Genomic DNA, 41,203 nt, shown 5'->3' with positions numbered 1-41,203 from the left:
CGACCTCGTCATTACCAATGACGCGCTCTACCACTGAGCTACCGCGGCGTTGCCGTTTGCAAGTCGCGGCTTTAGCTTATGACTTACCGGATGAAAAGACCGTTTAGCCGCGAAAAGCTGTTGGAAATGTCCCACACGCCAAAAGACCCTGAAAAAGCCGTCCGCCGGGCCGAGGCGCTGCGGGCGAACCTGAAGCGCCGCAAGGCCGCAGCCCGCAAGGCGAAGGACGAGCCGCCGGTGCCGGAAGGCGGCAAGCGCGAGTGACGCGGCCGGACCTGTCGTCGCAAGCGTTCAGGCGTTCGCCCCATGCGACTCTGGCGCGGCTGGTTGAAGAGGGGCCGTTTTGCGAGATCAGGCTGCCCTTTTTCGGGCCGGTGCTGTGCGCAACGCGTCATTCAGCCATCCAGGCCCTGCTGAAGGACGCAGACCATTTCGCGGTCGATGCGCGCAATGCGGGGCACAGGTCGGCCTTTGGCCTGCCGTTCCTGCCTAAGGTTTTCCGCACGCTGGCGAACAATGTCCTCTCGCTCGATGATCCGGACCACAGGCGGCTGCGGCAGCTGGCGGATGGCCCGTTCCGGCGGGTCAGCATCGAGGCGATGCGGCCGCAGATATTGGAGGAGGTCAACCGGTTGCTTGAGGAATACATGGCCAGCGGCGACCCGGATCTTGTGGCCGGGTTCTGCCGCAAGCTGCCGCTTCAGGTGATCTATACGGTACTGGGCATGAGCGAGGCGACACGGGCCCGGTTTGACGTCGCCATGGGCGCGTTCAGCGGGAACGAATCGCCCCTGATGATGCTGCGCGCGGCCTTTGCGCTCAGCCCCCTGCTTAAGGCCCTGCGCGGCGAGCTTGCCGACTTGCGCCGCGATCCGCGCCCCGGCCTGATGAGCGAGCTTGTCCATGCCGGGGAGGCTGGCGAGCAGATGAGCGAGGACGAACTGGTGACGATGGTGTTCATCCTGTTCGTCGCGGGCCATGAAACGACCACGCACCTGCTCTCGGCCAGCATTTATGCCCTGTTGACCGTGCCCGGCGCCGCCGAGACCTTTCGCGGCCTTGAGGGCGAGGACCTGTCGGCCGCCGTCGACGAACTGATGCGGTTCACCGGGCCGGTGCAGATGACGAAGCCGCGTTTCGTGCGCGAGGACATGGCATTCGAGGGCCGGGCGCTGAAAAGGGGCGAGAAGGTGATAGGCCTGCTGGCGGCCGGCAATGTCGACCCGGACGTGTTCGGCAATCCGCTGGCGCTGGACCTTGCGCGGCGTCCCAACCGTCATCTCGGCTGGGGCAGCGGTCCGCACATGTGCCTTGGCCTGCACCTCGCCAAGGCTGAGGCCGAGATCGCGCTCTCCGAACTGTTCCGGCGGGCGCCGGGCATGAAGCTGCAGGCGCCGCCGGATACGCTCAAATGGGTCAAACGGTCGGGCCTGCGGGGGCTTGAGTCGCTGCCCGTCAGCCTGTCCTGAGGCCGGGGCGCCCTGAACCTGCTGCGTTTGCGCCTCAAGGTTCCACAATCACGCCTTTCCCGCGCCGTGAACAAGACTATAAGTGCGCGCCATGGATAGATTGAACATCATTGGCGGCGCTCAGCTGAATGGCCGCATTCCCGTCTCTGGCGCCAAGAACTCGGCGCTGAAGCTCATGGTCGCATGCCTGCTGACCGACGAGCCCATCACGCTCACCAATATGCCGAGCCTCGCGGACACGCGGTTCCTGGCGCAACTGCTGGAAACGCTGGGTGTCGAGGTTTACTGGCCGAAGGGCGAGTCGACCTGCCACCTGAATGCGGCGGAGCTGAAAAGCACGATCGCGCCCTATGAACAGGTGCGCAAGATGCGGGCGAGCTTCAATGTGCTCGGCCCGCTGATCGCCCGTTCCGGCCATGCCACCGTGTCGCTGCCCGGCGGCTGTGCCATCGGCGCGCGTCCGGTCGACCTGCACCTGCAGGCACTGCAAGCCATGGGCGCGGACCTGAAAGTCGAGAGCGGCTACGTCAAGGCCGCTGCGATCCAGGGCCTGAAGGGCGCCCATATCGTGTTCTCCATGCCGAGCGTCGGCGCGACCGAGCATGCAATGCTGACGGCGACGCTGGCCAAGGGCGAGACCATTCTCGAAAACGCCGCGCGCGAGCCCGAAATCGAAGACCTGGCCGATTGCCTCAACAGCATGGGCGCAAAGGTGAGCGGCGCGGGCACATCGACGATCCGCATCCAAGGTGTGGAAAAGCTGCATGGCACGACCCATGCGGTGATGCCGGACCGGATCGAGGCAGGCACCTATGCCATGGCGGCGGCGGCGGCTGGCGGCGACGTCACGCTGGATGGCGCCCCGGTCGAGGCGCTTGGCGCGATGATCGCCAAGCTGCGCGAGGCCGGTGTCACGGTCGATGCCGACGAGGCGGCCCACACGCTGCGCATCCGCCGCAATGGCACGCGCCTGAAGGCCGTCAGCGTCTCGACCCAGCCGCATCCCGGCTTTCCGACAGACCTGCAGGCCCAGTTCATGGCCCTGATGAGCCTTGCCGACGGCACCAGCATCATCCGCGAGACGATCTTCGAGAACCGCTTCATGCATGCGCCCGAATTGTCGCGCCTTGGAGCCGACATAAATGTGCGGGGGCAGGAGGCCGTGGTCAAAGGCGTGCCGCACCTGACAGGGGCGCCGGTGATGGCGACCGACCTGCGCGCGTCGGTTTCTCTTGTCATCGCAGGGCTTGCCGCAGAAGGTGAGACTGTGGTGAACCGTATCTACCATCTGGACCGCGGCTTTGAGCGGCTGGAAACGAAATTGAATGCCTGCGGCGCAAATATCCAGCGCCTGTCAGGCGAGGACGAGTAAGGGACTGGGATGTCTGAACCACACGCGCTGCGTCTCCTGGCCGAAACGGCCGAGGATCTTCAGGTCATTGCGGCGGCTGTCCAGGATTCCGTCGTGAAGGCTGGCAGCCTAAAATATGAAGCCCGCAAGAACCGCTTCTCGCTGGAACTCAACCGCTTTCGCTGGGAAGCCGGCCAGCCCCGCGCAAAGGAAGGCGCGCGCGTGCGCTCGCTGCTGGCCTTTGACGGCGTGCTGGGCGCGAAGACGCGGGCCGTCACCAAGGCCGATCCGGAACTGATCCTCTCCCTGCTCGACGTGAGCTTCACGCTGGCAGACGAGCCGCCGGGTGGCACGGTCACGCTGCTGTTTGCGGGCGATGGCGAAATCACGCTGAACGTTGAAGTGCTCGACGCCACCCTGCTCGACAGCGATTATGTCTGGCCGACGCGCAACCTGCCGAGCCACGAGCGGAGGCGTCGCTAGGTGGCGCGCCGCTTCGATTCCACCGCGCCTGGATTCAAGGATGCGTTTGCTGCCTTTCTCGGTGAAGACCGGGGAACGGGGCATGACGTGGCCAGCATCGTGGCCAGGATCCTGAATGATGTCGAAAGCCACGGCGGCAGGGCGGTGGCCGATTACACGGCCAAGTATGACGAGCTGCAGATCGACCCGACCACGCTGGAATCCGACAATGTGAACCTGCATGCGCTGGCGGCAGACTGCCCGGCTGACCTGCGCGAAGCCATCGATTTCGCGCATGACCGGATTGCGGCCTATCATGCGGCCCAGCGCCCGGCAGACCATTCCTTCACCGACAGCGCAGGCGTCGAGCTGGGCTGGCGCTGGACGGCGCTGGAAAGCGTCGGCGTCTATGTTCCCGGTGGGCGGGCGAGCTATCCCTCGTCGGTCCTGATGAATACGGTCCCGGCGAAGATTGCCGGCGTGGAGCGCATCGTCATGGTTGCGCCTGCACCCGGCGGCGAACTGGCACCGGCCGTGGCCTATGCCGCGCTGAAGGCCGGCGTACACGAGTTCTACCCGATTGGCGGAGCGCAGGCCGTCGGCGCGCTGGCCTTCGGGGCCGGGCGGCTGAGGCCCGTCGACAAGATTGTCGGTCCGGGTAATGCCTTCGTAGCAGAGGCCAAGCGCCAGGTGTTCGGCCGCGTCGGCATCGACACGATTGCAGGCCCGTCGGAAATCCTGATCATCGCAGACCACACGGCCAACCCGGACTGGGTTGCGGCCGATCTCCTCTCCCAGGCCGAGCATGACCCCTCCAGCCAGTCGATCCTGATTACTGTGGATCAGTCTGTGGGCAAAGCTGTGGAAATCTCTGTGGAAAACCAGTTGAAGGAACTGGCGACCGGCGAACGCGCCCGGGTTTCCTGGGAACGCCACGGCGCGATCGTCACCGTGCCGGACCTCGGTACCGCCGCCGCAATTGCCAACCAGATCGCGGCGGAGCACCTCGAACTCGCCATTGACGATCCTGACGCGCTGTTGCCGCAGATCCGGCATGCCGGGGCGGTTTTCCTCGGCCACCTGACACCGGAAGCCCTCGGCGACTATGTCACCGGTTCGAACCATGTCCTGCCGACCAGCCGGGCGGCCCGTTTCGGCTCCGGCCTTGGCCTTTATGACTTCCTCAAACGGATGAGTGTCCAGCGCGTCAGTTCCCGGGGCTTTGCCGCGCTTGCGCCCGCTGCCATCAGGCTGGCGGAGGCGGAACGCCTGCCGGCGCATGCGCGCTCGGTCTCGATCCGCACCAACCGGGGGGAGGGCGATGGGTGATAACCGGCTGATATCGGTCAGTATTGACGAAGACACGCTGGGCGCGACCAGCCCCGACGCCGAACATGAGCGCCGCGTGGCGATTTTCGACCTGATCGAGGAAAACAGTTTCGCCCTGCCGGGCCATGATCGCGGCCCCTATGCGCTCACCCTGTCACAGGTCGAGCGCAAGCTGGTCTTTGCGGTCCGCGACGAGGCCGGGGAAGACGTGCACACGTTCATCCTGTCGATGGGGCCGTTCCGGGGCGTGATCCGCGACTATTTCATGATCTGCGACAGCTATTACGATGCCATACGCAACCAGACCCCGCACCAGATCGAGGCGATCGACATGGCGCGGCGCGGCGTCCACAATGAGGGCTCGGAGCTCGTCGCCGAACGGCTGGAAGGCAAGGTCGAGGTCGATTTCACCACCGCCCGCCGACTCTTCACCCTGATCTGCGCCCTGCATGCCGGGCAGACGCGATAGGCCGTCTCCTGTTCAGGTGGCAAACAGGGCTTTCGCTCTTTCCACGTCATAAGCCCGTTCGGTCAGGTTCTCCGGGTCCCATTCGCTGCGATGGATGCCGAAGAAGTCGCCGCCATAGACGTGGATCGCCCCGGTCAGTTTCTGAATGGGGTTCGTCACCGAATGAATGATGTCCTTGCCGAGTGGCGTGACATCGCCCGTCGACATCGCTTTCGCGCCAGCGGCTTCGATACGGCCATCCGGATCGTCCTTGATTCGCCGCCAGAAGATATTGTCCTCGCGGCCGCCATAGACACCGATGACCGCCCACATTTCGTGATTGTGCGGCATCAGGGTCATGCCCGGTTTCCAGACCACATTCAGGATGGTGAGGTCATCTGCCCGATAGATCGGGAAGATACCCCCTGCCGTCGGTTCGCCGACGGCGGCCAGCACGTCCGCCGGGTCGCTGAAGGCGCGCGCCGTGAGATCGTGCACGGCCTTGTGGGTCGGGTCAGCGGCCACCGCCGCGCGGCAGTCTTCGACGAAGCGGTCAAGATCAAGCATGGTATCCTCCAGGGCCGATAATCGTAAGTCAGGATGACCCGGCGAACAACCACGGACCCATCTGACCTTCCAAGCTTGCCGGAATCTGTGCAAAGGGCTATGGCGCGCCCTACATATGTTTCGGCGGCGCAACGGACCGCTCTGAATTTGGAGACTTCATGTCGAAAGAAGAACTGATCGAATTTGAAGGCACGGTCGTCGAACTGCTGCCGAACGCGACGTTCCGCGTTAAACTCGAGAACGAGCACGAAATCATCGCCCACACTGCAGGCAAGATGCGCAAGAACCGTATCCGCGTGCTGACCGGCGATAAGGTCATGGTTGAAATGACCCCCTACGACCTGACCAAGGGTCGCATCACCTACCGCTTCAAGTAGTATCCATGGCGAGCTTCGGACACGCGCCGCTCATCCTTGCGAGCGCCAGTCCCCGCCGTCGGGACCTGCTCGCGCAGATCGGCATCGTCCCGGCCCGCATCGCCCCCACCGACATCGACGAAACGCGCCGCAAGGACGAGCCGCCGCGCGCACTGGCCGAACGCCTCGCCCGGGAGAAGGCGGCGGCGTGCGAGGCTGACGGTTTCGTTCTGGCGGCAGACACGGTGGTCGCGCTGGGCACCCGCAACCTGGAGAAGGCCGAGGACGCAGCCGAAGCCGAGGCCTTCCTGCGCCTTCTGTCGGGTCGGTCGCACCAGTGCATCACCGGGATTGCCGTGAAGGCGCCGGATGGCCGCGTGCAGTCGCGCACCGTCCTCGCCAGGGTGCGGATGAAACGCCTCACCGATGAAGAGATCGCCGCCTATGTCGCCAGCGGCGAATGGCAGGGCAAGGCAGGCGGCTATGGCATCCAGGGCATGGCCGGCGGTTTCATCACGCATATCAATGGCAGCTATACGGCGATTGTCGGCCTGCCATTATACGAAACGAAGTCTTTGCTTGAGGGCATGGGGTGGCGGGCGAGCCCATCCAGCTGATCTCCCAAAGCGGCTCATCCTGAGCGCTCAGATCGGCCGCAGGCGAGCCCCCGTTTCAGGCCCGCTCGGTTGCCGCGACGGCGGCGAGGCTGAGCATGACGATGGCACCGATGCCCAGCCAGAGCGGATTGGCGCTGGCCAGCGCACTGATGTTTTCCTGCGCCTGAAGGATCGATGTCGTCAGCGAGGCATCAAGCCCGACAGAATCGGCCAGCAGTTTCGGCAACTGGGATGCCGCCAGAAGCGCGCCGCCCAGACCGGTTGCACCCAGCAGCAGCTTGCGCAGGCGGGCCTGCGCCCGGATGCGGCCCATCACCCTGTCCACGAAGGGCCGGGCCTCATGCTCGCGGTCTTCAGCAGCGAACAGGGCGGTCAGGTCGGCGTAAGTGTCTTGGTCTCGCATGGTGTCTACTCCATCACGCCACTTGGGTGGCGGCAAGGTCTTTGCGAAGGGCGGCCACGCCGCGCGTCACATGGGATTTTATCGTACCGAGCGGCCATCCGGTCGCTTCGGCGGCCTCCCGGTGGCTCAGGCTGGCGGCGACACACAGGGTGACACAGATGCGCTGGGCCTCGGGCAGCCTGGCGAGGGCGCGCGACAGGTCCATCTTGTCGCCCGTGTCCGCAGCGGACCGGTCGAAGGGAATGATCTCGGCTGTCTCGTCAAATTCGATCTCCACTCTCTGGCGGCGGCGCACCTGCAGGAATTCGCGGTAGCAGATCGTGCAGATCCAGGCCGCGAACGTGCCCCCCGCATAAGTGCCGATTTTCTGCCAGGCGGTGAGGAAGGTCGCCTGGGCAATATCGTCCCCGTCGCTGGCCGTGCCCGTCAGGCGCCGGGCCATGCCCCGCACCCTGGCCTGGTGGCGCCGCACGAGTTCGGCAAAGGCGCTCTCGCTGCCGCGAGCGGCATCGGCTGCCAGGTCAGGGTCGGTGCGCATGTCGGTGCCTCCCGCAGCGACGATCCAGAGATCAGGCCGGTTTGCGGCCATGACCGAATGCCCAGAGGCCAAGATACGCCAGTCCGAGGAAAACCGGAAATGCGGCCACGCCGAGCATGGGCAGCAGGGCATCGCCGTCCTCAAAGTTGACCATCATGCCGAGCACGCCAAAAGCGGCGCCGAATGCGATGAACAGCACGCCGCGGCGCAGGTCGGCACGGACCGGATCGACCAGCAGGGACATTTTCTCGATCAGTTCCGGCGAGACGGTCTGGCCGGCATCGATGGCGTGGCGCACGGTTTCATGGGCCGTCAGGCGCTTGCGATAGTTGAAATAGCTGACCAGCCAGATGCAGACCGGTACGACAGAAAACAGGACGATTGGGACGAGGACGTCTTCCATGATGATGTCTTTCTTACAGTTTCACCGGATCATTTTGCCCGGCTTCAAGGGGTAGATGCCGCGAGGCAGGCATTTGGATGCAGCCGGGTGAAAAAACTTCCTGCCGCGATTGCTTGCAGGGGCCGGAGCACGCCTGTAATCGCGGTGGCGACATGGTGAAACTGACCCCCAAAGCCAAAAAGCGCCCGCATGTGGCGGCTGATCTCGCCACGCGGTCCGGGCGCAAACGGGCGCGGCGGGAGCTTGTATGGGGCGACCACGGCTTCCTGCGGGCCCGGTTCAGCAATCTGCACCAGATCGCGCCCGGCATGTGGCGCGCGAACCAGCCCTCGCCGCGCCAGATCGCGGCCCACGCGAAGGAACGGGGCATCCGCACCATCATCAACCTGCGCGGGACCAGTACCAAGGGCTATTACCTGCTGGAAAAGGAGGCCTGCGAGGCGGCGGGCATCGCACTGGTCGATTTCCAGGTCTTTTCCCGGGACACGCCCACGCGGGAAGCCATCTTCGCTGCGCGCGACCTGTTCGAGCGAATTGCATATCCGGCGCTGATGCACTGCAAGTCGGGGGCTGACCGGGCGGGCCTGATGGCTGTCCTGTACAAGCTGCTGCACGAAAAGGTGCCGTTCGAGGAGGCGCGAGAGCAGCTTTCGTTCAAGTACCTGCACATCAAGCATGGCAAGACCGGCATGCTGGACTGGTTTTTCGACGCCTATGCGCGGTTCAATGCGGGCCGGGCGCGTACGGACTGGAAACCCTTCCTCGACTGGGTCGCCGAAGACTATGACCGCGCCGCCGTGAAGGCCGAATTTCTCGAATCGTTCGGCAGCAAAGTGCAGTTCGACAAGATTATCGGGCGGGAATAGGCGCTTTCCCTGTCACCAGATTCATGATTGCCTTGGCACCTGAGCTGATCATGGAGATGCCGGAATGCGCCACATAATCCTTTCAATCGCGGCGCTGACCACGCTTGGATCCTGTAGCGGCAACAGCGATCACAAGGCCCTTGTGGCCGCCTGCACGGCCGATGGCGAAAGCGCCGAAACCTGTTCGTGCATCGCCGATGCAATGGAGGCCAAGCTCGATCCTGACCTGTTCAAGCGCACGGCCCAGTCGATCGGGCGCGAAAAGCGCGATGTCGAAGCCTTCGTTACCTCGCTGACCGGTGAAGAGCAGATGCAGTTTGCCAGCGTCGTGAGCGACATGTTCACCTGCAAACTGTCGCCGCCAAAGGAGTAAGGGGACGCGGCCGGACTGGTGCAAATTCGCACCGGCCCGCAAGCGAGTTTCGTTTCATACGTGTAATCGCGTGACGGCGCGCTTTTATCCGCCTAAATTCGGCTTCGAAACAGGAAGGGGACACCCATGAAGTTCTTAATCATCAACAGTTTCCGTATCATGGTCTACGTGGCATATATTGCGATCATTGTCGGGGGCATCGCGCTCGGCCTCTACAACAAGGGCGAATTCAGCAACGAGATGCTCGGCCTGGCCGGCGGACTGGCCCAGGTGGCGGACTTCGCCATCTTCACCGCGGCCGGCTGGATTGCTGCCAGCCTTGTCTGCGGCCTGATCGTTACGCTGATGGACATTCGCGACGATATCAATGACCGCCTGCCGGACGCGCGCCGCGACGACTGACCGGCCGATGAAACCGAGGAAATCATGTAATGCCGCCGGGAATCACCGGCGGCATTTTTTCTGGAAGGACTGAAACATGCCACCCCTGGAAGCTGCTGCCGTCTATATCGGCATCAACATATTGCTGCTGATCTACCTGTCGTCGCGTGTCGTCTTCGTGCGCCGATCGGCCCAGATTTCGATCGGACATGGCGGCAATGCCGAACTGGAACTGCGCACCCGCACGCATGGCAATGCGTCCGAATATATCCCGGCCATGATGGTCGGCCTTGTGACGGCGGCCTATATGGGCATCCCGGCGCTGTGGATCCACATTCTGGGCGCCACGTTCACGTTTGGCCGCATTCTGCACGCCATCGGGCTGTCGCGGACGATCCTGCCGGCCCGCGCGGCCGGCATGCTGCTGACATGGATCCCCCTTGTCGGGATCGCAGGCATGCTGATTTATCACGGGCTTGCCTGATTTGAGCAGTTGCACGGCCCGGCGGGGCGGTCCATTTAGCCGGTATGGCTGAATTCAAGACTCCACCGGCTGAATTGCTCGCCGGTCTCATCGACCAGTGCCTGAAGGCAGGCGCCGACGCTGCGGATGCCCGTATCGGCGCGGCAGAGGGCGTCAGCGTCTCTGTCCGCGACGGCAGGATGGAAAGCATCGAGCGCGAAGAGAGCACGAACGTGGCCCTGCGCTGCCTGTTCGGCAAGCGCCAGGCGCATGTCTCCGGCTCCGATCTCTCGACCGAAGGCCTCCACGCCCTCGCCACGCGCTGCGCCGCCATGGCCCGCGCCGTGCCGGAAGACGAATATTGCGGCCTCCCGGACGCCAGCGAACTGGCCACAGGTCAGCTCGACATGGACCTGACCGGCGAGCCGGAGATTTCGGCCGAGACGCTGGAGCAGGAATCGCTGGCCGCCGAGGCTGCGGCCCTGGCCGTGAAGGGTATCAAGACAGTGGCCGGCTGCGGCGCCTCGTGGAACCGTTCCTCGCGCTGGGTCGCCGCGTCTAACGGCTTTTCCGCTTACAAGACCGGCACGAGCACCAGCCTCGGCCTCGCCTCGGTTGCCGAAAAAGACGGCGCCATGGAGCGCGATTATGAAAGCTGGTCCGTCCGCCGCACGATTGACCGCCCCAGCGCCGAAACCATCGGCCGCACGGCGGGCGAGCGCACGATTGCGCGTCTCGGTGCCCGCAAGCTGGAAACCCGGAAAGCGGCGGTCCTGTATGACCGGCGCGTGTCCGGCGGCCTGATCGGCGCGCTGATGAGCGCGATTTCCGGCCCGTCCATCGCGCGCGGTGTCAGCTTCCTGAAGGACCGGATGGACACACAGGTCTTTGCGAAGGGCGTCAACGTGATCGACAATCCGTTCCGGCCCATGGGCATGGGCTCGCGCTGCCATGATGGCGAAGGCCTGCCCGTCAAGGAAACCTACCTGATCGAGGATGGCCGTCTCACCGAATGGCTTCTGAATGGTGCGTCTGCGCGCCAGCTGGGCCTTAAGCCCAATGGCTTTGCCGCCCTCGGATTTGGCGATCCGCCCGGCGTCACCACGTCGAACCTCTATCTGCAGGCGGGTGAGAAAACGCCTGCCGAACTGATGGCACAGGCCGGAGAGGGCCTGCTCGTCACCGACATGTTCGGCCCGTCGATCAATCCGAATACGGGCGACTATTCCGTCGGCGTCGCCGGGTTCTGGTTCGAAAATGGCGAGATTGCCTATCCCGTATCGGAAGTGACGATTGCAGGTGACCTGCCAGCCATCTTCGCGCGCCTGATCCCCGCCTCCGACCTCGAATTCCGCGGCACGCGCGATGCGCCCAGCATCCTTGTCGAGGACATGAGCCTTGCCGGCAGCTGAACGCACGCTGGTCGAAGACCTGGTGACCCTGCGCAGCCTTGCCATAGAGGCTGGGCAGCTGGCGCTGTCCTACATTCTGGAAGGCCAGTCGGCCCGCGCCTGGGAAAAGACGGGCGGCAGCCCGGTCACCGAGGCCGACATGGCCGTCAACCAGCTCTGCGATCTGCGCCTGTCGGCTTCGCGGCCTGAATATGGCTGGCTGTCGGAAGAGACGCTGGATGATCCCGCCGCACGCCAGAAGGACCGCTGCTGGGTTGTCGACCCGATTGACGGCACGCGCGCCTTCATGCGCGGCGACCCGAACTGGTGTGTCGGCCTGGCAATCGTCGAGGCCGGCCAGGCGGTTGCGGGTGTGCTATACGCTCCGGCGCTCGGCCAGCTCTACGAGGCGCGTATCGGCGGCGGCGCTTATCTCAACGGCAACCTGATCCGTGTGTCGGAATGCGGAACGGAAGCCGGATGCCGCCTGATCGCGGCCGAGGAAATGCTCAATCACAAGGGCTGGCCCGAGCCGTGGCCCGCCCTCACCGTGCCGCGCCCCCGGCCCAATTCCACCCTCCTGCGCATGGCCTTTGTCGCCTCGGGCGCGTGGGACGCGACCCTCGTGCTCAGCCATAAGTCGGACTGGGACCTCGCGGCAGGGACCATTCTGGTCCATGAAGCGGGCGGCGTGGCGACGACACACCGGGGCGAGCCGCTGCACTTCAATCGCACCATTCCTGCACAGCGCAGCATCATCGCGTCTGGAAAACGCCTGCATCCTCTGTTAGTGCGCCGGTCAGGATTTGTGGATATACCTGACCCACAGGACAAGGCGGCCCCGGCCGCAGCAACAGTCAAAACGGAGCCAGTCAAAATGGGTGATGCCCCAAAGGCCGGAAAACAGCTGCTTCACATCGTGTTCGGCGGTGAACTGAAAGACGTGCGGGAAGTCGAATTCGAAGACCTCTCGAAAATGGATTTCGTTGGCGCGTTTGCCAGCTACAAGGAAGCCTATGACGCGTGGAAGGCTGCTGCCCACCGTACGGTCGATCATGCCGAAACGCGCTATTTCATCCTCCATGCCCACCGGCTGCTCGACCCGGAGACGGGGGAACACCATAACGTCTGACCGCGCCAAACCGGTGCGCCGTTCCGGCGCCCTGACGCGTCTTGGCAGGGAGCGGTTCGCCGCGCACTGGCGGTGGTTCGCGGCAGGCACGCTGTGCGCCGCGCTGACCTCGATTGCGGCGGCCTCCTACGGTTATCTCCTGAAACTCGTGGTCGAGGGGCTCGAAGCGCTTGCCGGGCCTGACAAGGCCACCGTTCCCACCAGCCTCTGGTGGCTGATCGCGATCATCGGCGTCGCGGCCATTGTCCGCTCGCTCGCCCTCTATGGCATGACCATCTTCAACAATACCGGCGTGCAGCGGGCGATCGTCGATATCCAGCAGGACCAGTTCGGTTCCCTGACGGATGGCGACTATGCACGCATCGCGGCGGAAGCCTCCGGCGGCTTCGTTTCGCGCTTCATCAATGACGTGAATGCCCTGCGCGATGCCGGCCTGCGCATCGCCAACAACCTCACCAAGGGCGTGCTGACGGTCATCGGCGTGTTCATCACCATGCTCGTGATGGACTGGAAGCTGACCCTTGTCCTGCTGGTGATCTACCCTATCGCCTTCGCGCCCGTGCTCGCCCTCGGCAACCGCGTGCGTAGACGCTCGCGCCAGTCGCAGCAGCAGATCGGCGAAGTCACCTCCCTCTTGGGAGAGGCCTTCCAGTCGGCCCGCGTGGTCAAGGCCTATGGCCTCGAAGACTACCAGAAGGCCCGCGCGGCGAAGGGTTTCCGCGAACGCTCGCGCCTCTTCCTCAAGGTGCTGACAGACCGCGCCGCCGTCGATCCGATCCTCGAGATCACCGGCGGGCTCGCGCTTGTCGGCATCCTTGCGCTGACCGCCTGGCGCATCGCGCAGGGCGATACGTCGCTCGGTAATTTCGTCGGCATCATCGGCGCCATTGCCGTCGCTGCGCCGGAACTGCGCGCGCTCGGCACCTTGAACTCGGTAGCGCAGGAAGGCGGCGCGGCGGCCGACCGCGTGTTCGAGATCACCGACGCGGCACCCGAGATCGCTGACTCTCCCGGCGCCGGGCCCATGGCCAAAGTCACCGGCGCCATCGCCTTCGACAATGTGCGCTTTGCCTATCCCGATGGCACGGAAGCCCTGAAGGGCCTCTCCTTCACCGCTGCCCCGGGTGAGACGATTGCGCTGGTCGGCCCGTCCGGCGCTGGCAAGTCCACCGTGTTCAACCTTCTCCTGCGGCTCTACGACCCTACCGGCGGCACAGTCTCCGTAGACGGAACGAATGTGCGTGATGTCAGCGGGGCCAGCCTGCGCGCAAGCATGGGCCTCGTCGCACAGGACGCGGCCCTATTCGACGACACGATCCGCGCCAATATCGCGCTGGGCCGGCTTGGTGCCAGCGATGAAGAAATCGAGGCAGCTGCAAAAGCGGCCAATGCTCACGAATTCATCCGTGCACTGCCGGGCACCTATGATGCCCCGGCGGGCGAAATGGGACGCAACCTGTCAGGCGGCCAGCGCCAGCGCGTTGCACTTGCCCGCGCCATCCTGCGCGGCGCGCCGATCCTGCTGCTGGACGAGGCCACATCCGCCCTCGACGCCGAAAGCGAGGCCAAGGTGCAGGACGCGCTCGCGAAATTCGCCACTGGCCGCACCACGCTGATCATCGCCCACCGCCTGTCCACCGTGCGCGCCGCCGACCGCATCATCGTCATGGAAGATGGCCGCGCGGTCGAGGACGGCACCCATGCGGTCCTGATGGACAAGAACGGCGCCTATCGCAGGTTGGTGGACCTGCAGCTCAGCTAAGGGATCGAAGGCGCATCCTTTGACTTCGCTCAGGATGAGTGCTCCGGCTCCTCAATCGCCGGTGAAATCCGGCTTGCGGCCCTTCAGGAATGCGCTGACGCCTTCCTTGAAATCATCAGATTGCTGCAGCAGGGCAAAGGCCTCGAGGTCGCGATGCCCCGTCGCACGGGCCAGCGCCAGCGCGGCGACATTCACGTCCTGCTTCACGCTTTTCAGCGCCGTCGGGGGCAGGGCGGCTGCCGCCTCGGCAATCTCGCGCGCCTTTGCCATGGCCGTGCCTGCGGGAACGACATGGTCGGCAAGACCCCAGTCCAGCGCCATCGGGGCAGGAATCTTCTCGCACAGCGCCGCAATGCGCTTGGTCCGCGCCGGGCCGACCAGCGCGACGAAGCGCGGGATGGATCCCCAGCTCATGTTCATGCCGCGCTCGACTTCGGGCACGTAGAAGGTGGAATTGTCCGCCGCCACGCGCAGGTCGCAGGCCGTTGCCAGGGCCACGCCCCCGCCCACGCACCACCCTTCGACCGCACAGATCGTCAGGGCATCGACATCCTCCCATGCCTGGCACATGCGTGGCCCCCGGCGCAGCATCACCCGCCGCTGGCTCAGCGAGGCTTTCGCCGCCGCCGTGCCGTCCGGGTCTTTCAGGTCGGCGCCCATGCAGAACTGGTCGTCGCGGCCGGTCAGGATGACAGCGGAAATCTCCGGGCAGTCATGGAAGCCCTGCGCCGTCTCGGTCAGCTGGCGCATCAATTCCTGGCTCAGCGCATTGGCGCGGTTGCCCGTATCGAACCGCACGGTCGCAATCCGGCCTTCGCGCGTGACGCTGACAAGGCCGCTCATTCAGGCGTCGCCTGCCTTGCGTTCCTGCGGCAGCTGCGCGGCTGCATGCTGAAGGAATTTTGCCAGTTTCTCCGCGCTCTCCGCGCCCTGCACGGCCACCGCGCGATTGGCGATATAGGTCGGCACGCCGCTGACGCCCATCTGGCGGAAGGCCTCGGCCTCCTCGCGCACATTCGCCACATCGGCATCGGTCTTCAGCAGGTCGGCCACGATCTCCGCATCAAGCCCGATCTCGCGGGCGATATCGACCAGGACCTCATGGTCGCCAATGTCGCGTCCATCCTCGAAGAAGGCCTTGAACAGGGCTTCCTTGGCCGCCGCGCCCTTGTCCTGGCCCTGCGCCCAGCGCACGATTCGGTGCGCATCGAAACTGCTCGGCCGGCGGGTGATCCTGTCGAACTGATAGGGAATGCCCTCGGCCGCGCCATAGTCGATCAGGGCCTGGCGCATCTGGCCGGATCGTTCACGGCTCTCATCCGAACCGCCGAACTTCTCCTTCATGTATTCCTTGTAGTCGACACCCGCCGCCGGGATCGTCGGGTCCAGCTCGAACGGCCGGAACACGAGCTGCACGTCGACCTCGGGAGCGAGCTTTCGCGCCGCCTCGATCCTGCGAAGACCCAGCCAGCACCACGGGCAGACCAGGTCCGAAACCATTTCCACAACAACTGTCATGCACCCAGCCTAAGCGTGCTGCCGCTGCCACGCAACCGGGGCAACAAGATGTAATCGGGCTGCAAGCCGGAACTTATTTCTTTCGCCCGCCCAGAACGGCCACCAGTTCCTCCACTTTTTCGCGCCGTGCATCCATGTCATCGTCCTTGAGCGCGTGGTCCACGCAGGTCGCAATATGGTCGTCGAGGATCAGACCTTCGAGGCCTATGAGTGCCGCCTTGATCGCCTGCACCTGCCGGACGATATCGATGCAATATCGGTCGTCGGCCACCATCTTGGCGACGCCTCGCACCTGCCCTTCGATCCGGGCGAGCCGCTTGGCGGCGGCATCTCTGGTTTGCGTTTTCATGGAGCGGTGTCCTTCGTCAGGGAGCCTGCAGTATCGTCGCCGCCACGGGTCTTTGAAAGGTAGAAATGCTCGAAGGCGAAAATGACGCCCATGCCTGCCAGCGCGATTACAACGATCAGCGGATCACTCTGCGCCTTCATCAGCAGAAACGCGCCCAGCGCCACGGCGTCCAGAATGATTGCAGTGATCAGCACGGGTGCCCGTGCCCCGACATCCTGGCGCAGGTGCCGATAGACGCCCCAGTGAATGATTATGTCCATGACGATATAGAAAATCGCTCCCAGTGATGCGATGCGCGACAGGTCGAACAGTGCTGCCAGTAAGCCGGCAGCAACGACTGTGTACACAAGTGTATGCGTCTGCGTGTTACCCGGCAGGCCGAGCTTCGGCTCCGGTATCAGGTCCATCTCCACCAGCATGGCCAGCATGCGCGAGACAGCAAACACGCTGGCCAGCAGGCCGGACGCTGTGGCAACGATGGCAATCGCCACCGTGAACCAGACACCATATTCGCCGATGCTCGGCCGCGCGGCCTCAGCCAGTGCATAATCCTTCGCCTTGACGATCTCTTCGATGCTAAGGGTTGATCCGACGGCATAGCAGACGAGCAGGTAAATTGCGGTGCAGACGGCCAGCGAGATCATGATCGCCCGGCCGACGTTCTTTTTCGGATCTTTCACCTCGCCACCGGCATTGGTGATCGTGGTGAAGCCCTTATAGGCGAGAATGGCCAGCGCCATGCCCGCGAGGAAGCCGCCGGCTGACGTCTTATCGCCGATGCCGCCCTCGGCTGGCTGGAAGGCAAACCCGGCAGCCCACAGGGCCAGCAGGGCGAAGACGAGGATGCCGCCGATCTTCAGCACGGCGGTCACCTTGGATACCGAACCAATCATGCTATTGCCGGCAATGTTCACGAGGAATGCGCCGACGATAAGCCCGAGCGCTAGAACTGGCACCAGGATGCCGCCCTCCATGCCGAACAGCTGCAATGTATAGGTCCCGAATGTGCGCGCCACGAGGCTTTCATTGATGATCATCGAGAATGCCATCAGCAGCGCTGCCCCGCCGGTCACCGTGCCCGGCCCATAGGCCTTCTTCAGAATCATCGCGATGCCGCCAGCCGAAGGATACTTGTTCGATACCTTGATGTATGAGTACGCGCTGAAACCGCAGATGATGGCCGCCATCAGGAAGGCCAAAGGAAACAGGCTTCCCGCCAGTTCCGCAACCTGTCCGGTCAGCGCGAAAATGCCCGCGCCGATCATCACACCTGTTCCCATCGCGACGGCTCCAGGTAGCGTCAGGCTGTTCTTTTCGTATGAGGTGCCCATCAGAGTTTCAGTGCACGCAGGCGCAGGGCGTTTCCGATCACCGAGACCGATGACAGGCTCATCGCCGCCGCCGCAATCATCGGGCTCAGCAGCAATCCGAACACAGGGTACAGGACGCCCGCCGCCAGCGGGATGCCGAGCGTATTGTAGATGAAGGCGAAGAACAGGTTCTGGCGAATGTTGCGCATCGTTGCATGGCTGAGAGTGATGGCTTTTGCGATGCCTGCCATGTCGCCCTTCACCAGCGTGACGCTGGCGCTTTCCATCGCCACATCTGTGCCGGTGCCCATGGCGATGCCGACGTCGGCCTGCGCCAGCGCCGGGGCGTCGTTGATGCCGTCGCCGGCCATCGCCACGACGGCGCCGTCGGCCTGCAATTCCTTGATGATCCGGTTCTTGTCTTCCGGCGAAACGTCCGCACGCACGTCGTCGATGCCCACTTGCCGGGCCACGGCGCCGGCCGTCGCCGCGCTGTCGCCGGTCAGCATCACGACTTTCAGGCCTTGCTTGTGCAGCGCTGCAATGGCGTCCTTTGTCGTCGCCTTGATCGGGTCAGCGACGCCGATCAGGCCGGCCGCCTTGCCGTTCACGGCAACGAACATCACGGTCTGGCCATCATTCCTGTAGGTCTCCGCCGCTTTGGCGCGCGCTTCATTAAAGCCGCCTGTCCGCCGCATCATCTTCGCATTGCCGATGGCGACCGAATTACCATCAACGCTGCCCTGCGCGCCTTCGCCCGTGACGGATTCGAAATCCTGCGCGGCGCTCACGCTGATGCCGCGGTCTTTCGCGCCCTGGACAATCGCTGCCGCCAGGGGATGCTCGCTCGCCGCCTCAACCGCGGCAACCAGTGCCAGCAATCCGGCTTCATCCCAGCCGTCTGCGGGCTCAACCGTCACCAGTTTCGGCTTGCCTTCGGTCAGCGTGCCGGTCTTGTCGACGACCACCGTATCGACTTTCTCCAATGTCTCCAGCGCCTCGGCATTGCGGATCAATATGCCGCTCTGCGCGCCCTTGCCGGTGCCCACCATGATCGACATCGGCGTCGCAAGGCCCAGTGCGCACGGGCATGCAATGATCAGCACGGCGACGGCATTGACCAGCGCAAAGACCAGCGCCGGATCCGGCCCGAACACGGCCCACACGATGAATGTCAGCACAGCCGTTGCCACCACGGCCGGCACGAACCAGGCCGCCACCGCGTCCGCCAGCCGCTGGATCGGCGCCCGCGAGCGCTGCGCCTCGGACACCATGCGCACGATCTGCGCCAGCACCGTGTCGTCGCCCACGCGCGTCGCGGTCATCACCAGCGCGCCTGTCGTGTTCAACGTGCCGCCCGTTACCGTGTCACCGGCCGCCTTGGCCACCGCAACGGGTTCACCTGTCACCATGGACTCGTCAACATTGGACTTGCCCTCAGCCACTTCGCCGTCCACCGGCACTTTCTCGCCGGGCCGGATACGCAGCCGGTCACCGGACTTCACCTCATCGAGATTGACGTCCTGCTCGCTGCCATCCTCGCGGATGATGCGCGCTGTCGGCGGTGTCAGCTGCAGCAGCGCCCGGATCGCGCCTGAGGTTGCGCTGCGGGCCTTCAGCTCCAGAACCTGCCCCAGCAGGACCAGCGTCGTAATGACTGCCGCTGCCTCGTAATAGACATGCACCTGGCCATTCATGCCGCGAAAGCTGTCCGGGAAAATCCCCGGCGCCACGGTGGCCACCAGGCTGAACAGGAAGGCCATCCCTGTGCCCAGTGCGATCAGTGTGAACATGTTCGGGTTCATGGTTTTGACCGATCGCCACCCGCGTATGAAGAAGGGCGCCGCACCCCACAGCACGACCGGCGTTGCCAGCGCCAGCTGGATCCACGCCGCCCAGCCTTCCGGCACAATGCCGTGCAGCGGCCGGCCGGGGATCATGTCGCCCATCGCATAGAGGAACAGGGGCAGGGTAAACACCGTGCTGACCCAGAACCGGCGCGTCATGTCGTCGAGTTCGCTCCTGTCCTCTTCCAGCGAGACGGTCTCGGCCTCCAGCGCCATTCCGCAGATCGGGCAGCCTGTGTTCGATGTCTCGCGCACCTGCGGGTGCATCGGACAGGTCCACACCGTGCCGGAATAGCCTTCGGGCACGTGGTCATAGGCGCTGTCGGGTTTTGCTGGCTTGGCGCTGCCATGACAGTGGGCATGCGCTGCATCCCCTTTGTCCGGGGCGTCGTGAGGGTGATGGCTATGGGTGTGGGAGGATGTGTCTTTGGTCATGGGTGTGCGCTCCGGTTCCGGCATTCACACGCTCATGTAATACCCCCATGGGGTATATTCAAGGTTCAGTCAGCGCGTGTGGCACACCAGCTTGCTTTCCTAACCCTTCGGAGAGGCATTCCGTTCCCGCGCCCTTGTCCGTGGCGCTATTCTGCCGGTTCATCCATTGGCTCCGGCACCGCCACGCCTTCAGCCTCCAGCGCCCGCAGCACATCGCTCGCCATCCATGTGTCCGCAGGGGCCATCTGGGGCGCGCGCTTCAGTTCGAGGCCGAATGGCAGGGCCACCTTTTCCGGCGGGCCAGCGGGCACGGTCTCATGTTCGGCAAACAGCGTGCGCGGCGCAGGCGTCGGCAGCATGGAGGCGAGGAAGAAGCCGCCCGCGATGATCGCGCCGGCCCAGACATTGGACTTGAACACGGCCAGCGCCGCCTGTTCCTGGCTGCTCTTCAGGCGCACAACCTGCCACAGGCCATGGGCCAGGAAGGCCAGCGCCGTCACAGCGCCCGCCCGCACCGATCCGTTCATCACCGCCGCCAGCGCCACCAGCGCCGCCGCGCCCATATGGAAACAGAAGCTCACCAGCACCGCCCGCTTGCCGAACAGGCGCGCGGTCGAGCGCACGCCGATCAGCGCATCGTCTTCGCGGTCCTGCAGGGCATAGATCGTGTCATAGGCAATCGTCCACAGGACAAGGCCCGCATAGAGCACGAACACAGGCACCGACAGGCTGCCCGCCGTCGCCGCGCCGACCCAGACGCCCCAGTTGAAGGTCAGCCCCAGCCAGGCTTGTGGCCACCAGGTCACCCGCTTCATGAACGGGTAGGCCGCCACCAGCGGCAGCGCGCACAGCGCCACCAGTTTCGCATCGCCGGGCAGGCAGGCCCACACCGCCAGCCCCACCGCCAGCTGCACCCCCAGGAAGACAAAGGCCTCGCGCAGCGTCACCGCGCCCGATGGCAGCGGCCGCAGCGCCGTGCGCGCCACTTTCGCGTCGAAATCCCGGTCGGTAATGTCGTTCCACGTACAGCCCGCCCCGCGCATGGCCACCGCCCCCAGCAGGAACAGCGGCACCCAGAAGAGGTCCACGAGGTACAGCCCCGTGCGCATCCGCACGAAGGCAAGGCCAATCAGGCAGGGCAGGTAGAGCAGCCAGATGCCGACCGGCCGGTCGAGCCGCGCCAGCATGGCATAGGGCTGCATCCAGTCCGGCAGTTTCGCCAGCAGCCCGGGCAGGGCGCTGTCAGCCGGAATGGCCTGCAGGCCGGGCCTGTCACGTGTGTCGATCTGCTTCATGGCGCGGCTTATACAGGGAATTTCGGCTTTTCACAGCCTCAAGCAACCCTCGCGCGAACAGTCATCCCGCGGCCGGTTCAAAGGCATATTGCTCGGTATCGACGCTCGCCTGCGCGGCGGGGGAATAGCGCGGGCCTTTCACGGCTTCCGGCGCGAACACGCTGTCCAGCGCCGCGACCTGATCCGGCGTCAGGGCCAGTTCGGCGGCCTTGAAATTGTCCCTCAAATGCTGGCGGCTGGTCGTTCCCGGGATCGGCACGCAGCCCGGTTCCTTCGCCAGCGTCCAGGCAATCGCGAGCTGCGATGTTGTCACCCCCAGGTCACCCGCCATGGCCTGCGCCTGTTTCAGCAGCGGCAGGTTCTCGCTCCAGTAGGGCTCGGTCCAGCGCGGGAAGATGCGCCGCATGTCGCTGGAATGATAGTCCTTCGGCGCCGGCGGATTGTCCGCCAGGTAGCCGCGCCCCACGGGCGAAAACGGCACAAAGGTCACGCCCAGCTCCCGGCAGGCGTCCAGCACGGCAATCTCCGGGTTGCGCGTCAGCAGGGAATATTCAGACTGCATCGCCGCCACCGGATGCACCGCATGGGCCCGGCGCAGCAGGCCCTCGCCCATTTCCGACAGGCCCACCATGCGGATCTTGCCCTCGGCCACCAGGTCCGCCATCGCGCCCATTGAATCCTCGATGGGCACCTTCCTGTCCGGCCGGTGCATGTAATAGAGGTCAATCGTCTCGCGCTGCAGGCGCTTCAGGCTCGCCTCGCAGGCCGCCTTGATGCTTGCAGGCCGCGCGTCGATCCTGCGCGCCTCGCCATCGAACAGCAGCACGCATTTGCTCGCCTGCAGGAACTCGCTTTGCCGGTGTTTCAGCGCCGTGCCGATCAGCGTCTCGTTCCTGCCAAAGCCATAGATCGTCGCCGTGTCGAGAAAATCATAGCCAAGATCGAGCGCCTCGTTCAGCAGCGCGGCGGCCTCCGCCTCATCCGATGGCGGCCCATAGCCATGATGCAGGTTCATGCAGCCAAGGCCGACGGGATAGACAGTGTCAGACCCCAGCTTGCGCGGTGTTGTGCTCATGATGCGTGCTCTCTGATGATTTGGTTTCGAGGACAGCCTAACGGGCGGGAGCGCGCGAGGCCAGCCCCCCTACGCGCGCCTCCCGGCGAATGCCGGGACCTCATGCGATGGCGTCCCGAATTTCCCCCAAGTGCCCCCTCTCCCTCGGGCTTGCGAGGAGAAGCAATCGCACTGCGATTGCCCGAGCAAGCCCGAGGGAGAAGGGGCGCTCCAATCCATCCACCTTCCGGCCGCAGGCTCAGCTGATCGAAACGGTCTTGCGGTTCACAAAAGCCTTGATGCCATCGGCGGCGAGTTCGCGTCCGTAGCCGGACTGTTTGACCCCGCCGAACGGCAGGCGCGGGTCTGAGGCGACCAGCGCATTCACGAAGGTGGAGCCGGCCTCGATGTCGCGCACGGCCTGGGCGATCTCGGCCGCGTCCTGCGTGAAGATGGCCGAGCCGAGGCCGAAATCGCTGCGGTTGGCCCGCGCGATCGCGTCGTCCAGGCTGCTGACGCGCCAGAGATTGGCGACCGGGCCGAACATTTCCTGCTCCGCGCCCGGCGTGCCGTCCGGCGCCTCGGCCAGAACCTGCGGGGCAAACCACCAGCCCTTGCCGGGGAGCTTGGCCAGCTTGCTGATCCGCTTCGCGCCGCCCTTCAGTGTCGCCTCGACCTGGCCGGCCAGTTCATCGCGGATCGCCTCGGTCGCCAGCGGGCCGATATCGGTCTCCTCCAGCAGCGGATCGCCGACGCGCAGCGCCTCGATCCGGGCCACGAAGGCCTGCGTGAAGGCGTCGTAGACATCGGTGTGAACGAGGAACCGCTTCGCCGCGATGCAGGACTGGCCATTATTGCGTGTGCGCGATTTCACCGCCGTCTCTACCGCCTTGCCGAGGTCTGCCGACGGCATCACGATAAAGGCGTCCGATCCGCCAAGTTCCAGCAGCGAGGGTTTCAGCTCCTCTCCGGCGATCATCGCGACACTCCGCCCGGCCGGGCCGGATCCGGTCAGTGTCACGGCCTTCACCCGCGCGTCGCGGATGACGCCTTCAACGGCTTTCGACCCGATCAGCAGCGTCTGGAAGCAGCCCTCCGGGAAACCCGCCTCGCGGAACACTTTCGCGATATTCAGCGCCGATCCCCAGACATTCGAGGCGTGTTTCAACAGGCCGACATTGCCCGCCATCAGCGTCGGCGCGGCAAAGCGGAAAACCTGCCAGAACGGGAAGTTCCACGGCATCACCGCCAGAACCGGGCCCATGGGCAGGTTGCGGACAAAGGACTGGCTGGCCTCGGTCTCGATCACTTCGTCCCTGAGGTAGTCCTCGGCATGGTCGGCATAATGGCGGCAGACCAGCGCGCACTTTTCCACTTCCGCCACGGCTTCGCTGAGCGGCTTGCCCATTTCCATCGTCATCGTGCGGGCAAAGGCCTCCTTGCGCGCGTCGAGAATGTCGGCGGCCTTGTGCATCAGTCGGGAGCGCTCGGTGAAACTCGTCAGCCGCCAGGTCCGGAACGCCTCATCGGCCCGTTCGATCGCCGCATCCACTTCCGCGCTGCCGTGCGGGGTAAAGGTCTGCAGCGCTTCGCCTGAGGCAGGGTTGACGGAGGTGACGACGGGCTTGCTCATGAGACGATCCTTCGGCTTAACTTCAATCCTATATAGGCATATAGGACGCCGATGAGTTCCATGCCTCGCCTATTCGTGAACAGTGATCTTGTCGCAGGCGATGCCTTCGCGCTTGACGAGGAACAGTCGAAATACCTGACCCGCGTCATGCGGCTGGGGCCTGGCGATCCGGTCCGCGTGTTCAATGGCCGCGATGGCGAATGGCGCGCCGAGATCAGCAAGGTCGAAGGCCGCCGCGCCGATCTCGTGCCCGTCGAACGCTTGCGGGGCCAGCAGGCAAATGGCGGCGTGCAGCTGACGCTGCTCTTCGCGCCGGTCAAGAAATCGGAGACGGATTTCATTGTCGAGAAGGCCACCGAACTCGGCGCCGCCCGCATCCAGCCCGTCATCACCGAACGCACCCAGACCCGGACTGTCCGGCTCGACCGGTTCCAGAAGATTGCCCTCGAAGCCGCCGAGCAGACAGAGCGCCTGGACCTGCCGGAGGTGAGCGACGCGGTGAGCCTTGATGCGGGCCTGGCGGCCTTGCCGGCCGGCACGGCGGTGATCTTCTGTGACGAGGCGGGCGACGAGGCGGACGCCCCCTGGGGCGGGCAGGCGGGCAGGGCGGCGCCCATGGCCCACGTGCTGGAGGACCTGGGCAATCGTCCCGCCGCCATCCTGATCGGCCCCGAAGGCGGCTTCAGCCCGGCAGAGCGCGCCTTCCTGCGTAGCCGCGCCGATACGCATCCCGTCAGCCTCGGCCCGCGAATCCTGCGCGCCGAAACCGCCGCTGTTTCGGCCATGACGCTCTGGCAGGCCCTCTGCGGGGATTGGGGTTAAGGCGCCCGCACATATTTGATGAACGGTGTTTTCGTGCCGATCCGGTCATAGAGCTGGCGGGCGACCGTATTGAATTCCTGCGTTGTCCAGTAGACCGAGGCGGCGCCATGCGCATCGGCGGCCGCATAGACCGCTTCGATCAGGGCCCGGCCGATACCTGACCCGCGCACATCCGGGTCGGCATAGAGGTCCTGCAGGTAGCAGGTGTCGCCGATCTCCCAGTTCGTGCGGTGGAACAGGTAGTGCGCGATGCCCACGGGGTGTCCGCCCAGAAGCGCGATCAGGCCGCGATACTCGTTCGGGGCGCCCGACAACATCCGCGCAAAGCTGGACGCATAAACATCCTCGGGCCGTTCGGTCTCGTAGAAGGCGAGATAGGCTTTCCACAGCCTGCGCCATTCGGCCTCGTCCGACGCTGCCAGCGGGCGAATCTCCAGATCAGACGCGGCTGGCATTGTCAGCCTAGAACGACCAGCGCTTGAGCGGGACGGGCACGTCGTCGGTCCAGCGGCGTTTCCAGTCGAGTACGACACCGACGCGGTGGTCGATCTTGCCGTCCCAGTGCGGCTTCAGGCCAACCGCCTGCAGCACATCGAACAATTCCTGTGCAATCGCGATATGCGCTGCGTCCAGTTCCGAATGGGCGGCGCCATAGCTGAAATAGAGGCCGTGGCCTTCGACGGCGCTTTCGGTATCCTGCTGGTGGAAAAAGACATAACCCCGGGCCTTGTCGCCCATGGTTTCATAGTCCTCGATTTCGGTGCCGATTTCGGCCGCGCCGCAATTGCCGCAACAGGTGAAGTTCGCCCGGGCGACCACGCCATTGTCTTCCAGCATGTCCATGGCCAGTTCCAGCCGGTCATAGTCGGTCAGCACCGGCCAGCTTTCCTGTTCGTCAACCAGCGTCTGAACGGCACCGACCAGCACGTCACGCACGGCGATACGGCGGTCGCGATCGGACATCGACGTTTCGAAGTCCTCGGTGAGTTCGAAGAGAATATCTTCGATCTCATCGATCTCCTCATAGCCGCCCCGAACGTGGATATGTGCCCACAATTTCAGGTCGTCCCGCTCGTCTGCCTTCAGCCTGTTCACGTCAGTCCCTCTGAACTCTCATTTCAGGCAAGACGATAACCCGGTTGGCGTTGGGATGAAACATCCCTATGTGCACTTCCATCGCCGTTTTTGGGAGGCTTCAGATGACCACACCGACCTCGGACATCGACGAGTCCTCCACGCGTATCGAATCCAAGGCAGAACTGGTCGATTATCTTGCCGCAGGGTCAAAGCCCATGGCGGACTGGCGGATCGGCACGGAGCACGAGAAATTCGGCTTCATCAAGGACGGCTTGCGGCCGCTGCCCTATGACGGCAAGGCGTCCATCCTGTCCATGCTGGAAGGACTGCGGGACACGTTCGGCTGGGAGCCGATTGTCGAAGGCGGGCACCTGATCGGCCTGAAAAAGGACGGGGCCAGCGTCTCGCTTGAGCCGGGCGGCCAGTTCGAACTGTCCGGCGCGCCGCTCGAGACCATCCACCAGACCTGTAACGAGGTGGGCAGTCACCTGGAGGAAGTCCGCCACATCGCCGAGCCGCTGGGCGTTGCCTTCCTTGGCGCCGGCGCCAGCCCGCTCTGGAGCCTTGCCGAAACCCCCGTCATGCCCAAAGGCCGCTACCGCATCATGACGGCCTATATGGACAAGGTGGGCCGTCTTGGCCGCCAGATGATGTTCCGCACCTGCACGGTGCAGACCAATCTCGATTTCGGCTCGGAAGCCGACATGGTGAAGAAATTCCGCGTGTCACTGGCCCTCCAGCCGCTCGGTACCGCCCTGTTCGCCAACTCGCCCTTCCTGGACGGGCGCCCCAATGGCTTCCTGTCCTACCGTTCGCAGATCTGGACCGACACGGACCCGGACCGTACGGGCATGCTGCCTTTCGTGTTCGATCAGGGCTTCGGTTTCGAGCAATATGTCGATTATGCCCTTGATGTGCCGATGTATTTTGTCCGCCGCAAGGGGGAATACCTGGATGCGAGCGGCCTCAGCTTCCGGGACTTCATGTCGGGCAAACTGCCGATCCTGCCGGGCGAGTTGCCGGCAATGGATGACTTCGTCGATCACCTGTCGACAATCTTCCCGGAAGTGCGCCTGAAGCGTTTCCTTGAAATGCGCGGATCGGATGCCGGCCCCTGGAGCCGCCTCTGCGCCTTTTCGGCCTTCTGGACGGGGCTGTTGTATTGTCCCGATTGCCTCGATGCCGCCTGGGACCTCGTGAAGGACTGGACCGATGCCGACCGTGAAGCCATGCGCCAGAGCGTTCGCACGCTCGGCCTGAGAACACCGGTGCCGGGCGGCGGGTCGATGCAGGATCTCGCCAAACATGTGCTGGCCCTGTCCCGTCAGGGGCTCAGGAACCGGGCAAACCTCTCGACCTCCGGTGATGACGAGACAGGCTATCTCACCGAACTTGACGAGATTGCCGCCAGCGGCCTGACCCCCGCAGACCGCCTCCTGGCGCGCTATCATGGTGCCTGGAACCGGGATGTGCGGCCAATTTTCGCGGAAGAGGCGTATTAGGGGCACGCTTTTGCGCCGACGAAGCCATGCCTAAGCACAAATTGCCTTGAGCCTTCGCGCGGCGCGTGGTCAAACTGCGCCTCATGCGCTGATGGCGCGCCACAGACTGCAACGAGCCTGGGGAGGGCCACTGTGACAGACATTCCAGTATCGACAACGGATCCCGTTGCGGGAGACACCAGCTTTTTCGGTCACCCGAAAGGCCTGTTTATCCTGTTCCTGACCGAGATGTGGGAGCGCTTTTCCTATTACGGGATGCGCGGCCTTCTCATCATCTACCTGACGCAGCATTTCCTGTTTTCGGACGAAAAATCCGCGCTGATCTACGGCGCCTATACCGCGCTGGTCTATGTGATGACGATCATCGGCGGCACGCTGGCCGACAGGTATCTCGGGCAGCGCAAGGCGGTTACGTTCGGTGCCATCCTGCTCGTGCTCGGCCATTTCGGCATGGCATTCGAGGGATCGGGTTCGCAGCAGATCGCGACGATCAACGGCGCAGAATACGAACTGACACTGGACGGACGCGGCGGCGACGCCAATCAGATCATCGTTCAGGGCGACAAGACTTCGCTGATCAGTTTCGACAATCAAACCAATGAGCTCATTATCGCGGATCCGGAAACCATGGGCCTGCCCGAGCGGATCGATCGCGATACCTATGAGACCAAGATCATTACGCAGGACCTGTTCAAGAACATCCTGTTCCTGTCACTCGCGCTCATCATTGCCGGCGTCGGCTTCCTGAAGGCGAATATCTCGACGATTGTCGGCACGCTCTACAATGTTGGCGATGTGCGCCGCGACTCGGGATTCACCCTGTTCTACATGGGTATCAATCTCGGCTCTTTCCTGTCCTCCATCACCTGCGGCATCCTCGGCATCGTATATGGCTGGGCCTGGGGCTTCGGCCTTGCGGGCGTCGGCATGCTGGCCGGTCTGGTCGTGTTCCTGTGGGGACAGAAATTCCTCGGCGGCCGCGCCGATCCGCCAGATGAGGCGATGCTCAAGAAGTCCGTGCTTGGCCCGATCAACGTGGAATGGGCCTGCTACCTGGCCGGCCTCCTGATGATCGCCGTCTCGATGCTGCTTGTGATGAACGAGGAGATCGTCGGCGGCATCCTCGGCCCAATTGGCGTCCTGATGTTCCTGTTCCTCGTCGGCTACGCGTTCCTCCGGCTGAAGGGCACTGAACGCAACCGGATGTTTGCGGCGATCTATTTCGTCCTCGCGCAGATCCCGTTCTGGGCGCTGTTCGAACAGGCCGGTTCCTCGCTGAACCTGTTCACCGACCGACTGGTCGACCGCACACTGCTTGGATGGTCCGTCCCGGCGCCCGTCTTCCAGTCGCTGAATGCCGGCTTCATCTTCATTTTCGCGCCGATCATTGCCTGGCTGTGGATATGGCTGGCCAAGCGCAACAAGGAGCCATCCACGCCGGTGAAATTCGCGATTGGCGTGTTCGGCGTCGGCCTCGGCTTCCTCGCGCTCGTGGCAGGCATTCAGACGGTTGGCCCCTCGGCCATGACGCCTGTCCTGTTCATCTTCCTGATCTACTGGATCCACACGATGGCAGAGCTCATGCTGTCACCCGTCGGCCTGTCCGCTGTCACCAAGCTGGCTCCGGCGCAGGTGGTGGGCATGACGATGGGCGCCTGGTTCCTGTATTCCGGCCTCTCGAACTTCCTTGCTGGCGTCATTGCCCGCTCGACGGGTTCGGAGACGATTGGCGGCCAGCTGACGGATATGGCAGCCGCAAAGGCGACCTATCTCAGCGTTTACAGTTCGGTTGGCTATATCGGGATCGGCATCGCTGTGGGGATGCTGCTGATCTCGCCGCTGATCAAGAGCTGGATGAAGACCGACGAAGGCAAGATGGTCTAGGCCACACCGCCAAGGTCCAAAACAAAAGGGCGGCCCCGCAAAGGCCGCCCTTTTCCGTTCCGGTTGCCTGCAAGGCTATCGCATCGGAGGATTGAAAGGATCGGTTGGCAGGCCGCGCTTGATCCAGCCGTCGCTGGCGCCGAGATGGCCCACCATGCCTTCGGAAATATCGAACACGTTGGCAAAGCCTTCGGAGACGAGCTTCTGCGCCGCCTTTGTCGAGCACTCGACTGACCGGCAGATCACCGCGACCGGGTGCTCGAGGTCGCCATAAACGGCCCCGCGGGCCCGGGCCACGAAATCGGCATCCTGCAGCGTCGCGCCGACACTGTCGCGCGGCATGCCAGTCATCGCCCATTCCGAGGGCGTGCGCACGTCGATCAGGATGAGCTCGCCTTTCTGGGACATCTGGAAAGCCGTATCGGCCGAGAGTGTTCCGATGTCGGCCATCGCCATGCTGCCCAGGCCAATGGTTGCACACACCAAAGTCAGGAATTTCCGCCGCATCCGTCTTCGTCGCCCTTTACCCACCCGGCGCGGCATCCTTAACGGCGGCGCGCCCTATTATGGCGACAAAGTGGCAAAACCCTCGCGCGCCCGCAAGAGTCAGCGTTAATCATGACAGGAATTTTATCCCGCGCCGCCCACGGTCAGGGCGCCGACCTTGAGGGTTGGCTGTCCGACCCCCACCGGCACCGACTGGCCGGCCTTGCCGCACACGCCGACACCGTCATCCATGGCGAAATCATTGCCGATCATGGATACTTGCTGCAGCACGGTTGGCCCGTGGCCGATCAGCGTGGCATTCTTGACCGGCGCGACGACCTTGCCGTTCTCGACGAGATAGGCCTCGGTGCACTGGAACACGAAATTGCCGGACGTTATGTCGACCTGGCCGCCGCCAAAGTCCACGGCCCAGAGGCCGCGCTTGATCGAGGCAACGATTTCGTCCGGATCCTTGTCGCCGCCCAGCATGACCGTGTTGGTCATCCGCGGCATGGTCTGCGCTTCATAGCTTTCGCGCCGGCCATTGCCGGTCGGCGCGACGCCCATCAGGCGGGCATTCAGGCGGTCTTGCATATAGCCCTTCAGGATGCCGTCCTCGATCAGCACGGTGCGCTGGGTTGGCGTGCCTTCATCGTCAAACGACAGGGAGCCGCGACGCGCTTCGATGCTGCCATCGTCAATAATAGTGACGCCCCTGGCGGCGACCTGTTCGCCGATCCGCCCAGCATAGACGCTGGTGCCCTTGCGGTTGAAGTCACCCTCGAGGCCATGGCCGACCGCCTCGTGCAGCAGCACGGCGGGCCAGCCAGGGCCGAGCACGACTTCCATCACGCCGGCCGGGGTCGGGATCGACTGGAGGTTCACCGAGGCCTTGCCGAGCGCGCGGCGGACCATGCCCTGCCAGCGTTCCGGCTGGATCCACTCGTCATAGGCCGCGCGGCCGCCTGCGCCAGCGCTGGCGGATTCGCGGCGGCCGTTTTCCTCAAGCGTCACGGATACGTTGAGACGGACAAGCGGGCGGACTTCAGAGAATACGGCGCCGTCGGGCCGGATGATATCGACCTCGCGATGGCTGCCAGCGAGCGAGACGGACACTTGCACGACACGCGGGTCGAGGGCCCGTGTCCACGCATCGATTTCAGCCAGGAGGCCGGTCTTGACGGTGAAATCTGGCGCCGATGTCGGGTCGATTGGCGCGTAGAGGCGCCGGTTGGTCGGTTGCGGGCCGTCGGCGAGGCGGCCGGAATAGCCGCGCTTGGCCTGCGAGGCGGTCTGCGCGGCGCGCGTGATGGCGCCAAGCGACAGTTCCGATCCGTAGCCGCTGCCCTGCGCTTCGCCTGCCACGACGCGCAGGCCAAAGCCCTGTTCGGTGTCGAATGCGGCCGACTTCAGCCGCCCGTCATCGAACATGAAACTTTCAGAGCGTGAGCGTTCAATGAACAGGTCGCCATCGTCGCCGCCAGAGACAGCATCAGACAGGATATCCGCAGCGCGGGCGACATCGAAAGGTAATTGGGTCTGGGTCATGCATCCTAAATGCGGGTGATCGGCGCCCGCAGCAAGGGCAAAGCCTGTCAAGCGGTGAGATTGGCTTTCGGGCCGGGTCCGGCGTCCGGAAGGGTCGGGGCGGGCAGGTTCGCCTTTGCCTCTCCTGCCTCTTTCGCTTCGCGGGCTTCCTGCCGCTTGCCGAGGGGCACGTCACGGCGGAAAACGTATTTCAGGATCCGCCGGTCCGATCGCGACAGCTCATCCCGGTCGGCAAGGAACTTGCCGAAGGAGGCCATGCTGGGGACATGATCCGACACGACCTTCATGGTCAGAAGCATCGGGGTGGCAAGCAGCATGCCCATGAAGGACCAGAGCCAGGCCCACAGGGCAAAGGAGACGAACACGACCACAGCGTTCAGTCTCAACCGCCGGCCTACCATGACGGGGGTGACGAACTGGCCCTCGAACGAGGTCATGGCCCAGAAGCACACCGCCGGAAGGATCGCCGCCGTCGCCGAGTCAAAGGTTACCAGCCCGACGAGAAAGGATATCCCCACGCCCGCCATCGCCCCGATATAGGGGATGTAATTGAGCAGGAATGCCGCCACCCCGAACAGGAGCGGATCCGGCATGCCCAGGGCCCACATGGTCAGGCCGATGGCGACGCCCAGCCCCATATTGATGAGGGTGATTGTCAGCAGGTAGACCGAGAGCTGGTTCTCGATGGTCCGCGCCACGGCCAGCGCCCGCCGCTTGTCCTTCAGCGTCGGCATGACCTGCACAAGTTTCTCGTAGAACAGGTTGCCGGAGGCAATCAGGAAGAAGGTCAGCGTCAGGCAGATCACGATCTGTCCGGCAATCACCGGCATGCGGTCAGCAAACCCTGACAGGAATCCCGGCTCACGGATGGTCACCGTGTCTGTCGCCGGTTCCTTTGTGGCCATGTCCTGGATCTGTTCGGAGGCATCCATGACCGGCTGGACGGTGCCCGTCAGTTCCTTCAGCTTGTCACCGACATCCGCGATCATGTGGGGCGCCTCGGCAAGGCTGTCTTTCAAGGCGTCCGATACGAAATAGCCGAGCGTGCCCACGGTCCCGATCAGGGTCAGCAGGATAATCGCCGCCGCCACGCCCGATGACAGGCCCATCCGGCCGAGGGCCCTGCGTACGGGGCTGAAGATCAGCGCCAGCAGCATGGCCGTCACGATGGGAACAATCAGGCCCTGAGCGATGGTCAGGACGCTCAGGGCCATGATCCAGAAAATACCAACGAGCGCCCAGCTGTGGTGGCTTGGCACTCGCTTGGGCTCATCCGACCGTTCGGATGATTCCGGGGTCATCCCCTGCGAAGGCCGCCAAAGACCAGCGAGACGACGAACAGGACGATGAAGATCAGGGCGAGGATCTTGGCGATGCCGGCGGCCGTGCCGGCAATTCCGCCAAAGCCGAGAACGGCCGCGACAAGCGCGACGACGAGAAAGATGATGGCCCAGCGCAGCATGATTGGTTTCCTTTTCCAGAGAGTGGTCGAAAGGAAACGGCGCTCACAGACATTGGTTCCACGCCTTGCGATGACTTACGAACCGCGGCGGACTGAAAGCGCCCGTGAAAGGCCTAGTTCGTCGTCACCTGGAAGCGGGCCATCTGGCGCTTGGCGAGATCCCAATCGGGGTTCAGCTCATCGGCCCGCTTGAAATCGAAATAGGCGCCCTGGATGTCGCCGGTATTTTCCTTGGCGATCGCCCGGTTGTAATAGGCGGCGTAGAGATCGTGGGAATCGAGCTCAATCGCCTTGTCGAGCGACACGAGGGCCGAATTGAAATCCTTGCGCAGGATGTGGGCGGCGCCTTCGTTCAGGTAGGTGGCACCTTCTTCCGGTCGCATACGCTTGGCGATGTCATAATCTGACAATGCAGCCTCCAGCCGCCCGGACCGCATGCGCAAAACGCCCCGATTGGTATATGTGGCCGCCTTGTTGGTGACGTTCATCAGCTCCGATTCGATGGCGCGGGTGCAGATTTTCTCGCCTTCGCTAGCCGACGTGCGCTGGTATTTGGCTGCTTCATAGCAGTCCTTGGCGATGCCGCCGCCAATGATCGAGACCTGCGCAGATGCGAACGGAGCCGAGAGAAGGAAAGCAATCGCAGTGAATGCCACTATATTCCTCATTATTGTCTCCCTTATGTTTTGTTTTCGCAATAATAGCACGATTGGCGGTTAGCGGCGAGCGCCTGCGACAATATTGAGCGCGAAAACTGCTGGGTTGCAGGGGCGGTCTGATATAGATACAGCGAAGCAATTCCAACGAGACGAGGATTCCTTCGTGCGACACTTCATTGCCGCCTTGTGCGCTTCAATACTGGCTGCACCGGCGTTTGCTGCCACGCCTGTCGATGGTGCGCTCGGCTTCCAGCCTGCTGCAACGCGCATTGCAGAACGTATTCACTTCTTCCACGATGACTATGTCCTGTGGATCATCACGGCAATCACGATCTTCGTGTCGGTCCTGCTGGTCTGGGTGATGGTGCGCTATAACCGCAAGGCGAACCCCGTGTCCCGGAAGTTCAGCCACAATTCGCTGATCGAAGTGATCTGGACGGTTGTTCCGGCGCTTATCCTTGTCGCGATTGCCGGCCTGTCCTTCCCGAACCTCTATTATCAGGACGTTGTGCCGAACCTCGAGAAGATCCAGACCGAATCAGCCGCGCTCCTCGCCGACGGCAAATCGGCCGAGTACGAGCGCTACACCAAGAACAATTTCCCGGATGCGGCCGCGCAGGGCTTCGTCAACGTCAAGGCCCAGGGCAACCAGTGGAACTGGACCTATTCCTATCCTGACATCGTCGATGCCGACGGTTTCCCGCTGGAATTCGTGTCCAACGGTATCCACAAGGGAACTTCGGCGGATCCGACCGACACGGGTGAGCGTCCGCGCAACCTGGCCGTTGACTATCCGATGGTGATCCCGGCCGGTCGCTACATCCGCTATTACACCGCTGCCGCTGATGTCATCCACTCGTGGACGGTTCCGGCATTCGGCGTCAAAACCGATGCTGTGCCAGGCCGCCTGAACGAGGGCTGGTTCCTCGTGGACCAGCCGGGTGTCTATTACGGGCAATGCTCCGAACTGTGCGGTGTCGACCATGCCTACATGCCGATCGAGGTGCGTGTCGTCTCGCAGGCCCAGTTTGATGCCTGGGCCCAGATGATGCTGGCCGGCGACTATGACGCCGCCGCTGCGTCGGTCCGCACAATGGCCGCACTTGAGACGGGCACGCAGCTCGCCGCTAACAATTAAGCTTTGAGAGAAGAGTAGATCCGCCATGCCAATGGATGAAATCGCCCTCGACCATCACCACGATGACCACGCCCACACACCAGGCTTCTTCAAGCGCTGGTTCCTGTCGACGAACCACAAGGACATCGGCACCCTCTACCTCATCTTCGCGCTGTGTGCGGGCATTGTCGGCTATGCGCTGTCCGGCCTGATCCGCTGGGAACTGGCTGAGCCAGGCATCGGTCCGATGCTCTGGATCGTCGAGCAGTTCCAAGGTGCCCAGGGCGACGCGGCCATCGCGCAAGCCAAGCATTTCTACAATACCGTGATCACCTATCACGGCCTGATCATGATCTTCTTCATGGTCATGCCTGCGCTGATCGGCGGTTTCGGCAACTGGTTCGTACCGCTGATGATCGGCGCCCCGGACATGGCCTTCCCGCGCATGAACAATATTTCGTTCTGGCTGACGGTGGCCGCCTTCGTGCTGGCCTGTATCTCCATGACGGTACCTGGCACTTCGTCCGGTAACGGCTTTGGCGGTGGCTGGGTCCTGTATCCGCCGCTCTCGTCGACCACCGGCCACCCCGGCCCGGCCATGGACCTGCTTATCCTGTCGCTTCACACGGCTGGTATCGCGTCCATCCTCGGCGCTATCAACTTCATCGTCACCATCCTGAACATGCGTGCCCCCGGCATGACCATGCACAAGATGCCGCTGTTCGCCTGGGGCGTTCTGGTCACGGCCGTGCTGCTGCTCCTGTCGCTTCCGGTTCTTGCAGGCGCGCTGACCATGCTGCTGACAGACCGCAATTTCGGTTCGCAATTCTTCAACCCGGCCGGTGGCGGCGACCCGATCATGTTCCAGCACCTGTTCTGGTTCTTCGGTCACCCGGAAGTCTACATCATGATCCTGCCGGCCTTCGGCATCATCAGCCACATCGTCTCGACCTTCTCCAAGAAGCCGATCTTCGGCTATCTCGGCATGGCCTATGCCATGGTCTCGATTGGCGTGATCGGCTTCGTCGTGTGGGCACACCACATGTACACGGTCGGCATGAACGTCGACCTGAAGGCCTATTTCATCGCGGCGACCATGGTCATCGCGGTGCCGACAGGCATCAAGATCTTCTCGTGGATCGCCACAATGTGGGGCGGCTCCATCGAGTTCAAGGTTCCGATGCTCTGGGCCATCGGCTTCATCTTCCTGTTCACCGTCGGTGGCGTGACCGGCGTCGTGCTGGCCAATGCCGGTATCGACCACGCGCTTCACGACACCTATTACGTCGTTGCGCACTTCCACTATGTGCTGTCGCTCGGCGCCGTGTTCGGCCTCTTCGCCGGGTGGTATTACTGGTTCGAGAAGATGTTCGGCATCAAGTATAATGGCATGATCGGCGGCCTGCATTTCTGGCTGATGTTCGTCGGCTCGAACGTCCTGTTCTTCCCGCAGCACTTCCTCGGCCTGCAGGGTATGCCACGCCGCTATATCGATTTTGCAGACGGCTTCGCCACCTGGCACTATATCTCGTCGGTTGGTTACGCCATCACGCTGGTCGCGACGCTGGTCTTCTTCATTGGCCTTGCCGAAGCGATGATCCGCCGCCGCAAGGGTGCCGCCAATCCATGGGGTGAAGGCGCCACGACTCTGGAATGGACGCTGCCTTCGCCGCCACCATTCCACCAGTATAACGAGCTGCCGCACGTCACGACCAAGGGCGGCCACTAGCTCGCTCGCGCCGGCCGCCCGGTTCCGGGCACCGGCAGGCAACACAAAATCGGGCGGCCCTGCGCTGAAAAGGCGTATGGGCCGTTTCGCTTGAATGGCTCATAAGGCTTTGACCATGACAGATGCACCCGCGACACCCGCACGGCGCTACGCAACCGCGAGCGACTATGTGAACCTGATGAAGCCGCGCATCATGATGCTGGTCGTCTTCACGGCGGCAGCAGGCCTGATCGCTGCGGCCAGCGTGACCGGCACGCCGGTCAACCCGCTAATGGGTGCCATCGCCCTGCTGGCGGTTGCGCTCGGATCGGGCGCGGCGGGCGCGATCAACATGTGGTTCGATTCCGATATCGACGCGATCATGACGCGCACCTCGACCCGGCCAATCCCCTCCGGCGCGGTGCCGCGCGAGGAAGCCTTGGCCATGGGCCTCATCATGTCCGGCGTGTCGGTCATGCTGATGTGGCTTGCCTCGAACTGGATCGCGGCGGCGCTGCTGGCATTTTCGATCTTCTATTACGGCGTCATCTACACGATGTGGCTGAAGCGCTCGACGCCGCAGAACATTGTCATCGGCGGCGGGGCAGGGGCATTCCCGCCGGTCATCGGCTGGGCCGCCGTGACGGGCAACATGCCGCTGGATGCGTGGATCCTGTTCGCGATCATCTTCTTCTGGACGCCGCCGCACTTCTGGGCGCTCAGCCTGCTGGCCCATGGCGAATACGAGAAGGCGGGCGTGCCGATGTTGCCGGTAACCCATGGCGCCAAGGCCACCCGCCTGCAGATGCTGCTCTATACGATCCTGCTCGTGCCACTGGCGCTGACGCCCGTGCTGACGGGCCTGGGCGGCTGGATCTATGCGGTGACGGCCGGTGTGCTTGGCCTGGTCTTCCTGTCCTATGCCGTGCGTGTGTTCCGGTCGAATGCGGGCGATGCCGGTTGCAGCGATGCGGAAAAGAAGCTCGCAAAGTCCATGTTCCTGTTTTCGATTCTCTACCTGTTCCTGGTCTTTGCTGCTGTGATTTTCGAGCATGCGACCGGCCTGTTTTTCGCTGTGAAGGGCTTCTAGATGGTTGACGAGAAAGAACCCTATGCCGGGGAGTTTACGCCCGCGGCCAGGCTGGAACCTGAAGCGCTCGCCGCGCGCAACAAGCGGAACATCTGGCTCGGCCTGGCGCTGTTCGGCTTTGTCGTTCTGGTCGGTGTCACAACCGTCATCCGCCTGTCGAGTACCGATCTGAGCGAGGGTGCCAGCTTCTATTACAGCCCGAACAAGAAGGCCCGCGCGCCGCTGCAGGAAGCGCCGGCCCTGCCGCCTGGCATGACCGAAGAACAGGCGGCTCCGCCCGCCGGACTTGAGCCCGAAGAGGCGCCCGAATGAAACTCTCGAACCTCACCATCGGATTGATCGCCGGCGGCGTCTTCCTGGCCATGCTTGGGCTCGCGTTCATGGCCGAGCCGCTCTACAAGAGTTTCTGCCAAATCACGGGCTTCGGCGGCACGACGCGGATCGCGACACGCGCGCCGGATACGATCCTCGATCAGGAAATCACCATGCGCTTCGATGCGAACGTCGCGGACACGGCACTGATTTTCCGTCCGCTGCAGCGCGAACAGACGGTCAAGATCGGGCAGCACGGACTCGCCTTCTATGAAGTCGAGAACCCGACGGACAAACCGATTCGCGTCATCGCGAGCTATAATGTGACGCCGCATTTTGCCGGGCCGTATTTCTACAAGCTGGAATGCTTCTGCTTCGAGGAGCGCGTGATCGCGCCGTTCGAATCAAAGAAACTGCCGGTCGTCTACTTCATTTCGCCTGATGTGATCGAAGATCATGTCGCCAGCCAGCTCGAAACGATCACGCTCAGCTACACGTTTTTCGACAGTTCGACCTACAAGGGCCCGCTGAGCCAGGAAGCCCGGGGTGCGGCGAATTCGGCCTCGCCGGGCTGAGACTGTTGCGTTTCCGGCGCGGAGCGGGCTAAACAGCGCAAAGCTATACGTGATAATTTCAAGGGGTTTTCCAAGCCATGTCCAGCGGCGATGTCAAACACGATTACCACCTCGTAAATCCCTCCCCGTGGCCACTGCTCGGTTCCCTGGCCGTGATCGTGCTGGCAGTGGGCGGTGTGACCTACATGAAGGGCCTGTTCGGCCTTGAAGCCGGGACATGGTGGCTGCTGGCCATCGGTTTTGCCATGGTCATCTGGGTCATGACCGGCTGGTGGCGCGAAGTGGCCAAGGAAGGTGCGATCGGCGACCATACACCGGTTGTCAGCATTGGCCTTCGTTATGGCATGATCCTGTTCATCGCATCTGAAGTGATGTTCTTCGTCGCCTGGTTTTGGGGCTTCTTCGAGTTCACGATCTATGAGTCGGCCCGCACCGGCAGCACATGGGACGCAACCAACCCGCTTTATGCCGACGCTCTGGCCAAGTTCAACGATTGGCCACCGGCCGGCGTCGAGACGTTTGACCCCTTCCACCTGCCGCTGATAAACACGCTGGTCCTGCTCCTGTCCGGCACGACCGTGACCTGGGCCCACCACGCGCTCCAGCATGGTGACCGGTCGGGCGCCAAGCTCGGCCTGCTGCTGACCGTGCTGCTCGGCCTCGGCTTCACCGCCCTGCAGGTGCTGGAATACAGCCATGCCGGCTTCACCTATGACGGCACGCTGTATGGGTCGGCCTTCTTCATGGCCACCGGCTTCCACGGCGCGCACGTTGTGATCGGAACGATCTTCCTCGCGATCTGCCTGCTACGCCTGATGATGGGCGGCATGACGCCGACCAAGCATCTCGGCTTCGAATTCGCGGCTTGGTACTGGCACTTCGTTGATGTGGTGTGGCTGTTCCTCTTCGCGTTCGTTTACGTTGCGCCCTACCTCATCATGGAAGGCGGCAAGTAAGCGCCTTCACGCGAACCTGATCCGAACCCAGGCCCGCCGGCGCGTCAAACCGCCCGGCGGGCCTTTTTCATAAAAGGCCCGAGACCCGCCATGACCTTCCGTCCGCTTCCCGTGCTTACGCTGTTCACGCTGGCCAGCCTGGTCATCCTCGTCTGGCTCGGAAACTGGCAGTATGGGCGCTTCACCGAAAAGATGGCGCTCGACAAGGCCGAGCCGGAATGGGCCCTGATTGATGGATCGGTGATCCAGGGCAGCGAGACCATGGTCTACGCATACGTTGACGCCAATGCGGCCTGGCGCCGTGTGGTGGCCATTGATACCGGGCGCGACGTGGTCTTCACGCCGACAGAGATCATCTACCAGGTCGAACCGCCCAGTCCGTGCGAAGGGCCCGATTGCAGCGCGGGCCTGCGCTATGCGGCGCGCGGTCTCTACCAGGTGCCGCGCGGGCGTAACGCGTTCAGCGGTGAAGACAGTCCCCAGACCGGCATCTATTACACGCTGGATCCGGCTGTCCTGGCGGCTGTGCTGCCGGCCGATCTGGCGGGTCGTGTAGACGGGCGCGTATTCGAACCTGAAACGATCCGGTTGACCGAGAATGGCCGCACCATGGTGGGAGAGAATCCGTTCGCCAGGGTGCGCGCCGACAGCGAATTGCCGCCACAGCGCCATTTTGGCTATGCGATCACCTGGTGGGGGCTCGCCATGGCGCTGATCGGCGTGTATCTCGCCTTCCATCACCAGCAGGGCCGCCTGAGATTTCGTAAAGGGAGCGATGCGTGAAATATGTTTCGACACGCGGACAGGCCGCACCGGTTGATTTCGTCGGCGCCTGCCTAGCGGGCCTCGCCCCCGATGGCGGCCTCTATGTGCCGGAAACCTATCCGCAAATCGCCCCGGCCGGACCTGATGAGCCCTATCCGCAGGTCGCGGCGCGCATCCTGTCCGCCTTTGCGGGCGATGCGATTCCCGAGGCCGACATGCTGGCCATGTGCGAGCGCGCCTATGCCAGCTTTGCCCACCATTCGGTTGCCCCGCTGACGCAGGCCGGTCCCGGCCTCTGGCTGATGGAACTGCACCACGGCCCGACGCTGGCCTTCAAGGATGTGGCGATGCAGATCATCGCCCAGCTCTACGACTACATGCTGGGCAAGAGCGGCAAGCGCCTGTCCATCGTCTGCGCCACATCCGGCGATACGGGCGGCGCGGCGGCGGCGGCCTTTGCTGGCGCCCGGCATGCGGACCTGTTCATCCTGCATCCCCATGAGCGCATTTCGCCCGTCCAGCGCCTGTTCATGACCACGACCGGGGCGTCCAATGTGACCAACCTGGCTGTCGATGGCGACTTCGACGACTGCCAGGCAATCGTCAAATCGCTGTTTGCAGACAAGGCTTTCGCCGACGGCGTGGGCCTGTCGGGCGTCAACTCGATCAACTGGGCCCGGATTGCAGCGCAGTCTGTTTACTATGCAACGGCGCAGGCCGCGCTCGGCGGAAAGATCCGCTTCGTCGTGCCGAGCGGAAACATGGGGGACGCGCTGGCCGGCTATGTCGCCGCGCGCTGCGGCCTGATGACGGGCGGCTTCGAGATCGCCTGCGCCGTGAATGAGAATGACGCGCTGGCGCGCCTGTTCAATACCGGTGTCATGTCACGCGCCCCGGCGGTTGCGACGCCGAGCCCGGCCATGGATATTTCCGTGCCGTCGAATTTCGAGCGGCTTCTGTATGAGGCGACAGGCCGGGACGGCGACGCCGTGCGCAGCGTTTATGACCGCTACAAGCAGGCCGGTGAAGCCGCGTTGCCGGAGGCGGCCATCGGCCGGCTGGGCTGTGTCGGCATCACGGCTGCGACCGTGAGCAACGCCGATACGCTGGCGGAAATGGCCCGGTTTGAATCCGAGACGGGCTGGCTGATCTGCCCGCACACGGCGGTCGGCACGTTCCGGGCGCGCCAGTTGCCGCGCAGCGACGTCGCGACGGTTGTGCTGGCGACGGCGGCGGCGGCCAAGTTCCCGGAAACGGTGAAGGAGGCCACGGGTCTCGATGCCCCGCTGCCCCACCGGTGCGGCACGCTGCTGGCGCGGGGCGAGGTCTTCGACCGCCTGCCGGCCGACCTGTCCGCTGTGCGCGGTGCGATTGAAGCCAAGATACAGACGGTCCCCTGATGGCCGTCACCCAGCGCGATACACTGATTGCCAGCGAGCGCCTTGTCCTCGAACCGCCCCGCAAGAGCGACTTTGAGGACTGGGCGGC

The 41,203-nt window shown here is 63.7% G+C and carries 45 protein-coding genes; 26 read left to right on the top strand and 19 right to left on the bottom strand.

The features are described 5' to 3' along the window. Nucleotides 1–90: 90 nt before the first annotated feature. The 6 genes from VR74_RS20895 to VR74_RS10925 all read left to right on the top strand — a co-directional run bounded on the left by VR74_RS20895 (nucleotide 91) and on the right by VR74_RS10925 (nucleotide 5,080). The gene (locus VR74_RS20895; RefSeq protein WP_299950202.1) at nucleotides 91–264 is read left to right on the top strand and encodes a hypothetical protein; all 174 of its coding nucleotides are present in this window, start codon (nucleotides 91–93) and stop codon (nucleotides 262–264) included. Next, entirely contained in the window at nucleotides 261–1,469 is a 1,209-nt protein-coding gene (locus VR74_RS10945; protein WP_045696718.1) for a cytochrome P450, read from the top strand. Before VR74_RS20895 ends, VR74_RS10945 begins: the two co-directional genes overlap by 4 nt. 91 nt (nucleotides 1,470–1,560) lie before the next feature. Beyond that, the gene (murA, locus tag VR74_RS10940) at nucleotides 1,561–2,841 is read left to right on the top strand and encodes a UDP-N-acetylglucosamine 1-carboxyvinyltransferase (protein WP_045696717.1); all 1,281 of its coding nucleotides are present in this window, start codon (nucleotides 1,561–1,563) and stop codon (nucleotides 2,839–2,841) included. Between the two features lie 9 nt (nucleotides 2,842–2,850). Next, complete coding sequence (locus tag VR74_RS10935; protein WP_045696715.1) at nucleotides 2,851–3,303, top strand: DUF2948 family protein; 453 nt, start codon at nucleotides 2,851–2,853, stop codon at nucleotides 3,301–3,303. Next, the gene (gene hisD / locus VR74_RS10930; RefSeq protein ID WP_045696713.1) at nucleotides 3,304–4,611 is read left to right on the top strand and encodes a histidinol dehydrogenase; all 1,308 of its coding nucleotides are present in this window, start codon (nucleotides 3,304–3,306) and stop codon (nucleotides 4,609–4,611) included. Next, nucleotides 4,604–5,080 carry a UPF0262 family protein gene (locus tag VR74_RS10925; protein WP_299950200.1) on the top strand — a complete coding sequence of 159 codons (477 nt, stop codon included), beginning with the start codon at nucleotides 4,604–4,606 and terminating at the stop codon, nucleotides 5,078–5,080. The genes hisD and VR74_RS10925 overlap by 8 nt, the downstream gene beginning before the upstream one ends. Before the next feature lie 12 nt (nucleotides 5,081–5,092). Here VR74_RS10925 and VR74_RS10920 read toward each other — a convergent pair whose 3' ends face one another. Continuing rightward, complete coding sequence (locus tag VR74_RS10920; RefSeq protein ID WP_045696709.1) at nucleotides 5,093–5,626, bottom strand: hypothetical protein; 534 nt, start codon at nucleotides 5,624–5,626, stop codon at nucleotides 5,093–5,095. A gap of 158 nt (nucleotides 5,627–5,784) precedes the next feature. Here VR74_RS10920 and infA point away from each other — a divergent pair, with 158 nt between their 5' ends. After that, nucleotides 5,785–6,003, top strand: coding sequence for a translation initiation factor IF-1 (gene infA, locus VR74_RS10915; protein WP_045654549.1), 219 nt, complete (start codon nucleotides 5,785–5,787; stop codon nucleotides 6,001–6,003). A 5-nt stretch (nucleotides 6,004–6,008) separates the two neighbouring features. After that, nucleotides 6,009–6,599, top strand: coding sequence for a nucleoside triphosphate pyrophosphatase (locus tag VR74_RS10910; RefSeq protein ID WP_045696707.1), 591 nt, complete (start codon nucleotides 6,009–6,011; stop codon nucleotides 6,597–6,599). A gap of 55 nt (nucleotides 6,600–6,654) precedes the next feature. On the opposite strand, the gene VR74_RS10905 is transcribed toward VR74_RS10910, so the two are convergent. From VR74_RS10905 to VR74_RS20890, 3 genes are read right to left on the bottom strand one after another with little or no spacing between them, the layout of a single operon-like run. Continuing rightward, nucleotides 6,655–7,002, bottom strand: coding sequence for a hypothetical protein (locus tag VR74_RS10905; protein WP_045696705.1), 348 nt, complete (start codon nucleotides 7,000–7,002; stop codon nucleotides 6,655–6,657). A gap of 13 nt (nucleotides 7,003–7,015) precedes the next feature. Next, complete coding sequence (locus VR74_RS10900; protein WP_299950199.1) at nucleotides 7,016–7,591, bottom strand: RNA polymerase sigma factor; 576 nt, start codon at nucleotides 7,589–7,591, stop codon at nucleotides 7,016–7,018. Beyond that, entirely contained in the window at nucleotides 7,572–7,943 is a 372-nt protein-coding gene (locus VR74_RS20890) for a DUF6249 domain-containing protein (RefSeq protein WP_299950197.1), read from the bottom strand. Before VR74_RS20890 ends, VR74_RS10900 begins: the two co-directional genes overlap by 20 nt. A gap of 152 nt (nucleotides 7,944–8,095) precedes the next feature. On the opposite strand from VR74_RS20890, the gene VR74_RS10890 reads away from it, so the two are divergent. The 7 genes from VR74_RS10890 (at nucleotide 8,096) to VR74_RS10860 (ending at nucleotide 14,311) form a co-directional block, all read left to right on the top strand. After that, nucleotides 8,096–8,809 (top strand): sulfur transferase domain-containing protein, encoded by a 714-nt coding sequence (locus tag VR74_RS10890; protein WP_045696703.1) that lies wholly within the window; start codon nucleotides 8,096–8,098, stop codon nucleotides 8,807–8,809. Between the two features lie 64 nt (nucleotides 8,810–8,873). Further along, nucleotides 8,874–9,182 carry a hypothetical protein gene (locus VR74_RS10885; RefSeq protein WP_045696701.1) on the top strand — a complete coding sequence of 103 codons (309 nt, stop codon included), beginning with the start codon at nucleotides 8,874–8,876 and terminating at the stop codon, nucleotides 9,180–9,182. A gap of 126 nt (nucleotides 9,183–9,308) precedes the next feature. Beyond that, nucleotides 9,309–9,584, top strand: coding sequence for a hypothetical protein (locus VR74_RS10880; protein ID WP_045696699.1), 276 nt, complete (start codon nucleotides 9,309–9,311; stop codon nucleotides 9,582–9,584). Between the two features lie 76 nt (nucleotides 9,585–9,660). Next, nucleotides 9,661–10,047, top strand: a complete 387-nt coding sequence (locus tag VR74_RS10875; RefSeq protein WP_045696697.1) for an MAPEG family protein — start codon at nucleotides 9,661–9,663, stop codon at nucleotides 10,045–10,047. A 44-nt stretch (nucleotides 10,048–10,091) separates the two neighbouring features. Beyond that, the gene (locus tag VR74_RS10870) at nucleotides 10,092–11,438 is read left to right on the top strand and encodes a TldD/PmbA family protein (protein ID WP_045696695.1); all 1,347 of its coding nucleotides are present in this window, start codon (nucleotides 10,092–10,094) and stop codon (nucleotides 11,436–11,438) included. Continuing rightward, nucleotides 11,425–12,549, top strand: coding sequence for an inositol monophosphatase family protein (locus VR74_RS10865; protein ID WP_299950195.1), 1,125 nt, complete (start codon nucleotides 11,425–11,427; stop codon nucleotides 12,547–12,549). Before VR74_RS10870 ends, VR74_RS10865 begins: the two co-directional genes overlap by 14 nt. Further along, on the top strand, nucleotides 12,473–14,311 hold the full coding sequence (locus tag VR74_RS10860) for an ABC transporter ATP-binding protein (protein ID WP_299950193.1): 1,839 nt from the start codon (nucleotides 12,473–12,475) through the stop codon (nucleotides 14,309–14,311). Before VR74_RS10865 ends, VR74_RS10860 begins: the two co-directional genes overlap by 77 nt. 51 nt (nucleotides 14,312–14,362) lie before the next feature. Here the strand turns inward: VR74_RS10860 and VR74_RS10855 are convergent, their stop codons facing one another. From VR74_RS10855 to VR74_RS10820, 8 genes are all read right to left on the bottom strand, one after another. Then, complete coding sequence (locus tag VR74_RS10855) at nucleotides 14,363–15,154, bottom strand: enoyl-CoA hydratase/isomerase family protein (protein WP_045696690.1); 792 nt, start codon at nucleotides 15,152–15,154, stop codon at nucleotides 14,363–14,365. Next, complete coding sequence (locus VR74_RS10850; RefSeq protein ID WP_045696689.1) at nucleotides 15,155–15,829, bottom strand: DsbA family oxidoreductase; 675 nt, start codon at nucleotides 15,827–15,829, stop codon at nucleotides 15,155–15,157. It abuts the gene before it with no gap. 73 nt (nucleotides 15,830–15,902) lie between these two features. Next, on the bottom strand, nucleotides 15,903–16,178 hold the full coding sequence (locus VR74_RS10845; protein WP_045696687.1) for a metal-sensitive transcriptional regulator: 276 nt from the start codon (nucleotides 16,176–16,178) through the stop codon (nucleotides 15,903–15,905). Continuing rightward, the gene (locus VR74_RS10840) at nucleotides 16,175–17,509 is read right to left on the bottom strand and encodes an APC family permease (RefSeq protein ID WP_045696685.1); all 1,335 of its coding nucleotides are present in this window, start codon (nucleotides 17,507–17,509) and stop codon (nucleotides 16,175–16,177) included. The genes VR74_RS10845 and VR74_RS10840 overlap by 4 nt, the downstream gene beginning before the upstream one ends. After that, nucleotides 17,509–19,770, bottom strand: coding sequence for a copper-translocating P-type ATPase (locus VR74_RS10835; protein ID WP_045696731.1), 2,262 nt, complete (start codon nucleotides 19,768–19,770; stop codon nucleotides 17,509–17,511). The genes VR74_RS10840 and VR74_RS10835 overlap by 1 nt, the downstream gene beginning before the upstream one ends. Before the next feature lie 146 nt (nucleotides 19,771–19,916). Continuing rightward, nucleotides 19,917–21,065 carry a 4-hydroxybenzoate octaprenyltransferase gene (ubiA, locus tag VR74_RS10830; RefSeq protein ID WP_045696683.1) on the bottom strand — a complete coding sequence of 383 codons (1,149 nt, stop codon included), beginning with the start codon at nucleotides 21,063–21,065 and terminating at the stop codon, nucleotides 19,917–19,919. Between the two features lie 61 nt (nucleotides 21,066–21,126). Then, a complete protein-coding gene (locus VR74_RS10825) occupies nucleotides 21,127–22,140 on the bottom strand; it encodes an aldo/keto reductase (RefSeq protein ID WP_045696681.1) in 1,014 nt (337 codons plus the stop codon). A gap of 238 nt (nucleotides 22,141–22,378) precedes the next feature. After that, nucleotides 22,379–23,752: an NAD-dependent succinate-semialdehyde dehydrogenase gene (locus VR74_RS10820; RefSeq protein ID WP_045696679.1), complete on the bottom strand. Its 1,374-nt coding sequence runs from the start codon at nucleotides 23,750–23,752 to the stop codon at nucleotides 22,379–22,381. Between the two features lie 60 nt (nucleotides 23,753–23,812). Here VR74_RS10820 and VR74_RS10815 point away from each other — a divergent pair, with 60 nt between their 5' ends. Beyond that, the gene (locus VR74_RS10815) at nucleotides 23,813–24,574 is read left to right on the top strand and encodes a 16S rRNA (uracil(1498)-N(3))-methyltransferase (RefSeq protein WP_299950191.1); all 762 of its coding nucleotides are present in this window, start codon (nucleotides 23,813–23,815) and stop codon (nucleotides 24,572–24,574) included. Here the strand turns inward: VR74_RS10815 and VR74_RS10810 are convergent. Together VR74_RS10810 and VR74_RS10805 are read right to left on the bottom strand one after the other, a co-directional pair. After that, nucleotides 24,571–25,029, bottom strand: coding sequence for a GNAT family N-acetyltransferase (locus VR74_RS10810; protein WP_045696675.1), 459 nt, complete (start codon nucleotides 25,027–25,029; stop codon nucleotides 24,571–24,573). The two genes, VR74_RS10815 and VR74_RS10810, sit on opposite strands and share 4 nt — an antisense overlap. A 7-nt stretch (nucleotides 25,030–25,036) precedes the next feature. Continuing rightward, nucleotides 25,037–25,669 carry a hypothetical protein gene (locus VR74_RS10805; protein WP_299950189.1) on the bottom strand — a complete coding sequence of 211 codons (633 nt, stop codon included), beginning with the start codon at nucleotides 25,667–25,669 and terminating at the stop codon, nucleotides 25,037–25,039. Nucleotides 25,670–25,773: 104 nt separating this feature from the next. Here VR74_RS10805 and VR74_RS10800 point away from each other — a divergent pair, with 104 nt between their 5' ends. Both VR74_RS10800 and VR74_RS10795 read left to right on the top strand, forming a co-directional pair. Continuing rightward, nucleotides 25,774–27,153 carry a glutamate--cysteine ligase gene (locus tag VR74_RS10800; protein WP_045696674.1) on the top strand — a complete coding sequence of 460 codons (1,380 nt, stop codon included), beginning with the start codon at nucleotides 25,774–25,776 and terminating at the stop codon, nucleotides 27,151–27,153. 228 nt (nucleotides 27,154–27,381) lie between these two features. After that, entirely contained in the window at nucleotides 27,382–29,037 is a 1,656-nt protein-coding gene (locus VR74_RS10795) for a peptide MFS transporter (protein ID WP_366462471.1), read from the top strand. Between the two features lie 75 nt (nucleotides 29,038–29,112). Here the strand turns inward: VR74_RS10795 and VR74_RS10790 are convergent, their stop codons facing one another. From VR74_RS10790 to VR74_RS10770, 5 genes are all read right to left on the bottom strand, one after another. Further along, entirely contained in the window at nucleotides 29,113–29,544 is a 432-nt protein-coding gene (locus VR74_RS10790; RefSeq protein WP_299950185.1) for a rhodanese-like domain-containing protein, read from the bottom strand. A 123-nt stretch (nucleotides 29,545–29,667) separates the two neighbouring features. Next, a complete protein-coding gene (tldD, locus tag VR74_RS10785) occupies nucleotides 29,668–31,071 on the bottom strand; it encodes a metalloprotease TldD (RefSeq protein WP_045696672.1) in 1,404 nt (467 codons plus the stop codon). A 47-nt stretch (nucleotides 31,072–31,118) separates the two neighbouring features. Next, nucleotides 31,119–32,330, bottom strand: a complete 1,212-nt coding sequence (locus tag VR74_RS10780) for an AI-2E family transporter (protein WP_299950183.1) — start codon at nucleotides 32,328–32,330, stop codon at nucleotides 31,119–31,121. Between the two features lie 38 nt (nucleotides 32,331–32,368). Then, the gene (locus VR74_RS10775) at nucleotides 32,369–32,533 is read right to left on the bottom strand and encodes a DUF1328 domain-containing protein (protein WP_045696670.1); all 165 of its coding nucleotides are present in this window, start codon (nucleotides 32,531–32,533) and stop codon (nucleotides 32,369–32,371) included. 113 nt (nucleotides 32,534–32,646) lie between these two features. Beyond that, nucleotides 32,647–33,201 (bottom strand): tetratricopeptide repeat protein, encoded by a 555-nt coding sequence (locus VR74_RS10770; RefSeq protein ID WP_045696668.1) that lies wholly within the window; start codon nucleotides 33,199–33,201, stop codon nucleotides 32,647–32,649. 154 nt (nucleotides 33,202–33,355) lie between these two features. On the opposite strand from VR74_RS10770, the gene coxB reads away from it, so the two are divergent. The 8 genes from coxB (at nucleotide 33,356) to thrC (ending at nucleotide 41,115) form a co-directional block, all read left to right on the top strand. Then, nucleotides 33,356–34,330: a cytochrome c oxidase subunit II gene (coxB, locus tag VR74_RS10765; protein ID WP_045696722.1), complete on the top strand. Its 975-nt coding sequence runs from the start codon at nucleotides 33,356–33,358 to the stop codon at nucleotides 34,328–34,330. A 25-nt stretch (nucleotides 34,331–34,355) separates the two neighbouring features. Then, on the top strand, nucleotides 34,356–36,038 hold the full coding sequence (ctaD, locus tag VR74_RS10760; protein ID WP_299950182.1) for a cytochrome c oxidase subunit I: 1,683 nt from the start codon (nucleotides 34,356–34,358) through the stop codon (nucleotides 36,036–36,038). Nucleotides 36,039–36,153: 115 nt separating this feature from the next. Further along, nucleotides 36,154–37,107, top strand: coding sequence for a heme o synthase (gene cyoE / locus VR74_RS10755; RefSeq protein ID WP_045696720.1), 954 nt, complete (start codon nucleotides 36,154–36,156; stop codon nucleotides 37,105–37,107). After that, a complete protein-coding gene (locus tag VR74_RS10750) occupies nucleotides 37,108–37,419 on the top strand; it encodes a hypothetical protein (RefSeq protein WP_045696665.1) in 312 nt (103 codons plus the stop codon). Further along, entirely contained in the window at nucleotides 37,416–37,994 is a 579-nt protein-coding gene (locus VR74_RS10745; protein WP_045696664.1) for a cytochrome c oxidase assembly protein, read from the top strand. The genes VR74_RS10750 and VR74_RS10745 overlap by 4 nt, the downstream gene beginning before the upstream one ends. A 77-nt stretch (nucleotides 37,995–38,071) precedes the next feature. Continuing rightward, nucleotides 38,072–38,950 carry a cytochrome c oxidase subunit 3 gene (locus VR74_RS10740; protein WP_045696662.1) on the top strand — a complete coding sequence of 293 codons (879 nt, stop codon included), beginning with the start codon at nucleotides 38,072–38,074 and terminating at the stop codon, nucleotides 38,948–38,950. Nucleotides 38,951–39,040: 90 nt separating this feature from the next. Then, nucleotides 39,041–39,733: an SURF1 family cytochrome oxidase biogenesis protein gene (locus VR74_RS10735; protein ID WP_045696660.1), complete on the top strand. Its 693-nt coding sequence runs from the start codon at nucleotides 39,041–39,043 to the stop codon at nucleotides 39,731–39,733. Continuing rightward, nucleotides 39,730–41,115, top strand: coding sequence for a threonine synthase (gene thrC / locus VR74_RS10730; RefSeq protein ID WP_045696658.1), 1,386 nt, complete (start codon nucleotides 39,730–39,732; stop codon nucleotides 41,113–41,115). Before VR74_RS10735 ends, thrC begins: the two co-directional genes overlap by 4 nt. The last annotated feature ends 88 nt before the right edge of the window (nucleotides 41,116–41,203 follow it).

This window comes from Hyphomonas sp. BRH_c22, assembly GCF_000961795.1.
GTDB lineage: Bacteria > Pseudomonadota > Alphaproteobacteria > Caulobacterales > Hyphomonadaceae > Hyphomonas.
This window is presented reverse-complemented; position numbering and strand designations above follow the sequence as displayed.

Coding starts and splice junctions, on each gene's coding strand:
- VR74_RS20895 (WP_299950202.1), top strand. CDS start 91: ATGAAAAGACCGTTTAGCCGCGAAAAGCTGTTGGAAATGTCCCACACG.
- murA (WP_045696717.1), top strand. CDS start 1,561: ATGGATAGATTGAACATCATTGGCGGCGCTCAGCTGAATGGCCGCATT.
- VR74_RS10935 (WP_045696715.1), top strand. CDS start 2,851: ATGTCTGAACCACACGCGCTGCGTCTCCTGGCCGAAACGGCCGAGGAT.
- VR74_RS10925 (WP_299950200.1), top strand. CDS start 4,604: ATGGGTGATAACCGGCTGATATCGGTCAGTATTGACGAAGACACGCTG.
- VR74_RS10920 (WP_045696709.1), bottom strand. CDS start 5,626: ATGCTTGATCTTGACCGCTTCGTCGAAGACTGCCGCGCGGCGGTGGCC.
- infA (WP_045654549.1), top strand. CDS start 5,785: ATGTCGAAAGAAGAACTGATCGAATTTGAAGGCACGGTCGTCGAACTG.
- VR74_RS10910 (WP_045696707.1), top strand. CDS start 6,009: ATGGCGAGCTTCGGACACGCGCCGCTCATCCTTGCGAGCGCCAGTCCC.
- VR74_RS10905 (WP_045696705.1), bottom strand. CDS start 7,002: ATGCGAGACCAAGACACTTACGCCGACCTGACCGCCCTGTTCGCTGCT.
- VR74_RS10900 (WP_299950199.1), bottom strand. CDS start 7,591: ATGGCCGCAAACCGGCCTGATCTCTGGATCGTCGCTGCGGGAGGCACC.
- VR74_RS20890 (WP_299950197.1), bottom strand. CDS start 7,943: ATGGAAGACGTCCTCGTCCCAATCGTCCTGTTTTCTGTCGTACCGGTC.
- VR74_RS10890 (WP_045696703.1), top strand. CDS start 8,096: ATGGTGAAACTGACCCCCAAAGCCAAAAAGCGCCCGCATGTGGCGGCT.
- VR74_RS10885 (WP_045696701.1), top strand. CDS start 8,874: ATGCGCCACATAATCCTTTCAATCGCGGCGCTGACCACGCTTGGATCC.
- VR74_RS10880 (WP_045696699.1), top strand. CDS start 9,309: ATGAAGTTCTTAATCATCAACAGTTTCCGTATCATGGTCTACGTGGCA.
- VR74_RS10875 (WP_045696697.1), top strand. CDS start 9,661: ATGCCACCCCTGGAAGCTGCTGCCGTCTATATCGGCATCAACATATTG.
- VR74_RS10870 (WP_045696695.1), top strand. CDS start 10,092: ATGGCTGAATTCAAGACTCCACCGGCTGAATTGCTCGCCGGTCTCATC.
- VR74_RS10860 (WP_299950193.1), top strand. CDS start 12,473: ATGCCGAAACGCGCTATTTCATCCTCCATGCCCACCGGCTGCTCGACC.
- VR74_RS10855 (WP_045696690.1), bottom strand. CDS start 15,154: ATGAGCGGCCTTGTCAGCGTCACGCGCGAAGGCCGGATTGCGACCGTG.
- VR74_RS10850 (WP_045696689.1), bottom strand. CDS start 15,829: ATGACAGTTGTTGTGGAAATGGTTTCGGACCTGGTCTGCCCGTGGTGC.
- VR74_RS10845 (WP_045696687.1), bottom strand. CDS start 16,178: ATGAAAACGCAAACCAGAGATGCCGCCGCCAAGCGGCTCGCCCGGATC.
- VR74_RS10840 (WP_045696685.1), bottom strand. CDS start 17,509: ATGGGCACCTCATACGAAAAGAACAGCCTGACGCTACCTGGAGCCGTC.
- VR74_RS10835 (WP_045696731.1), bottom strand. CDS start 19,770: ATGACCAAAGACACATCCTCCCACACCCATAGCCATCACCCTCACGAC.
- ubiA (WP_045696683.1), bottom strand. CDS start 21,065: ATGAAGCAGATCGACACACGTGACAGGCCCGGCCTGCAGGCCATTCCG.
- VR74_RS10825 (WP_045696681.1), bottom strand. CDS start 22,140: ATGAGCACAACACCGCGCAAGCTGGGGTCTGACACTGTCTATCCCGTC.
- VR74_RS10820 (WP_045696679.1), bottom strand. CDS start 23,752: ATGAGCAAGCCCGTCGTCACCTCCGTCAACCCTGCCTCAGGCGAAGCG.
- VR74_RS10815 (WP_299950191.1), top strand. CDS start 23,813: ATGCCTCGCCTATTCGTGAACAGTGATCTTGTCGCAGGCGATGCCTTC.
- VR74_RS10810 (WP_045696675.1), bottom strand. CDS start 25,029: ATGCCAGCCGCGTCTGATCTGGAGATTCGCCCGCTGGCAGCGTCGGAC.
- VR74_RS10800 (WP_045696674.1), top strand. CDS start 25,774: ATGACCACACCGACCTCGGACATCGACGAGTCCTCCACGCGTATCGAA.
- VR74_RS10795 (WP_366462471.1), top strand. CDS start 27,382: ATGTGGGAGCGCTTTTCCTATTACGGGATGCGCGGCCTTCTCATCATC.
- VR74_RS10790 (WP_299950185.1), bottom strand. CDS start 29,544: ATGCGGCGGAAATTCCTGACTTTGGTGTGTGCAACCATTGGCCTGGGC.
- tldD (WP_045696672.1), bottom strand. CDS start 31,071: ATGACCCAGACCCAATTACCTTTCGATGTCGCCCGCGCTGCGGATATC.
- VR74_RS10775 (WP_045696670.1), bottom strand. CDS start 32,533: ATGCTGCGCTGGGCCATCATCTTTCTCGTCGTCGCGCTTGTCGCGGCC.
- VR74_RS10770 (WP_045696668.1), bottom strand. CDS start 33,201: ATGAGGAATATAGTGGCATTCACTGCGATTGCTTTCCTTCTCTCGGCT.
- ctaD (WP_299950182.1), top strand. CDS start 34,356: ATGCCAATGGATGAAATCGCCCTCGACCATCACCACGATGACCACGCC.
- cyoE (WP_045696720.1), top strand. CDS start 36,154: ATGACAGATGCACCCGCGACACCCGCACGGCGCTACGCAACCGCGAGC.
- VR74_RS10750 (WP_045696665.1), top strand. CDS start 37,108: ATGGTTGACGAGAAAGAACCCTATGCCGGGGAGTTTACGCCCGCGGCC.
- VR74_RS10745 (WP_045696664.1), top strand. CDS start 37,416: ATGAAACTCTCGAACCTCACCATCGGATTGATCGCCGGCGGCGTCTTC.
- VR74_RS10740 (WP_045696662.1), top strand. CDS start 38,072: ATGTCCAGCGGCGATGTCAAACACGATTACCACCTCGTAAATCCCTCC.
- VR74_RS10735 (WP_045696660.1), top strand. CDS start 39,041: ATGACCTTCCGTCCGCTTCCCGTGCTTACGCTGTTCACGCTGGCCAGC.